Below are 57,671 nucleotides of genomic sequence, written 5' to 3'. Positions count from 1 at the left end.
ATTGACCCCAAAGTAGTTGGTTATTTAGAAGCATTAAAGAAAACCGATTTTAGTGGTGATATCGAAACAACCTATTCGAGTCGTTTAGCCGTATCAACCGACAACAGTGTTTATCAACAATTGCCACAGGCGGTATTGTTGCCAAGAACCACTAAAGACGTTGAGTGCCTAACCAAATTAGCAAACCAAGAACAGTATAAAAGCATCACATTTTCTCCTCGTGGTGGTGGAACAGGCACAAATGGACAGTCATTAACAAAAGGCATTGTGGTCGATTTATCACGCCATATGAATAACGTTCTTGAGATCAATATTGAACAAGGCTGGGCGAAAGTTCAAACCGGTTTAATTAAAGATCAATTAAATGATGCACTTCGACCTCATGGTTTTTTCTTTTCACCTGATTTATCAACCAGTAACCGTGCAACCATTGGTGGGATGATTAATACCGATGCATCGGGGCAAGGTTCACTTAAATATGGAAAAACCTCCGATCACGTATTAGGAATTACAGCCGTTCTTGCTAATGGCTCGTATTTAAATACAGAGCTCACTTATGATGAACAGCCAGAACCTATACAGTCTGTTTTAGATGTTACTGCTGGGGTTTGTCGCCAAAATCGTCAAAAAATAGAAGAGAAGTTCCCTCCATTGAATCGTTTTTTAACGGGATACGATTTAAAAAACGCATTAAATACAGAAACCGATCAATTCGATATAACGCGAGTGTTATGTGGTGCAGAAGGGTCATTAGCCTTTTTAACCGAAGCTAAAGTCAATATCACGCCTATTCCAAAAGCCAGAACCTTAATCAATGTAAAATATGATACGTTTGATGCTGCATTACGAAATGCGCCATTTATGGTTGAGGCTAATGCGCTTTCTGTTGAAACCATCGACTCAAGAGTATTGAATTTTGCAAAGCAAGATATTGTTTGGCATAGCGTTAGTGATTTAATTACTGATGTTCCAAGCAAAGAAATGCTTGGCTTAAATATGGTGGAGTTCGCAGGAACGGAGCCGAAAGTGGTTGAACAGCAAGTTTTGGATCTTATCGCAAAGTTAGAGCAACTTATTGAATCAGAAGCTGCCGGTATTATCGGTTATCAAATAACGCAAGATGTTGCCAGTATTGGTCGTATTTATACGATGCGAAAAAAAGCCGTGGGTTTATTAGGCGCAACAAAAGGTGCTGCTAAGCCTGTTGCCTTTGCTGAAGATACTTGTGTGCCACCAGAGAACTTGGCTGATTTTATTCAAGAGTTTAGAGCGTTATTAGATTCACATAAGCTGAACTACGGGATGTTTGGCCACGTTGATGCTGGGGTACTGCATGTTCGTCCTGCGTTAGATATGTGCGATCCAAAACAAGAAGCATTAATGCATACCATTTCAGATCAAGTGGTTGCTTTAGTGTCAAAATACGGCGGTTTAATGTGGGGGGAGCACGGTAAAGGCTTTCGTTCAGAATACGGACCTGAGTTTTTTGGTGAAGAGCTATTTATTGAGTTACGTCGCGTGAAAAGTGCTTTTGACCCTCACAATAAAATGAATCCGGGAAAAATCTGTACGCCGTTAGACAGTAATGATGAATTAGTTAAAGTAAGTGATACAAAGCGTGGATATTATGACCGCCAAATTCCAATTGAAGTAAGAGATAGCTTTAATCAAGCGATGGAATGTAATGGTAATGGTTTGTGCTTTAATTATGAAACAAGCTCACCAATGTGCCCATCAATGAAAGTAACAGCAGATCGTCGTCACTCTCCAAAAGGCCGAGCAGGGCTTGTTCGTGAATGGTTACGTCAATTATCAGAGCAAGGCATTGATCCTGTTGAGCTAGAACATGAACTTTTAACAAAGCGTCCATCAATTAAGCAAATCATTGATCGCATTCGAAATCGAATGAATAAAGACAAAGAATACGATTATTCGCATGAAGTGCATGATGCAATGATGGGCTGCTTAGCCTGTAAAGCGTGTGCAAGTCAGTGTCCAATTAAAGTTGATGTTCCAAGTTTTCGTTCGCGTTTTTTAAATATCTATCACAGCCGTTACCAGAGACCAATAAAAGACTACATGGTTGCAAATATTGAAACCATGCTACCTATCATGGCTAAAATCCCTAAAGTAGTTAATGGTGTATTGAAGCAACCAGTAACTAAAACGTTGACGAAAAAAACATTAGGTTATGTTGATATGCCTTTACTATCGATTCCCACGTTAACTGAGCGTTGTCAAAAGAAAGATATTCCTCAGTTTAATCTAGAAGAATTGAAAGGTTTTTCTGAAAAGGAGCGTCAGAAGCATGTCCTGATTGTTCAAGATCCGTTCACTAGTTACTATGATGCAGGAGTCGTGAGTGATTTTGTTGAACTCATTCAACGACTTGGATTGAAGCCAATATTGTTGCCATTTAAACCAAATGGTAAAGCACAACATGTAAAAGGTTTTTTAAAACAGTTTACAACCACAGCTCAAACAACAAGTGAGTTTTTAAATCAAGTTTCTGAATTAAAAATACCAATGGTTGGCGTAGATCCTGCATTAGTTCTTTGCTATCGGGATGAATACAATGAAATTTTGGCGGATAACCGTGGTGATTTTACAGTTTTGACAGTGCATGAGTGGTTGTATCCTAAACTATCTTCTTTTGATAAAGCGACGGTGTTTGATACAAGGCCTTGGCAATTATTTGCCCATTGTACTGAAAAAACTAAAATGCCAAATGCTGAAAAGGAATGGGGAGAGATATTTACTCATTTTGGATTAACATTAAATACGGTCCCGGTAGGTTGTTGTGGTATGGCTGGTACTTATGGACATGAAGCGGATAAATTAGAGAGCTCAAAAGCAATTTATGATTTAAGTTGGAAAGGTAACTTAGCTAATTTAGATAAAGAGCGCTGTCTGATCACTGGGTACTCATGCCGAAGTCAAGTAAAGCGCTTTGAAGGAGAGCAATTGCAGCATCCTTTACAAGCGATATTGACGAATATTTAAATAGCTTAATTCTGCGTTATTTTGTGATAAAGTAGCGCAGAATTTCCGTGAGTTAGTTCACGTTATTTTGCATGTATGTTGATTTTATATGTAATTTAGGGTTTTTATATTTACAGGTTGGTATGTTGTTGGTGTTACTTTTGTTAGAGTTATATGATAAATGAGCAGTGCTGAGTTAATTAGACGCATTCCACAAATGAATGTGTTGGTTTTTACTGAAAAAAGAGAGCGTAGTACTCAGATCCGTCAGTTTTTTCAGAAAGCAGGCTTTAAGAGTGCTGATTCTTTTAATGTCAGTATGAGAGCTTCAGAATTACCTGTTTATGACTATTATTTTATTGAATACCATTATGCTGATCATGAAGTAATTTGTGAGATAGTTAACCACGCTCGTGAAAAAGCTAAGTTTGGTAAACGTCCTATTTTTATTATCGACATTGATAATGATGACTCACTAGTTGATGATATTAATGCAAGAGAGCTTTTTCCTGATTTTGTTGTTAATAGTCCAATTAATTTTGGTTATATAGATGATTTAATTAAAAAATCCTTTAATTTAACCTTACTTATAGAAAAGTTAGTGGGCGAAGTCAAAGGATCTCAATCCGCTTTTATTCAGCGCGCACAGACTTATCCTGGAACGTATAAAAATCGAATGTTACTCAATATGACTCTAGAAGAGTTGTATAAAGCGAAAGATTTTTCAACTTTTAAAAAAGTGTATCAGCGTCACGACAAAAGTGAAATAATGCCTCAGAATTTAATGGCGTATTGTCATGTGGTAGAAAAACCAAAAGCAATCCCTGTTCTTGAGCTTTTACTTCGTTCGAAAAAGTATTTATTCAAAGCAAACTTAATGCTTGCTGATATTTATACTGAAGCAAAACAGCTATCTAAAGTCCAAGCTTCTTTAGCAAAAGCTTTTGAACATAATCCAAAAAATGACAATGCTTTCTATTCTTATTTAAAATTTATCATTGAAAATAATGAACCCGCATTAATACATAATATGGTAATGAAACGTTTTTATCATATAGGTATTAATCCTACGACATTAAATCGTATGATCATGGATATTGCAGACATTGTTTACAAGTCAAATATGACCTTAAATAAAGATCAGTATCGTCGTTATTTTGGGCAACTTATCATTACGCTAAAAAAACGTATAGCGATGGATAAGCGTGATGAACTACAGGGTTATATTAATATTTTTATTGCTCGTCAATTGTACAAACAAGGTAAGCGTTATAAAGCCAAGGCAATAGCGACGACTTGTTATCACCGCTTTTTATCTGAGCGAAAAGTAGCATCAGATGAGTTTCGTGTTGCTGCTTTTGGTGTATTAGCAATGTCAGGCGAGGTAAAACTGTGTGTTGGTCTATATAAAATATTTGATCAAGCGAACCTAAAAAAGAATGCGCCTCAGTTGTTACAGCAAGGTATGACGCATTTTCAAAAATTAAATAAAGTTTACCAATGGCTAAGAGGACAAACGTCTTCAGATGGTAATAAAGCACAGTTGATTAAAATTGGTCAAACGTACCCTTATTCATCAGACTTAAACTACATGCTGCTTACTCTAACGCTAAAAGGTAAAAATTTGATGAAAGATCCTGAAAACATTAAACAATGTTTGACGGTGATTCATCGAATGGAAAGAACAAATAACACCGCAGGGTATGAAAACGTAATGTCATCCGTTGAACAAAATAAGAAAATCTTAATTGATGTTTTGTTGGGTGGTTCATAGATTTAGCTAATTTTTTACTCAATAGGTTTCATCCATCACAGAGATAGGAAAGAGTGATTTAGCTTTTTCCTAAAAATAGTCCACACTTAAGTTATCAAAACTGATTGATAGCACGTTAGGGGGCTATGATGGAAAATAAAAAAGTAAAACAATACATGAGCGCACGACCTCTTTATTTGACAGCGGATATGTCATTATCAGCGGCTTTGGATCAATTTATTACTTCGCAGCATATTGGCGGCCCTGTTGTAAATGAACAACGTGAAGTGATTGGCTTCATTTCAGAGCAGGATTTGATTAAGTCGCTAATTGGTGTAAGTTACCATTGCCAAGACACGCACGTTGTTGCAGATGTAATGAAAACAGAAGTACTTACGGTTACCCCTGAAGATACCATTATTGATTTAGCTCAGACCATGACAGATAACAAACCTAAAATTTACCCTGTAGTAGAAGAAGGTAAATTAGTTGGAATAATCACTCGTCGAAATGTACTTCAGGCATTGAGTGAGTCAATTGGACATTGTTTCAAACATCCAGTGTAGAAATTATAGCTATAAAATTTGATATAAATAAAATAAGACACTTCGGTGTCTTTTTTTATATGTGAGTAAATTTATTCTTGACCCTGGAGTTAGCTCTAAGGTCTATAGTTAGTGTAGACAAACTAAACTTAACAGAAAGGATTTTCTCATGTGTACTGCTCATAAAACCACTCATAGCCAAGATCATAAGCATAACCCATCAAGCTCATGCTGTGCTGCACCAAAAATCACTGCGATAAAGGCAGAAAGCGCGGTAGTTGATTGCTGTAGCAGCGTCGATAAAGCAACAGATACGGACTCATGTTGTGGAAGTGATCCTGGAGAGTCGGACCCCCTAGTTGTCACCGCTAAAACATCGAATAACGGTTCGTTATCTCGCAGCTGGCTTATTGCAGATATGGATTGCCCAAGCTGCGCTGCAAAATTGAAAAAAGCCATTCTTGCCATCCCAGAAGTTATTGATGCAAAGGTAATCTTTGCGACAGAGAAACTGAGCGTAAGAACAAATAGTGAAGCTGTATTTGCTCAGGTTATTAGCGTTGCTAAGACTACGGGATTTCCCTTGTCCGATATGGGTTCGAAAAGTACATCTGAGACCGAATCTCAGCCATTTTGGAAAAAAAATTTACTGCTATTAATCTTGGTTGCCTTTTTAGTTATTGCAACGGGTATTAATTTAGTCAATAAAGAGCTAGGTACTATCGCATTCACTGTTGCTGGCTTGTTTGGTTTAATTCCTATTGGCCGTAAAGCCATTCGTTTAGCAAAAAATGGTTCCCCATTCTCAATCGAAACTCTAATGACGGTAGCTGCAATCGGTGCTGTTTATTTAGGTGAAACGGTAGAAGCGGCCATGGTTATCTTATTGTTTATGTTAGGTGAACAATTAGAAGGCTACGCATCGGCGAAAGCAAGAAGTGGCGTGAAAGCATTAATGGATTTAGTGCCAGATACTGCATTGCGAATCAATAACGATGGTACAAAAGAAGAAGTAGCAGCATCAGAATTAAACGTAGGAGATAAAGTTCAAGTTTCTCCAGGCGATCGTTTAGCCGCAGATGCGATTTTACTTTCTGAATTCGCTTCTTTTGATGAAAGTGCTTTAACAGGTGAATCTGTACCTGTTGATAAGAAGGCAAACGATCCATTGATGGCAGGTTCTATTGTTAATGATCGTGTCATTGAAATTCAGATAACATCAGCTCAAGGTGAGAATGCAATTGATCGTATTCTTCATCTAATAGAAGAAGCAGAATCACGTAAAGCCCCATTAGAGCGTTTTCTGGATAAGTTCAGTCGTTGGTACACACCAGCAATGATGCTACTGTCGCTATTAGTTATCATTATTCCACCGCTGATGTTTGGTCAGTCATGGGATACATGGATTTATCGAGGTTTAGCAATGCTATTGATTGCTTGTCCTTGTGCGTTAGTGATTTCTACGCCAGCAGCCATTACATCTGGTCTAGCAACTGCGGCAAAACGTGGTGCATTAATTAAAGGGGGCGCTGCATTAGAAGAGCTTGGTCATATTCAAAACATCGCATTTGATAAGACGGGGACGCTAACTCAAGGTAAGCCAGTATTAACTGATATTCGTGTTTTAGTTGAAGCTGAAACTGAAGAAAGTATTTTATTTCAATCAGCAGCGGTTGAAATGGGCTCATCTCATCCATTAGCAAGAGCCGTAGTAATAAAAGCGCAAGAACAAGGGTTAACTGTTATTGAAGCCGATGAGCGTGAGACAGTTGTTGGGAAAGGCATTAAAGGAACTGTTAATGATCAACATATTGAACTGTATGCCCCGCAGCAGTTTGATGGTGAGGTTATTCCTGAAATCGAAAGTCAAATATCGTTCTTAGAGCAACAGGGTAAAACGGTTGTACTTGTGCTGATTAATAAGCAGATCTCTGGATTATTAGCGTGGCGTGATGAACTTCGTCCTGATGCTAAAATGGCTGTAGAAAAGTTAGTTAAATTAGGTATAAAACCAATCATGCTTACTGGCGATAACGAACGCGCAGCAAAAGCGATTGCTGAAGAGTTGAATATTGACTATAAAGCGGGTTTATTGCCATCAGACAAAGTGAAATACGTTGAGTTGTTAACTGCACAGGCAAAAACAGCAATGGTCGGTGATGGTATTAATGATGCACCAGCAATGAAGACTGCTTCTATTGGTATTGCAATGGGTGGAGGAACAGATGTTGCCCTTGAAACCGCAGATGCGGCATTAACTCATAACCGATTAGAAGAACTAGCACCAATGGTTGCGCTATCAAAAGCAACACTGAGTAACATTCATCAGAACATTACTCTAGCGCTTGGTTTGAAAGCAGTATTCTTAGTGACAAGTTTGTTTGGCATTACTGGTTTATGGGTTGCTGTGCTAGCTGACAGTGGTGCAACAGCCTTAGTTACCTTAAATGCACTTCGTTTACTGCGATTTAAAGAAAAATAATATTATTTCGAGATTAATCATGAAATAGGTAAAGCCAACAGTTTTCTGTTGGCTTTTTTTATGAATATGCGATTTCAATTAATTCTTGAATGTTTACCTCATCAATTTGTTCAGAGCTTAAAAACTTATCTGCATAGTTTAAGTAAACTTCATCTGTTAAAAATAAGTTAAACAAGGAAGCATCAATATGTTCATTTTTTGCCATAAAAGCTAATATTTTTAAGGATTCAGATAGTGTTTTAGGTGTTTTATAAGGACGATCACTAGCGGTTAATGCTTCAAATATGTCTGCGATAGCCATCATTCTTGCTGTGATAGGCAGTTCCGATGCTGGAATACCATAAGGGTATCCTTTTCCTGACATTTGTTCATGATGGCCTCCTGCAATGAGAGGTATATTTTTTAGATGGTCAGGATAGGGCAGCGCTTTGAGCATATTAATCGTTTGAATAATATGATCATTAATTAAAAAACGCTCTTCATTGGTTAGAGTGCCGCGTTGAACTGCGAGATTGTATATTTCACCATGATTAAATTTGAATGGGTGCGGTTGTAGATTAAATTGTTCATCTGTTTTTCTGTTTTGATCCCAAGGAATAAGGTGGTTACTGTTATTTTGTAAAACCGTTTCAATTGAAGGTGTTTGCTTATCGTTATCCGAGAGTAACTGTGTTTCTTCCCATGATAGCCCTAGTCGTTTATCCAAAGTTCGAGTAAAAGTTCTTGTAGCAAGGTTATGTAAACGATCAACATTGTCATCGTGATAAAACTCATCACCTAGGTTAGATTGAGCAATAAAAGCAAATTCTTCCTCTAGTTCTTTTATTGTTTTGAGATAGTTTTCTTGTAATAAAGTAGTATTTGACTCGTCATCAATAATGCTTTTTAAATATGTGATCTCAGCGTCTCTTTTGAGCACTTCATAACGAGTTCGTATTTCATGAATACGGTTAGTAAACATGTCTAATTTTGTCGCTTTATCAATAACGTGATCAGCTGTTGTTAATTTTCCACAATCATGGAGCCAAGCAGCGAGGTAGAGTTCTTCCCATTCTTGCCCACTTAAAGCAAAGTCTTTCCATTCGACTTGGTTCTTTTGAGCCGCTTTAGCTAACATAAGAGTTAACTCTGGTACTCGTTGGCAATGATTTGCAGTATGCGATGATTTTGTATCAATGGCGGAAGCTATGGATTGAGTAAAGGCGGTAAATAATGCTTTTTGCTGCATAAGAAGGTTATGCTTTCTGATAGAAATAGAAATTATATGAACTAAGCGTTCTATAAATGCAAGAGTATCATTGCTCAGGTTATTCTCAGGAGTAACACTTATCTGTAAGCATCCGTTAATTTCATTTCTATCATTAAATAAATTGAAATTATGCACAATATGTTCATTTTCTAATAATTTTTTGTAATAAGATTTATTTTTATCTTTGTCTTCAATGTTTATTTTGCTAATCCCTTCATAACAAATGAATTCTCCATCTATATTTTTAGTAAATAATTTGCTTTTACCATTAGTGATTTTATCAATTTGTTTAACTACAGAAAGCCCAAGTTGAAATATGTTATCGGTTCTAGAAATAATTATTATTTGAGAAAGGATATTGTCAGTAGTTAAACTTATTAACTTCATGGAATCACTAAGTTTTTGTATTTCTTTGATGTTGCTGTTTTTATATTTTTGATTTTTGAATTCAAATCTCATTATTTTATGTGCATTTTCAATGAGATTGTTAATCTTTGATGATAAGTTATATGATATGTAGATTAAAATAATAAAACAAAAAATTGAATACATAATAATTTGTTTAATAAGTGAATCCAGAATTGGTGTTAGATTTTTTAAAATTACGTGGGTAGGAATTAAAGTAATAAATTCAAGGTTTGAATTTCTAAAAGAGTTTGTTTTAATGTTGTAATCAACTTCATATTTAGATGCCTTACTCTTGTTTTCCAATATAAAAGAGGTAATTTCATTATCATTAAATGGGATGTTTTTATTTGAATGGTATAAAAAGCTACTATTCATACGGTCATAAATATGAAAGCTAACATCCGTATTATTTAATAACTCCCTGTCAATAGTATTGAACACATTAGCCGTTGATATCTCAATCACTATTTTTTGTTGATTATTTCCATGAATACCTAAGTAACTTAAGTAGATATGGTTATTTAGATGTAAATAATGATTGTCTTCAGCATATCTCCAGTGAGATTGTAAAAAGGACTGGTCAACAGGAGTGATATTTAATAGTTTATCAATGTAGGTTATACGGATACCTTGATCATTTGAATCATATAAATAAATACTAACCAATGAAGGTACTTGATGAAAATCATTAATTAGATTTTTTCTTAGCTGTGGTGAGGGATTGTTAAACGTTAAAGTCGGATTTTCTTTTAGTTCCTCTGAAATATGATTAATCTGATTAATTGTTGATTCAATATTTATTCTAATAAGTTTGTAATGCAACTCGATGACATCTTTAACGTGACGTTGAGATAGCTCTGATGAAGAGGTCTTAATGACAAAATACAAATGGGTGCACCCAATAATAAATAACCCACCAAATACAATGATCAAGTAGTTTTTTAACGAAAGACTACGCATAGAGTTCACCTTCAAAAGCCTTATCTTTTTAAAGACAGTATTCAAACAACTAAAAATATTATTTTATATATTTTAGGTTATAGTTCCATCAATATTATTTACGATACCACCAGAATAAATAGTATGTAAAAATGTTAACCTTACATAAAAGTGTGATTCTAATTGGTTTTTCTTGCGAGAGTATATACTATCAACATTCCTTTCGGGATCTTAATCACACTAATGTAAGGGCGTTTGGATAAGGTAACTTCATCTAATCAAATATAACTATCAAGATATTGAAATTTCAATTAATTCTTGAATGTTTACCTCATCAATTTGTTCAGAGCTTAAAAACTTATCTGCATAGTTCAGGTAAACTTCATCTGTTAAAAATAAGTTAAACAAGGAAGCGTCAATATGTTTATTTTTTGCCATAAAAGCTAATATTTTTAAGGATTCAGATAATGTTTTAGGTGTTTTATAAGGACGATCACTAGCGGTTAATGCTTCAAATATGTCTGCGATAGCCATCATTCTTGCTGTGATAGGCAGTTCCGATGCTGGAATACCATAAGGGTATCCTTTTCCTGACATTTGTTCATGATGGCCTCCTGCAATGAGAGGTATATTTTTTAGATGGTCAGGATAGGGCAGCGCTTTGAGCATATTAATCGTTTGAATAATATGATCATTAATTAAAAAACGCTCTTCATTGGTTAGAGTGCCGCGTTGAACGGTGAGATTATATATTTCACCATGATTAAATTTGAATGGGTGCGGTTGTAGATTAAATTGTTCATCTGTTTTTCTGTTTAGATCCCAAGGTATAAGGTGGCTACTGTTATTTTGTAAAACCGTTTCAATTGAGGGTGTTTGCTTATCATTATCCGAGAGCAGCTGTGTTTCTTCCCATGATAGCCCTAGTCGTTTATCCAAAGTTCGAGTAAAAGTTCTTGTAGCAAGGTTATGTAAACGATCAGCATTGTCATCGTGATAAAACTCATCACCTAGGTTAGATTGAGCAATAAAAGCAAATTCTTCCTCTAGTTCTTTTATTGTTTTGAGATAGTTTTCTTGTAATAAAGTAGTATTTGACTCGCCATCAATAAGGCTTTTTAAATATGTGATCTCAGCGTCTCTTTTGAGTACTTCATAACGAGTTCGTATTTCATGAATACGGTTAGTAAACATATCCAGTTTTGTGGCTTTATCTATTACGTTATCAGCGGTGGTTAGCTTACCGCAATCGTGCAGCCAGGAAGCAAGGTATAATTCTTCCCACTCCTCATCACTCAATGAAAATTTACTCCATTGATTTTGATTTTCTTGTGCTGCTTTTGCTAGCATTAATGTTAATTCTGGTACCCGTTGACAATGGCCTGCGGTATGAGGAGATTTTGCATCAATGGCAGAGGCAATCGATTTAGTAAAAGAAAGTAAAAGAGATTTTTGTTGCTCTAGAAGTTTATGTTTATCAATGGATACTGCGATTATTTGCACTAAACGCTCAATAAATAATAATCGGTATTTAGGGACGGTATGATTAAGTGGAACTTCAATGACTAGGCAGCCAATGAGCTTTTTCTTATCATTATGTAAATTGAAGTAATGGACAGAGGCTTCACAGTAATAAGATTGATCTTGATTCTTGATAGGGATCTTTTTCTTACCTTCGATACTGCTTAATGTATTGTCGTTATCCGTTATATAAAGATAACTGTGACCTGTCGTAATCTTATGGATTTTTTTATCAACAATCGCTCCTAATTGAAATAAATTACCACTTTTTGCAATGATGAATACCATTTTTAAAATATCATCAATAGTTTGATCCATCGTTTCAAGCGTGCTGCTCATATTATGAATTTCTTTAACAATCGAATCTTGCTTCTTTTGTTGATTGAATTGGAAGTGATTTATTTTTTGCGCGTTTTTAAACAATGTAACTAATCGATTTGATATGTAAGAAGAGGATAAAAATATAATCAATATCGCGAGAAATATGTAGGCGATGACATTCAAAAACAAATCATTAGATATAATATCAAAATTATGATTAATAACACTTTCAGGAATGAGAGATACAAAATACAGAGATCTACGATTTAATTTGTGGACAAAAGCCGTATAGGAAGAACCATCTAGGGAGACCGTCTCATGCTTATCATGTAGCACGCCTTGCAGCTGCGAATAAGATAAAGGTGTAGGGACATGGTCAGAGTAAATTATTTCTTTTAGCTGGTAATCGTAGAGATAAAACCCGACATTTCTTTTATTTACAAGTTCGTGATCTATGGTTTCAAAAAAAATTGCGGTTGAAATTTGTAAAATAATTTTGAGATTCGTATTTTTAGAGCGACTTAAATATAGATATTCATTATTAAAGGTATATGTTTCATTTGTTTTCCACATCTCCTCCAATGATAATCTTGTTGCTATTTCTGCTTCGATGCCGCCATCAATATTTTTTAAATTAATACCATTATTCTCAATGTCATAGATATATACATTAGTTAATGCAGGAGAGTGAGAGAAAGCGGAAGAGATAAATTTGATGAGCGATGGGGGAATATTATTAATATCCAATGAGCTTAGATCAGATATCTCTTCTGCTAATGCGTCTATTTGGTAGATAGTGAAGTTTACATTATTACTGATTATTTGCTGGTGAAGTTCGGCAACATCAGAGATGTGCTCACTTGATAGTTTCGTAACGGCGTTTTTTATATTGGTATATAAATGTGCGGAAAACAGGGCGAAAATAGTCGTAAAAATAATAAATAAGTACGTTTTTAATGATATCCGTCTCATTATATCTTCCTTTTAAAATTGATTTGACCATCTAACATTTAATTTAGTGCATAAAAGCACATAAAACCAACTGTTTACTTGATAATTAAAGGATTTTGTCCAAGACTTGTCTTATATTCTTTATTATTGGGTGACTATAAATGGATTTGTTGTCTTCTTACTACTCTACTCAAAAGAAAGTGATGCTGAAGGTTTTACCATCTTCATTGCTTATTAATATTTTATCATTAGCGATTCCGTTAGTGGTGCTACAAATTTATGATCGAATCTTACCAAATCAAAGTTATGGCACTGCTGTATTGCTAGTTTGCGGTGCCAGCGTTGCTATTTTACTCGATGCATTTCTACGATTTGTTCGTTCTTGGATTCTAGCTGCCGCCTCAATCAACACAGAAAAAAATATGTACTCCTATATATTACATCAGCTCACTGAGTTACCAGCAAAAGAACTGTTAAGTTTAAAACCCGGTAATTTGCAAGAGGGATTAAAAGGAGTTTCTTCAATCAAAGAATTTTATTCTGGTGGTCTATTAAGTGGACTAATTGATGTACCTTTTGTTTTGATTTTTCTTTCATTGGTTGCTTATGTCGGTGGGGGGCTTGTTTTTATTCCAATAATTGTTTGGATAGCTGCGGCCCTGTTTGTTTGGTTGTTTTCAAGTAAATCATATCAACACGCAAAAATAGCTGCGGAGAATGAAATTAGCCGTATGAACTTTTTAGTCGTGGTATTTACTATGCTTGAAGGTGTGAAAAAACAAGCAGCAGAGTCGAGAACATTTCAGTACTTTAAACAATTAAATCAGAATCGATGGCTGTCCGTCGCTGAATCTGAACGAAATACCGCTATTGCTCAGGAATGTATTCAAATAGCCGCGCTGGGAACCTCAGTGGTTATGGTTATTATTGGAAGTTTGTCTGTGCTATCTGGCGAATTAACCACTGGTGGACTCGCCGCTTGTTCTATTTTGTCGGGAAGAGCGGTTGCTCCTATGAGTGCTTTGGTCGGATTGAGATTGAAATACAGTTCGTTTCAAGTTGCAAACCATTCAGTCAAAGATTTATTTGAGAACATCGCATCACATGAAACAATTAAATCAGAAAAATTACCGATGTTTGAATCCTTAACAGCTGAAGGCTATACGATTGAACGCTTTGGTTCTTGTTACCAATTAGATTTTTGTGTGCAGCAAGGAGAAATTATTGCCTTAAAAGGTAAGGATACCGACTTACTTAGTCAGGCTATGGCTAACCTCTCAGGATTAGATGCAAAGGCAGGTGGCCAATTATGTTGGAATAACAATGTATCTGTCGGTGATTATTATGATTACCGCCATCAAACTGCATTTGTAACCAGCCGTCCAATTCTTATTTCAGGATCTTTATTAGATAATTTGACGGGATTCAACGTTGATAGGGTAGGAGATATTCAACCTCTAATAGAGGCGCTTGGCTTAAATAGCATCATAGCGGATCTTCCTAATGGTTTGGAAACAAAGGTCGGTGCTCAATTAGGAGAGCAATTAAGTCAAGGTGCTATCAAGTTGGTTTCGTTAGTGTGTCAATTAGCAAAACCGACACCGTTACTGTTTTTGGATAAACCAGAGATAGCCCTAGATATTGAGTCTGTAGCAAGGTTAGCAAAAGTGCTGTCATTGTTATCAAAAGAGGGCAAAACAATTATTTTAAATACAGACCATCCTAGCTTAGTTGAATTAGCTCAAAAACGAGCTGAGCTTATGCCATTACAAGGAGAAAGTTAATGGATAAGAATTATCAATCTCAAGTCATTAATTTATTGATGGCGATGGACGTAAATACGAATGTTCATGCCTTTAGTCGAGAGTGGATTTCATCAAATAAACTTGAAGGTGTTAATGATATTTTTACCTTATTGGATCGATTAGGAGTTGCTTATACTGTTCACCCTTATTCAAAGGCATTAGCATCAACGTCGCATTTAGCGGCACTGTATATAAATGATAATGAAATTAAAGTATGTCGATTTTTATTGAATGAGTTTCAAGCTTATCAACAAGGTGAGTTTGAAAGTGAAATCTGGCCTGAAAATCAGCTTTCTTCTCTTGTCGTTCTTATTCATGAACAACCTAAAGAGAAAAATGCACCAGATTGGGTAGGTGAGCGGATTGGTAAATTTAAACCATTACTACCTAAGCTTTTATTGGTTAGCTTTTTTGCTAATCTATTTGCGTTAGTTATCCCTTTTATTACGATGTCAATTTATGATCATGTTATTGGTGGGGATGCAGAGCATGAATTGCTTGGGATAGCTATTGGAGCAGCTTTATTATTTTTAATGATGCTTTTGTTAAAGGTAATTCGAAGCCAATTACTTACAACGATTTCAAATCGGATCAGTCGAGAAATATCAGAAACTGTATTATATCGAGTTTTTCGATCTTCATTATTAGCTAATCGCTCATTACCATCATCGGCATTAATGTCTCGACTCACTACAGCTGAAAGCTTTAAAGGCTTACTTCAAGGCCCACTAGGCGGAGCATTATTTGATTTACCTTTTGTTTTGCTTTTTCTTATTGCAATTGGCTTTTTAGGTGGTTGGCTCGTTATCGTTCCTATCATTTCTTTACTTTGTTATTATGGATTAGCTCACCACAGTCAAAAAAAATTAGCTAGGTCTTCCCATCAAACAACAGTTTCAGGCACAACACGTTATTCATTATTATTTGAATTGAATAGTAAATTAGCTTTTATACGTAGTGCGAACATGAGTAAATTTTGGATAAAACGTTTTGAAAAAGCGAATGTTTTAGCGGCAAAGAACGGCTTCTTTCATAATGCGCATCAAGCCAAATATACGTCAATTTATTATGCATTAGGCCTACTCAGTACATTGGCGGTAGTGGCTCTTGGTATTGATCTTATTTTTAATCAAGTGATGACCGCTGGGGGATTAATTGCCACCATGATGCTTATTTCAAGGATCACGGGACCTGCTCAAATGCTCGCTAATAGTAGTGCTCGTTTTACTCAAATTAAGCAAGCAAAATTACAAATCAATCAATCAATGAATCAAAAAGTGGAAGGTGATTTTTCATTTCAACACCATTCATTACCGCCAGATAATCCAACCATAGAGTTAGAGCAAATTACTTTGCGTTTTCCACAACAAATGAAACCTGCACTTTCAGGACTTTCTTTGAAAATAGAACCAGGTCAAGTCGTGGCTATTACAGGACCAATGGCAAGTGGGAAAACGGCGTTACTTGAATTATTGGCAGGCTTAAACCAACCACAGAACGGGGTAATTAAGGTTAATCACCATAATTTGTCACAATATGACCCTCAAATATACAGACAATGGTTAGGATACTACTCAGCAAAGCCTGAATTATTATTACTAACTGTTCGTGAATTTGTGAGTGATAACAAAAGCATTGATGATGCTCTTATTATTAATGCAATTAAGCTGGTGGGTGGCGAAGCATGGTTTAGAACATTACCTAGCGCTTTAGATACTCAGTTAAATGAATCTGTTGTAGTGAAGATCTCTCATGCTTTATCTGGATATGAAGCAAAGGTGTTATCACAAGCGAAGCTGTACCTTCATGAATATCCACTGTATTTATTAGATAATCCGGTAATGGATATTCCATCTCGAGATCTTTTCAAGCAATGGCTTTCGCAACGCAGAGGGCGATCGACCATTGTCTTTTCATCTCATGATCCAGAATTAATAAAGCTGGCGGATCAAGTAATAGTGCTTGATGGTGGGATACTTGTATATGCAGGACCACTACCAGATAATTCAACTACAGAGATAGCAATGGAGGCCTCTCTATGAATAAGCAAAATGTGGATGTTGTTGAATCAAAAGTGACGGCTCGTTTATTGTCATTAAGTACCTATTTTATTGCTGTATGTTTGATTTTATTTATTGGGTGGTCGGTATTTACTAATGTTGATGAGATTGCCAAAGCAAAGGGGTCTGTTATCCCTGAAGGAGAGCGTCAAATCATTCAAAGTGAGACTGGTGGTCGACTTAAATCAATTTTGGTATCCGAAGGGGAATTGGTTGAAAAAGGCCAAACTCTAGTTGAGTTTGATTCTAAGTTTCAAAATACCGCATTAGATGAATTGAATGCCCAAAGAGCAGCGTTAGAATTAACGATTGAGCGTTTGAATTCATTAGTCGAAACACGAGATCCTGATTTTTCGAAATACGCCGATTTTTATCCTAGGCAAGTATCACAGCAGTTAAAACAACTTGCAGCTGAGAAAGAATTGTTTTTTCAAAAGCGAAGCGCTGTAATTAAGGAGCAAGCTCAGGTCGCCGCGGAATTGGAGGGATTACAAACGCAATTACCCGTTTATCAACGTCAATTAAACGCGACTAAACAAGAATTAGATATATTAATTAAGGGGCAGAAAGCAGGGAATATCTCTAAGTTAAGAGTGCTAGAAATGAAGCAAAAATTGGCTTCGATCGAAAAAGAAATCCAAAAAGCAAAGAGCCAAGAGAATGTGTTAAAGCGTAAAGCAGAAACCGTTGGCGCTCAGTTAAAACAGTTAGGGGCAGAGGCCAGAGTTCAGGCGAATATTGAGCGTTCTAAAGCCGAAGCTGATTTAAGCGGATTAAGAGCTCGTATTCGTTCTGGTAAAGAAAAGGTGTTGGATACTGTAATTAAGTCACCAGTTAAGGGGTTGGTTCAAAGTATCCCTTCTACTCAAAATGGGGGGGTAATTACTCCCGGTGGAACGATAGCAGAAATTGTTCCTGTCGATGGAAAGGCAAGTTTTAAAGCTCGTTTATCTCCTAGAGATATTGGCTTTGTGTCCATAGGGCAGCCCGCACGTATTAAAGTCGATGCGTTTGATTACAGCCGCTTTGGTGCGTTAAAAGGAGTAGTTGAGAAAATATCACCGACAACCAGTAAAAGTGAACGGGGTGATATTTATTATGAGGTTACAGTCTCGGTTAATAAGGCATACTTTAGAGATAATCCTGAAAGTTTTTCTATCCTGCCTGGTATGACTGGAGAAGTAAACATTACCACTGGTGAGAAGTCGGTGTTTCAATATCTTTGGAAGCCGATTTACACTAACGTAAGTATGGCGTTTGGTGAAAGGTAGTGACAGAGTAGGTGCATATATAGTGTCCTAATTCTTGTGATTTATCAGCGAATAGAAAGTAACAATATATAGAAAGGGATCACGTTATGTGATCCCTTTTTATTTCTGCTTGTTTTAAGTTATGAGTTTGGGTCGATATCTGGAAGTCCATCTATATCATTGTGATGGTGATGTTCATCATCTTGGTTGTGGTTGATGTTCGTATCATGGTGTTCAAGCGCATCCGACATATCCAAGTGCGCTTGGTCATGTGTTGTTGCATCTGATTGGTCTACTTGTGCAAGCACGATGTCCATATCGGTAGGTTGATCGTGAACCGTTGTCGATGCCGTGTCAGGTTTAATGCCCAGAACATCCAGATAAGCTGCAGCACCATGGTGGCTGTTTTGTTGATCTGGTTCATGGTGAGCGTGTTGGGTTAAATCAAGATAGCTGTCATCGCTTAGTGTAACCGTAAAGTCCGCTTGTGAAGTCATGTCTGGCTCATCATGTTGCACCGGAGGTGGTGGTGGAGCAGGGTGTGATGCATGGGCTACAGGCGTGATCGTCATATCAACAACTTCGGTTCCAATTGTAAGTTTACCACTATTCCCAGGTCCGTGACTGAGTATTTGAACGTTCACATGGGCGACTACTTCATCTTGGTTTGTCCCTTGCAGTGCCACTTCAAACTTGTCTTCATGCTGGCCGACTCCCGAAGCGCTGCCATGAGGACCCGTGTGAACTTGGGCTTGCTCTTGATAATGTAAATGACCAGTCTGAGGGTCAATAGTTAATGTTCCATATTGCCCATGGTGGCTGGTGACGTACTGTCCATTCGGTAAATGGATTCGCCAACCGCTTTGTGCTGTTGGTACTGGAGTTAACGATGGTAATAGTGGTGGAACCCCAAGCGTGCCAGAGACTTGGTGGCTTCCCGATGGTGGTCTGACAATGATAGGTTCAGGAATAGCGCTTGCAGCGAAACCTTGGCTACCTGCGGCATTACCGTGTTCGTCAGTCATTGTTGCTTGTACATTAGAACCGGGATGAACTTCAATTTGTATTCCATGCTGTAGAGTATGAGCATCTAATACATGATCCTGACCGTTAACGACAAGATGCTCTCCGATTTTGGCATCACCAGGAGGTGTCACGGTTGCTGTGATCGTATTTGCATGGCCTCGGGCGATTTCAGCTTTGTTGTATAAGTTGTCTGCCCCTGCGTTTTCAAAAGTAATCGTAGGAACGCTAACCTGTGTATCTATATGGACAGAAAGAAGCGAAGACGTAGCCGGTAGCCCTGATGAGGGAGCCAGTGCTTTGGCGGATAGATTATGATCGCCGTCCGATAAGCTGCTTACCGCAACACTATATTGTCCAAATGCATCAGACACCGCGTGTCCAACGGGTGTTGAACCATCGTAAACGGTCACTTGCGAATACGGAATATCAGTGTGTCCGGTAATCGTTGGGGTAGCGTCGTTGGTAAGGTTGTCAGTGTTCGATGAACCTGAATCGCTTGTTGATGCAAGATCCAGAGTGACGGTGTTGGTTGGTGCGACGGTGTTGACCATCAGCAAGGTTGGTAGTGTCGTTGTAACTGTAGGTTGTTGAGGCACTGTGGTTGATGTGGTCAAGCTACCTGTTGGGGACATGGTGACATGTCCTGAGGCATCAAAGGTGATGAATTTCGAATCCTCCGTATGGCCGTCGCTGACTTTTATTTCGAACACATCGACACCATGATAGGTGTTGGTGGCAGAGTTATAACTCATCCCTGCGATAGACGTATTTGGTGTGTAGACGTAATCACCTGTAGTTGGATCGACGGACAGTGAACCGAATTGACCTGCAGAACTGACGACAGAGAAGGTATGAGAGTCAGTAACATCTACATCAGTCTCTGTTAATGTACCCGTAGTCGATGATGTTTGGTTGACTCCGAGAATTGGAGCATCGTTGGTGCCTTGAATTGTGACTGTAATGACATATGGAGTCCCATCTTTAGAGTGGATAGTGACGGTGTCAGTTAGAGTCTCACCTGCACCTAAGCCCTGAACTTCAGGCTTGCGGTTATCAATGTAATAGTTCCAGTTGCCATGTTGATCTATTTCCAGCTGTCCTCCCAGTTTTGATCGGTAAGGTGCCCATTCAGGATGAGTTGAAGCTGTTATCAATGTTCTAAAATCGAAGCCTGACTCACCGGTATCCGTATCTGTCGCCGTTAATGTCCCACTTGTCTCAAGCTTATAAGAATAGTTTCCTTGTACAGAAGCGTGGACGTTGTGATCTTCAGTAACACTTCCCGTATCGACACCACTAAAAACAGCAGCATCATTGACGGCAGCAAGTGTTGTGTTCGCACCAGTATGAGCAATACCACCGTGTCTATCGGCAACATCGTAAGTAAAGTGGACCGTTCCGTTGTAATTAGGGTCGGGATTAAAGGTAAAACTACCATCTGAATTTGATACTAAGCTACCGTGGTCTGCGGTTAAGTTTTCAACGTGTAACCAACCCCTATCATTGGCATCTACGTCGATAGCATTGGCGACTAATTGAGCTTGAGTGATATGTATTGAAGTATCCTCGTTGCCTGAAGGTAAAGTGACTTCACCACTAACGGTTGGTACATCATTATTGCCATGCACAACAACGGAGACACTTTTCGAGACGTGGCTACCATCAGTAGATACTGCCTCAACTGTAAAGTGTTCCCAATACTCGTCACCGTCTCCTAATTTTGTAGCTTTACTTTGGTCAACGTCATAATGCCATTGCCCATCGGTACTTAGGTGGAACGTGCCATATTGACCGCTAATGCCACCTGTTGGTGTTTGTGTCCAGCTCACCGTATCGTGGAGATCAACATCGTGTGCGACCACATTGCCGGAAACTGAAGCACCTGTTTGGGCATTTTCTACGACATGACCAAGTTCTGATTTGGAATCGATTACGACCCCATCCTCTGTGCCGTAAACCTTAACCGTAATAGGAAATTCAGTACCGTCGGTTGCTATTAGCTTTATTGATTCAGTTAATGATTCACCATGCTTTAATTCTTGCACGTGAACATTATTATTGTCGCCAATATAACTCCAAGAGTGCTCACCTTGATGGGGCCCACTGGCAATGGTGTGGAATTGGAATTTACCATAGGGTGTTGTAACGTCGAGATCAGATCCTAAATCCCATGTGTATTGTTTACCCGCAAATTCGACCGTGACTTGTGTATTGGGACTGTCAACATCGGTAATCTGCAATGCCTGCCAATCAACGGCATCTAATAGCGAAACATTTGTACTCATTGGGGTGCGGATGTCTTCTGTAGCAACCCCGTGGTTAGCGCCAATAAACTCAGTTTTGTCTTCCACAGCAGCCAGCGTCATAGAGGCACTGGTATGCGTCGATGCGCCATGGTTATCCGTCACATCGTAGCTAAACTTAACGGCACCATTATAATTGCTATTAGGCGTGAAGGTAAATGTCCCATCATGGTTATCAGCAATCGAACCATGGTCTGCGTGAAGATTGGATATATGCAATCGGTCATAATCATCGACATCACTGGCATGAGCCAACAACTCGCGGCTATGCAGTACGACGGAATGATCTTCAGTGCCTGAGCTTAGGGAAACAGAGCTGGTTACAATTGGCACATCGTTGGTGGGCATAACAGTAAAGCGCATATTGTGAACACTCAACAAGCCCTCACTGTCCGTAACTTTGACTGGGACATAGATTTGTAAATCACTCCCATAAGTTAATGAAGCGTGTTGGTATGCCGAATTAGATGGGTCGAAGGTGTAACTACCATCTGGATCTAAATGAAATCCAGCGGCACTCCCTAACGCTTCATACGTTAAAGTTTGTTTATCACCTTTATCGGGATCGAGTCCATAGAGACTGCCATGTAGAACGCTTCCATCTTCAAAGGAAAACTCGTGTAAACTAGAGCGGGCAATCGTCGGTGTATCACTCGTACCTTGAATCACAAATTCAATTTCCTTCGTTGTACCGTCAACGCTTTTTATTGTAAATCGGTCTGTTACATGCTCACCATCTCTTAGATGATCAACGGTACTATTATCAATGTTATAGAAATAATTTCCGTTGGAGTTTATTTGTAAGTCACCACCGAATGAGCCTTTATAGAAAGACGTTATCTGTCCCGGAGCCATGGCAAATTGAGACTCGGAAGGGCCATCAGGGTCGATAACATGAAACTGCCCTTCTGAATGCAGAGAAGTAGTGCCACTGAGAACATGATCTTCTTTTAAAGTCACACCAGCTGCAATAATTTGGGCAGCATCTGATACCGCAACAAGTTGCAACGTTGCGCCCGTAGCAGTAACACCGCCATGTGCATCTTGCACATCATAAGTGAAATGAACCTGACCGTTATAGTCTTTGCTTGGGGTAAAAGTGTAAGTGCCGTCATGGTTATCTAGAACAGACCCATGATCGGCATGAAGATTCGTAATCGTCAGTTTGCCTATGTCATTGGTATCTACATCTATGGTGTTTGCCAAAAGTTCAGATGCAGTGATGGTTTGCGCGAGGTCTTCTTTACCGCTGTTGAGTTGCACCTCACCAGAGCAATACGGACGGTCGTTATCGCCATGAATGGTGATAACGATATCGTGTGTGGTACCATCTGCAGATTTAACGGTGACAGTATCGGTTAGTGATTCCCCTTTGCCCAGATGATCAATAGCTCTGCCGGTTGCATCTTGGCCGATGGAGGCAAAGTAACTCCAATCTCCGTTAGTTTGAAGTATGACACGACCATGAGTGCCGTAATAAGTGCCTGTTTGGGCCTGGCTTTCACCTGCATCAGCATCCACTATCGATAGGTGGCCATCGGTATGGATTTCATCGTTCCACAACTTCCCGATATTTCCGTGCATATAGTCAGGTGAACGATCATCAACACTGCCAACGGACATACTGCCATCTGGTGCAGTATAGCCATGTCCTTCATGGACATCGCCAATATCAACACCTGTTACAACTGCCACATCTCCCACAGCATCAATATGAAGTGTGTTGGTAGCCTCTGTAGAGTCGGTATGTCCATCGTTAACAGTATATTTAAACTGAACATCGCCATTAAAATCTTGCGCAGGAACGAACTGAAGCTTACTAATGTCAGCTGTAGGGATCTGTTGTCCCGATGTAACATCATGTCCATCAAGCACAAACTTCCCTTGTGTTGCTAGTGGTAGATCTGTGATTGCTATGGAATGTAGCGTATCGCCAGTGTCGATATCACTGAATCCAAATTGACTGGCTTGCATTTGGTAATGGGTATCTTCAGTACCGTTGCTCAGCGCGACTTGAGTAACGGTTGGTGCATCGTTGGTGCCGACTACATTAATGTGTAACTCGTAAGCCGTTCCATCATAGCTATGTACACGGTAGACAACGGTTTCAGTTTGCCCCTCGGCAAGGTGCTGCAAATTCGCGTTATTAACGCTGTATCCCCAATTGCCCATGCTATCAATCCGTAACATGCCACCAAACGGGTCGTGAATGGCCGTTTCACCAAACTGGCTGTATTGGAATTTATCCTCACCACTATCAGGATCCACAACTTGTAGCCGCCCATTTGCGAGTTCGGTTGTTACTCCTGCATTGTGTCTGCTGTGCGGACCATCTTCAGTGACATGATCAGTCGATACCTCACTAATAATGGCTGAATCTGATGTTGCAGTAAGCATTGTCGATGCCGTTGCTTGTGCTGAACCACCATGAGCGTCTTTTACATCATAAGTGAAGTGGACTTGGCCGTTGTAGTCTTTGTCCGGATGGAAAGTAAAGGAACCATCGGTATTATGCGTAACCGTGCCGTGATCAGCGGTAACAGCATCAACGTACAAAGTGCTAGCATCGTTCTTATCAATATCACTCGCACCAGCTAGGAGCTGAGTTTGAGTGATATGCAATGTTTGATCTTCGGAACCTGCGGGTAATACCCTAGAACCTGTGACCGTTGGATTATCGTTTGTCCCAGTAATGGTGATTTGTAATTCTTGCGTTGTGCCATCGACGGTATGCACTGTGACTTTATCGACATAGGACTGACCTTGCCCTAAAGATTGAACCTGCTGAATATTATTATCCAGTTGGTAATGCCAATCGCCATCTGGAGTTACAATTACCTCTGCACCAAGTATGGATGTATAGCCAATGCCCGCATAATTATGCGCATGTATAACCGGATCAAACTTAGCCTCTCCAGAATCGCTATCGGAGACATGCATTTTCCCATCGGTTAACAACCATTGCATACCATTGATACGATCTTCTGTCACCGCACCTGTGGTTGTCCCCGTAATGACAGCTGCATCGTTTCTACCGTTTACAACTATTGCAATTTGGTGGGGTGTTCCATCGGCTGACTGAACAGTAATAATATCTTTTACTTGCTGACCTTGCCCAAGTGCTTGAACGGTCGGGTTTGAGTTATCTAGATCATAGGTCCACGAACCATTATCTGTTAAGTGTAGTGTGCCTAAAGTTCCAATAATGTTGCTATTGGAGAAATGCGCTTCGCCAGTATCCACATCGGTGACAGTCAGTCTGCCGGAGGTATGAAGTTGAGATTCTTCAGTCACTACACCTACGTTAGTGCCAGTAATCACAGCTTTATCGTTAGTGCCATTTACCGTAATCGTCATTTGATGAGTAGTACCATCAGCCGATTGAACCGTGATGGTATCGGTCGCGGTTTTTCCTTGGCCTAATGCTTGAACTTTAGGATTGGTATTATCCAAATCGTACGTCCACGAACCAGAATCCGTTAAGTGCAGCGTACCAAACGTGCCCTGTACATTGCTATTGGAGAAGTGCGCTTCGCCGGTATCGACATCAGTCACGGTGAGTGTACCTGAGGTCTGAAGTTGAGATTCTTCCGTTACCGCGCCAGTATTCGTACCTCCAATTACTGCCTTATCATCAGTACCATTAATCGTGATGGTTACTTGATACGGTGTGCCATCAGCAGAATGTACAGCAATGGTGTCAGTCGCCGTCGCGCCTTTACCTAGCGCTTGAACGGTTGGATTGGTGTTATCTAAATCGTACGTCCATGCGCCGTTGTCAGTTAGGTGAAGGGTACCCAAAGTGCCAGTAATATCAATGCTTCCTGTGGATGAGGTAGTGAAGCGCGCTTCGCCAGTATCGACATCCGTAACAGTCAGTGTGCCGGAGGTATGAAGTTGAGATTCTTCTGTTACTGCGCCAGTATTTGAACCGCCAATTACCGCTTTGTCATTAGTGCCGTTAACGGTAATCGTTACTTGATGAGGTGTACCATCGGCAGAGTGTACTGTGATGGAATCTGTTGCTGTTGAGCCTTTATCTAATGCTTGAACTGTCGGATTAGTATTATCTAAATCGTACGTCCATGCGCCGTTGTCAGTTAGGTGAAGGGTACCCAAAGTGCCAGCAATATCAATGCTTCCTGTGGATGAGGTAGTGAAGTGCGCTTCACCTGTATCGACATCGGTGACAGTCAGTGTGCCTGAGGTCTGAAGTTGAGATTCTTCTGTTACCGCGCCAGTATTAGATCCGCCAATCACGGCTTTATCATTAGTGCCATTAACTGTGATAGTTACCTGATGAGGCGTGCCATCGGCCGAATGAATGGTGATCGTATCGGTAGCTGTCGAGCCTTTACCTAACGTTTGAACGGTTGGATTGGTGTTATTTAAGTCGTATGTCCATGCACCGCTATCAGTTAAGTGCAACGTACCTAAAGTCCCAATAATGTTGCTATTGGAGAAGTGCGCTTCGCCGGTATCGACATCGGTGACACTCAGTGTGCCGGAGGTATGAAGTTGTGTTTCTTCCGTCACAGCCCCAGTATTCGAGCTACCAATTACCGCGTTATCATTAGTGCCATTAACCGTGATAGTTACTTGATGAGGTGTGCCATCGGCCGAATGAACAGTAATGGTATCAGTAGCTGTCGAGCCTTTACCTAACGCTTGAACAGTTGGATTGGTGTTATCTAAATCGTACGTCCATGCGCCGCTATCAGTTAAGTGTAACGTACCTAAAGTCCCAATAATGTTGCTATTAGAGAAGTGCGCTTCGCCTGTATCCACATCGGTGACAGTCAGTGTGCCGGAGGTATGAAGTTGAGATTCTTCGGTGACCGCCCCAGAGTCTATCCCTGCAATAACAGCTTTATCGTTAGTGCCATTTACTGTGATAGTCACATGATGAGGCGTGCCGTCGGCCGAATGAACAGTAATAGTATCGGTAGCTGTCGCGCCTTTACCTAACGCTTGAACCCTCGGGTTAGTATTGTCTAGATCGTACGTCCATGCTCCAGAGTTAGTAAGGTGCAGAGTGCCTAGCGAACCTGAAATATCAGTGTTTGAAAAATGAGCCTCACCAAGATCAGGGTCTATTACTGTCAGTTTTCCGGCAACATGAGTTGTCACATCTTCGGTTGTTGTCGCAGAGTCTTTTCCTGAAATAATAGCTTGCTGCTGTGAGTGTTGTAGAGGAGGTGTGCTTAAGGTCGTAGGGGGGGTAACCAACATAGCAGGAGCTTGGTTGATTGTATGATTTTGCACTGGCGTAGGAAGAATCACAATAGGAGTTATTGCGTGTGAGGCTAAATGGGAACTACTTCGTGCACTTGGCGTTGCCATTGGAGTGTGTTCATTCGCATCATCTTGGTTAGGTTGAATATTACTCATTTTGTTTTCAACAATAGGAGCTAGAGGTGAAATGAGTGATTCATTATGATGAGAATTCGACACATCTAATGTACCGCTTTCTATATTTGAGTCTTTTTCTTCAATATTGTCTTCTGATGTAAGAGTTTGAGACAAAGAAAAACTGGGTAAAATTAACATTAATTGAGGATATTGAGAGAGTCTCTTTGCTAGATAGGTTTGGCTTTTATTTTTTTTATGTTTAAACGGTGACTTTTCTTTTTCCGAATTTAAAAGTGATTCGGCTTTATTATTTGAGTTATTTTTTTCTGACTGCTTATTCATCCGTGACCTCAATATACAACTTATTATAAGTTAAGGATATGATAGGGTAAAAAGCCAATCCTAAGGTTATTAATTATTAAAAAAGTGATATTGAGGGAGGTAAATTAACTTTGTTGTTCGTATTTCGTTTTTTCTAGAACATCTGTGAGTTCAAATATTGGGCATACAATTATACTTATTGAGTTTGAAATTATTGTAAGGCTCTGTCAGTAGAGTTAATCTTGAGTATAAGTTAATCGACAACCTTTATTTTCTGTGATGCCAATCGGTTTTCCTTGCAAGAGTGTATGTTATCAACATTCTTTTCGGGATCTTAATCACACTAATGCAAGAGGTGTTTGGGTAAAGTAACTTCATCGAATCAATTATAACTAATTAAATTAACGCGACCCTACAATCGCAAGGAGTTAACCATGACAGCAGCAGTATTCCATTTAGGCGTAACACAGGCAGATCTTCAAGGTGCAGAAATGGCGATCATTCCTGGTGACCCAGCGCGTGTTCAAAAAATCGCAGAGCAAATGGAAAACCCTAAATTTCTAGCAAGCCACCGTGAATACACAGTGTACCTAGCTGAGCTAGATGGCAAGAAAATTGTAGTATGTTCAACGGGTATTGGTGGTCCATCGACTTCAATTGCTGTTGAAGAGCTAGCGCAATTGGGTGTTCGTACTTTCCTACGTGTAGGTACAACAGGCGCAATTCAACCGCATGTAAATGTAGGTGACATGATTGTGACTACTGGCTCTGTTCGTTTAGATGGCGCAAGTCTTCACTTTGCTCCAATGGAATTCCCAGCAGTTGCTGACTTTGATGTTGCAACGGCAATGCGTAAAGCGGTTGTTGATCAAGGTGCAGCGGTTCACACAGGTGTGACAGCATCAAGTGATACTTTCTACCCAGGTCAAGAACGTTACGATACGTTCTCAGGTCGTGTTGTTAAGCGTTTCCAAGGTTCTATGCAAGAGTGGCAAGACATGGGCGTACTGAACTTTGAAATGGAATCAGCAACATTATTAACAATGTGTGCAAGCTCTGGTTTACGTGCGGGTTGTGTTGCGGGCGTAATTATCAACCGTACTCAAAAAGAGACACCTGATCACGCGACATTAAAAGAAACAGAAGCACGTTCAATTAAAGTGGTAATTGAAGCTGCTCGTAATCTTCTATAATAGAAGAACATAAAAAGCTACTAAGATGCCGCTGGTTTGTAATAAATCAGCGGCATTTTTATATCTGCAGAGTACACAGCAGAAAATAAAAAAGACCAATGATATGGTCTTTTTTATTTTTAAATGAGTCTAGCTGAATGATTAATGACCGCCAGCCGCCAAGAACCAATTTAACAGATGTTTTTTAAGATCGCCCAATTCATCAGGTCCAATAATAGCTAAGCCTAAATCTTGCGCGCGCATAATGTCGTTATTGCGTAGAGGACGGAAGCTTACCAACATAGCTCGTGCTTGCAAGCCACCTAGAAGGTCACGTAACGACTCTAATTTATAAAGCGTATCATCGCCATCATCTCGCATACCTTTAGTCTTACATTCAATGATATGCAGCTTGTTATTTACTATGCTAACCACATCAAGTTCATTACGAACGTCTTTCGTTCCAATTTCACGATGAACTTGAACATTCAATGAATGGTCTTGCAGAGTAGGTAGGTACTGTTGAATATCAACCACGGTATTATGAACTAAAATTTCTAACCACTCACCGTTAGCTAAGCGTCGTGCTTCTTCACAGTCGAAAGTTAATGTGCCGTTTTCGTAGGTAGCTAATCCTGTTTCAACAAGATCAGTTAGCAACATATTTAGTTCTTTATAACTCTGCTGCTTCTCTGTCACCTCAACATCAAGGCGTTGTTCTTTACGACAAGTTGTCGCTAAGTAGTTCAATGTAGCAAGACCTGGGCCTAATTCTAGTGCATTACTTGCCCAACGCTGGCAAAGCTCACGCAGACGTTTATCAATGCTCTCTGGAAGTTCAGATTCAGAAAACTCACAACGCGCACCAAAGATAGCAAGGTAATCACTTAAACGGATATTATCAGCTACGTGTTTTTGTTTGCGACCATCAGGATAAAGCCAACATAATTTATCGCTGAATGGTTCGACAACAAAAATTGGCCAATGATATGAACGAAACACTTCATAGGCAGAAAGAAGACGGTGTCGAAGTCCACAACTTGCATTTAGCTTTATATCACTAAAGTGCAGTTTCATTTCAGCAGCTAGTGCTTGTAAAGATTCTTTGATTAAATGAGTATCTACGATATTTGGGATTTCATAGAAGTCAGAGGTGATCCCTTTATATTGAAGTATGCTTTCTAAACGGTGAAACATATCTTTTTGTGTCTCATCGCCAATGAAAATCATATGCTCGCCTTTTACGGAGAGATCCAAAAGGGGGGTTACAAGACGGACGGGGTCTTGATCTAATATGCCAACATGCGTGATCATGAAATAATCCTTGTAATGGTGATTACACATAAACGAAGCAGAAGGCATGTGTAACCGAATAATTATAATTTTAATGAAGACTAATTTATAGAATCAGTATAGCTTTGTTATTCAATACTATTGTAATGAGGGGCTTAATGATAAAAATCAACCCACTGTTAAATATTCTTATTTGGGCTTAATAAAAAAAGACGATAGAATAGGTGTACATGTCTTAAATACAGAATGAACTATGAGCTATTTACCTTTAGATGAATACAACCGCAAATGGATTTTCACTCATCAATCAATGCCAGTTGATGATGCATTACTACCATTAATTAAGCCATTCACTCAAGCAAAATCTGCTCAGGTTTGGAATGACTTTATCAGTGTGAATAGTCCAACCGCAGATCATTTTGGTTCAAAAGAATGGCCAATGAAAAAAAGCTCATGGAGTAATGAAATTGATTGGCAGCATCGTTGGGACAGTGACAACGAAGCATTACCTGAAGAAGTATTAGAGTTCATTGATTGGGCTGATGATGTAACGGTTTATTTTTGTTATGAGAAATACAATCTGATTGAAACCTCTTGGGGCACATTTAAGCAAACATGGAAAAACTTTTTATTTTACGATGACTTACCAATACTTATCGGAAAGAAGAAAGCACAAGCATTGTGGTTTAATTCGAAAGGTAAAGTGAAGTTAGGCTCAAGAAGTTAATTACGGTTAGCGATAAAATTAAAAAGGCTCAGAGTCATTAACTTTGAGCCTTTTTGTTTAATATCGCTGATAGTTTAAGAAGGAGTTCTTGTAATCACGTACTCTGGCGCGTGTATTTCAAGATAATGTGAAAAACTATCTAGCTCTGCTTTTAAATCTTCAGTGCTTGCTCTATTTAAATGGATGATGAAACGTTGAAACTCATTGATATCCAATATCTGTTTATTATACATAATCCATTCAATAACTAGCTCTTGAGGGGCAGGAATTATTTCACTAAACCTCTTGGCTGCATTGCGTAATTCTCGAGTACCGAAGCGAGACCAACCAACAAAATAAAGTAACACCATAGTCGCTAAAATAACGATATGGATCATTCAGGTTACCTTCAAATTGTGATGAATTCAGTATACTTAATTCATCACAATTTTGAAGGAAATTTTAGTTTGTTTGCGTAGCTTTGACAAAAATGACGCAAAAAAGACTCTTTGTCTTATTTTTGTCATTGGCTAAAGCTAATTGATTAAACGTAATCCTGCAGGTAAGGCATCACCAAATAAACGTTTAGAATCGGCTTCTGTTAGCGCTTGTTGACTAGACACTAATTCAACCCAGCTTTGTGGAGAGCGACTCTTCTTCAGCTTATCAATGATACTTTGACGTAGCTCATCAGAGACATCTAAGGTTCTATCACCCGTTAATCGTGTCATCATAACGGCGGCAAAACCTGCCATTGGTTGTGCTTTCCAATCTTGTTCTAGCAGTGTAGGTAGCCACTGAGCAATTTGGTTTGCCGGAATAAGGTTATGTTGGCTGCCATAAAATGGAGAACGAGAACAAATACGACCCAATGCCCACCAATGTACCTGCGCTTGATTGCCATTTTTTGCATGACCTAACACCCACGTTGAGATTAATGTTTTATCTTCAACATCTAGATGTTCTAGAGCGGCAGCTAAGCGAACCATCGCCTCATAGCTTTTGTTTGTCGCATCTTCTAGTGTTTTAGGGTTACGTAAAGAACCTGGATGCAAATATTTAGCAATATCTGCCAAAATGGTTTCTTGTTGCTCTTGGCTTAAACCACCAGAGATACGACGCCAGAATGTCCACCAATCATTCCAAGATTGCTTTGATTCAAACTGAATACCTTGTTGATAGGTCTCCCATGCTTGGCTAATTTTCCATTCGTCAGCAGGGTATCCAAAACCAGGGCGCAGTGCAAAGCCGGTCATTTTTAACCAGTTTTGTTCATGTTTATCAGAGCGACGACGACGTTTTTTACTGTCTAGTAATGCGGTTGCTAGTTCCCGTGAGGTAATTAAATCCCATGATTCACGTTTGCCTATTAGTTTCTCTATGTTTTTAGAAAAGGCTTTAATCGCATTCGGATTTAGCTTACTACCGCCATAGGCTTCTTTTATGTTGGCAATTGCATTTGGAAGGCGAGGGGGTAGATTAATCTGGTCTGCAAGGTTAGCACTTTTATTCGAAACTTGGTTACGTACTTCAAATTCCACTAGCCAACGTTGCGAATCATTCTCAACAGAAACACATTCAATCTTAATGGTGCCGACTTCAGTAAATTGACAAGCTAAGGTTACTTCAACGCGATCTTTTTGGTTGGCGTGTAATTCTTCTTTTGATTTACTTGATTCAAGTGTTACGACATAAGGCGGTAAGCTAACAAAACTTGGATCGGCTAACTCAGTGATCATGCCCGAGGTAGCAAGTTGGTCTTTTGTCGTTGAGAGTAGGTTGAATCGAACTGGCTCACCTAAAGTTAACGAAAAACGGCGGCTCGTCATACGAATCTCTTCACCTTCATCGCTGCCTTTTGCCAATAAACATAAACCTTGTGGTTGTTTATTTTTCTCTTCTAACTGTAAATAGAATGAACGCGCAGAGCCACCGCCAATTTTTAATTGTGCACCATGGCGTGCTTTACCATAAGCTACGGCACCATAAGCAACAGCTAAATCTGGATGAGGGTTAGATAATTGAGTGACAGTGTCACCTTTCCAGTTGTTCATTAATTCAAGTGAACGTTCAGCAAGGAGAGGGCTGTTAAATACGCCACCGTTTAATAATAGGCCAACAGGAATAGCACGATCTTGATGAGCAGCTAAATCACTATCACTCCAACCTAATGCTTTTGCTGAGACTTCTTTATGATTATCTAAAAATTGCGCAAGATGTTTACTGATCGCAGGATCAGAAGCGTAAGGTAAGCCAAACTCAACAACAGCGGCTTGACGTTGATTTGGGCGCTCATTAAAGTCAGTCAGTGGTAAGAACCCATCAAGCGCAATTTGATGAACTTCTTCTTTAGTTAACTCAACTTTACGACTGCCACCTAATAGTTTAGAGCCAGAACCAAGAAGAGTAATATGACCAGATTCAGGGGCGTTAGCAGATAACAAACGTTCTTTGGTTTTACGCGTTTGTTGAATAAGTTTAGTTAACGCGGCTGCCGTCATTTTCTTACCGCTGTCTAAGCGTTGTTCAGCCAAATGCGCTAAGGCTAAATCGATGTTGTCACCGCCTAACATTAGGTGATCACCAACGCCAATACGGTCAAGTGCCAATTCGTCTTTATTAAAACGCGCTTGGATTAAACTTAAATCGGTAGTGCCGCCGCCTACATCGCACACCACCATTAATGGTATGTTCTTTAGAATGTCTTTTGCAGTATCTTGATGATGGTGATACCAGTCATAACAAACTGCTTGTGGTTCTTCCAATAGAATGACGTTATCAAGACCTGCTAGCTTTGCTGCTTGGATAGTGAATGAACGAGCACTCTCATCAAACGAAGCAGGAACAGTAACAACCACTTCTTGAAGTTCCATTGGCGCATCAGGGTGGTGGTAATTCCAAGACTGACGAACGTGGTTTAAATAACTGGCACTGGCAACAATAGGTGAGACTTTTTCAACATCTTCTGCGCCTGCCCAAGGCAGAATATCTGAAGTGCGATCGACTTTAGTGTGAGATAACCAACTCTTAGCGCTGACGACTTGGCGGCCTTCTACTTTTGAGCCTAATTCACGTGCCCATTCACCAATGATTGCGTTCTTTATTTCACCATCAATCGCTTTTACATTCCAAGGTAGCGTTAAATCGTTATCGCTAATCTGGCTTTGTGACGCATGGTAGCGAAACGAAGGGAGTAGAGGTTTTCGAGCAACTTCTCCTGGTCCAATTAATTGATCAATATTGAAGATCTCAATAGGACTGGTTTCGATACCAAGAGAGATGTCAGTATAAGCCACAACAGTGTGAGTAGTACCAAGATCGATACCAATTAAATAACGATTAGAAGAACTCATAAAAACTCCAATGAAGCTGCAATAAACGAGAAGGCGGCAGCGATAAAATATAGGGGCATATAATAAAAGAGTTCAGCCCCTATAACGGTGACTGAACTCTTAAAGCAGCATATTAGTGAAGATTAATAACCAAATTATGCTTCACGAACATCAAACTCAACGTGCCATTTCTCACCGCTGTCAGCAGCAATGGCTTCAAGATAAAGAGTCCCAAGTTCCGTCACTTTAGACGCTAAACGAACAGGAACCACTTCACCTGCAGAGCGACCTTCAGTAACAGGAAGCGTTACTTGAATCGTTGGAAGTTCTTCTAGCTCTTCTGGCATCCAGAAATCAAGATGAGTACCTGCTTGATCGTCACGACGAGTCGTTGAACCGTAGAATTTAAATTGTACAGGTTGGCCAATCACTAAACCAAATTGTTGACTAGGTACATCAGCATGCGAGCCTTCTTCCATACCAAATGGCGCAACACATAAAGCTTCCATTGGTGGTTCCATTCCAGGGATCGCAGGCATAGAGCTTTCGATACCAACATAGTAGCTTGATGCGATACCACCGCGGATACGAACACCGTTACCGGTACGAACAGAGCCGTAGTAAGAAGCACCAGCCGCAACAGCTAAATCAAGATCCAGACCTTCAAGAAGTTTTGCATCTTCCGCTTCAGCATCAATTAACCAATCATTAATAATGCCAAGTAAACGCTCAGCGAGAAGATTTGATTTTAGAACACCACCGTTTAAAAGGATCGCAGTTGGCTTAATAAAATCAGCTTCATTTTGTTGACCAAAAACGTCATCAGTTGCTGCTTGTTGACGAGTTAAGAAGCTAGCTAGATGACGAGTTACCGCCGCATCCTGTGCATAAGGTAGGCCGATTTGAGTCAATGCGCCACGAGCAGATTGAACTGGGTGTTCATTAACAGGAACAGCAGGGAAGAAACCTTCTACCAATGTTTGTTGTACTTCTTCTTGAGTCAGTTCAGTCTGCAGTGTGCCACCTAACAATTTAGACCCGCGGCTAGGAACCACAATTGGAACTGCACGTAAGTCTGAATCGTTAAGAAGCGCTTCTTTTGCATCTCGGCAAGCGTGAGTCATTACTTGGATTTGCCAAGGTTGCAGTTGCTTACCTTCTTGTGCCAGCTTCATCTTTAGACGATAAGCCAGAGCTAAATCCATATTGTCGCCACCAAGAAGAATATGATCACCCACCGCAACACGGTTTAGGCTCAAGTTCCCTTCTTCTTCAGTCACAGCAACTAATGATAAATCGGTAGTACCGCCACCGATATCAATCACTAAAATCACATCACCAACAGAAACTTGATCACGCCAAGCGTCACCGTTGTTTTTAATCCAGCTATAAACTGCAGCCTGTGGCTCTTCTAATAACGTAAGATTACGGAAGCCAAGATTATTTGCCGCTTCAGCCGTTAAATCACGAGCAGCAGGGTCAAATGATGCAGGAACGGTAATCGTAATGTCTTGTTCATTTAGAGGGTGCTCAGGGTTTTGAAAATCCCACGCATTTTGAAGGTGCTCTAAATAACGTTTAGTCACTTCAAGAGGTGATGCTTTGATCACTTCTTCTGGGCTATTTAGCGGTAAGAATGCTTCACGACGGTTTACGCCACCATGACACAGCCAACTTTTTGCACTTGCAATTAAGCGAATTGGCGTTTTGCTGCCAAGGTTACGAGCAATGCTACCAACAATTGCGTTTGGTTTGGTTGTCCAAGGAAGACTTGTGTCACCTTCTAATAGTTCAGCGTCATGCGCTTGATACATGAAAGAAGGCAGCTGTGATTTCTCTTCAACTTGGCCAGGAGCGGTTAATTGAGGGATTGGCATCACTTGAACGCTTGCATCTTCATCATGTAAATCCACATAAGAAAGAACACAGTGAGTTGTACCTAAATCGATACCAATGCTGTATTTAGCTTGTTCCATTACAGTTCAACCTCTGCTGGAGCAACGATTGTTGCGTCATAGCCATCAGCCAGTTTTGGCAGTTTCACTTCGGCTACCTTCCAACCACGGTGGATAAGTGTGCCGTTAAATGGAGCTTCACCTACTACATTACCTGTTAGGCGAACTTCTGATGGATTAAAACCAGCAGGAATAGTTAATCGAGATTCTTCTTCTTCAGTACGAACTGGAGTAAGTGTGAAGTAGTCGGATAATACTTTCTGGCCACCTTCATGAATAACACGAGCTGCTGCACCAACTTCTGCATCAGCAAAGCCTTTAAGGTCTTCTTGCATAAAGTCGATAAAACGCGCTTCTTTTTGTAAAAGAGATAATAATTGAAGAGCAGATTCAGGAGTAGATGTTTTTACTTTTGGTTCAACTTCGATGATTTTCTCAATGATCTTTTCAACTTCAACCACTTTTTCGATTTCGACGATTTTTTCTACAGGTTTTTCAACGATCTTTTCTTTTTCAATTTCAACAATCTTTTCGATTTCTACCGTTTTGCCTTTTTTCATCGCGTAAAGTAATACGAACAAAGCAGAAGTACCGAATAGAACAATGTGTCCTAAGTCGAAAGTAGAAGGAATAGCATTTACGTCAAAATTCATAATTCATTCTCTATATTTTTGGGTGCAATGCACTAAACGTTTTTAACTAAATTGTGGTGAATTGTAGCATATTCAAGGGATAAGAGATAAAAGAAGCGCTTTAAAAATGGATAACAGACACCGTTTGGCGCTATTTTGAACAAATTGCAGTTAATGTAATAAAATTTTAGTTTTGTTGGGTATTTAGTTTCGTTCGCTCTTAATAAGGACTAGAATTAGAAATATATCAATTGCTTGAGGGAAGAGCGTGCTTAAAAATAGTTATTTCTATGTAATAACCAGCTTTATCTTAGCGCTTTTTTTTAGTTTGCTCTCAATGAGGGTGGTCTATAAATCAGATTTAGATAGCAACAAGGAAAACTTCTTTAAAGAGGCTGATCGTCAGTCGGTATTACTCTCTCTTCTTATTGAAAAAGATATTGATTTTATTGGTGCAGGAGCTAATTTTTATCAATCCGGCTCCAAGCAAGATTGGCTGCAATTCCCACTCTTTGCCAGCTCATTACTCTCTAGCTCAGAAAGTTTGATTTCATTGCAATGGATGCAAAAAATTCAAGAAAATGAAATTGAGCAACATACTAAAAATGCTCAACAAGTTTTCCCTTCATTTAACATTTATACCGTCCCTAAAGATCAACCGAAAACGTTTGGTTATGTGATGAAAAATCATGAGCCCATTTATGTTGCAACCGATATTTATCCAAGAGATGAAGCAAATATAAAGCTATTAGGCTTCTATTCGTCCCGTGAGCGTTTTCAATTGGTTCTTGATGAGTTTATGAAAACAGGACGTCCAAGTGTGTCGGATAAAATTCGCTTATTGCAAGACAGTTTAGAGCAGAATGCACTAAAAACAGGGATGCTTGTGTACCACCCCGTGTTTACTACGGATAAACAAAATATAAAAGGAGTGGTGATTGGGGTACTTCGTATTACTAGCTATTTTGAGCAATTGATATCATCAACCTCATTAGGTGAATCTTTAGTGGTACGTATTATCGATACGGGTTTTGATGCTGAAGATGATCCAATCATGTTTCAGAGTACCCAATGGGATGATTTTAGCGAATTAATTTATACAAGTAGTATAAAAATAGAAAACCGTGTGTGGAAGATTGAATATAAAACCAATGAAAAATTTACTGATTACCAGCGCCTAACTCTGTTTTGGATGTTTATTGGTTCTTTGGCGATCTCTGTTCTAATTGCGACTCTTACCTTTATGGTTACGCGAGATAAATACAGAATTGAAAAGTTATTGGCGATAAGAACAAAAGAATTACATTATTTGGCTATGCATGATGATCTTTCTGGTTTACTAAATCGAAGAGCAATTAGAAATATCATAAATAGCCATATTAATGAAAACGTTTCATTTGCATTACTGTGCTTTGATATAGATAAATTTAAGCAGATAAATGACACTTATGGTCACCCAGAAGGTGATGAGGTATTACGGCATATTAGCCAATTAGTATCTAAATACTTAGAAGATAAAGCCTCATTCTTTCGGCTAGGTGGTGATGAATTTTCGATAGTGATTAAAGTTGAAAGCAAAGAGGCATTAACGAAAATCGCAAATGAAATTCATCATCTTGTTGAAAACTCACCAACACAGTTTGATGAATTTGAGATCTCACAAACCATCAGTATAGGCGGAGTTTTATGGAATGGTGAAGACAAAAAGGAATTAATTAAAGCCGCCGATCAGGCTTTATATCAAAGTAAGATGAAGGGGCGAAACCAAGTGACCATTTACGATTGAATTTTCAGCAATCGATTTTTATAGTATCGCGCTTATCATTTTGTTTAGGTAGAATAGCGCCTCCGTTTTATTTGAGTACCAAGGATCTCCATGAACTTTAATCGTATCGTCTGTTTTGACTTAGAAATGTGCTGTTGGAATGTTGATGGCAAAGGAACAACAGGGGAGATCATTGAAGTAGGATTAGCGGAGATCGACTTAATTAAAGGTGAAGTTGTTAAACGTGCTCAATATTATGTGAAGCCAGAAAAAGACGAAATATCTAAGTTTTGTGTTGAGTTAACAGGGATCTCCCCTCGAAAAATAGAAAAACAGGGTAGACCGTTAGCTGAGGTATTGAAGTCTATGATTAAGAATTTCGGTGGAACCAATAAAATTTATGCAGCATGGGGACACGATGAGCAAATTCTTGATGCTGAATGTAGAGCAAAAGGCATTGATATTCCATTCAGTGAGTTTTTGAATTTAGCGACGATTTATCGCATTAAATCACGTAAGAAAAATGAACGTATGGGTCAACGAAAAGCGATGGAAGAGCTAGATATCGAATGGGAAGGTAGACAGCATTCAGGCTATGTTGATGCTTATAATCTAGCGCAGTTAGCATTGAAAATATTGTAGAAATTTTTATTCCAAATAATAAAAAGGAGCTGATTAGCTCCTTTTTTGTATCTCTTTATTAGAGATTATTTATTATCGCGCTTATATAGTTCAACAAATGAACGCTGATAAGCTGTTGCGATTTTAGTTAGTATATTTCTAGCCATAACGTTATTTTTTTATATTAATTGGACGAGTTATTAGTCTCTGTATGGTGCGCATTATAGAGTTAAATTATATTATTTCTATCAAATAAAATTGTTTTTTTAGATTAGTTTTTCTTATGCAATATTTAGTGTTAAAAACGATAGTTTTGTATTAATGCTTTCTGTTGTGAGGCGATTCCTGCAACTTCTTTAGTTGATTCGACAAATGCACTAAGCTGTAATTCCATCTCCTCACCTTGTCTGTTTATGTGACCAATATTGTTACTTACCTCTGTAGCCGCTTGAGCTTGCTCTTCAGTCGCGACAGAGACTTGGGAAATCCGGTCACTGACTAGAGTGACAGCGTCTGATATATGCTCAAAGGTTTTACTGACGTCCATACTTGATGCTATAGCAAGTGACATTTCAGTCTGGCTAACAGCGATGGACGACTTTGCTTCATTTGCAGCATCCAATAATGCAGTCATTGTTTCTCTAATATTACGGGTTTGGGCTGAAGTACTGCCAGCCAACTGTCTTACTTCGTCAGCAACGACTGCAAATCCTCGGCCTTGATCCCCTGCACGAGCCGCTTCTATTGCCGCATTTAATGCCAGTAAGTTAGTGTTATCTGCCAAACTTGCAATTACACCAACCATCGATTGTATTTTATCAACTTCACGATCTAGTGTTTCCATCGCTATTACGTTTTTACTTAGCGCCTCATTTAATTGAGTTAATCGGCTGTTATTACTGCCAATCACGGTTACGCCATTAGAAGCCGCTTGAGTCGCATTATAAGTTTCCTGATGAGACTCTTGGGTTAACTTGGCAATTTCACTAATAGATAAATCTAATTGACTGACAATAGAAGCCATTGAGAGTAATGCTTCATTTTGTTGTGTTAGTCCTGCTTCAATATCATTTGAGACACTATTCGTGATTTCGGAGGTTTGATATAACACATCACAATTGTTTGAGATATTAACGATAGAGTGTGTGGTAGAGGTAATTACTTTGTTCAAATTTTTAGCGATTATTTGCATCTCTGCAGGACCTACCTCGGGAACCTTATGTTTATAATTATGGTCTGAAAGCTGCTTTAAATGATGGGTAATATTTTTTAATCCAATTGACATCCATGAGCGGGTCCAAGTAGCTACTATCCAAAGAGTAATGATTAAAAAGCAACTGCTGATTAAAATTATTTTCTTAAAAACATCAATGGAACTGTCGACGAGCTCAGTTCGTTGGGCTAACGATTTCTCCATTGCAAGAGCAATCTTACTGAGTAGAGTCGTTGCAAGAAAGGAAGTCTCTGAAGCCGCAGAGATTAACTCTTTTTGTTCTTTTACTAATGACAAAAAAGTAAGTCGTTGATTAGGTATTGAATCATCTTGACGCATCTCATCCATCACGATCTCTAATGGGGCACTTAGACTCATGTAGGTATTAAGATCTGGATACTCGAGTGATAAATCATCATAAGCTAACTCTAATGCCGCTATTCGATTGTAAATTTCACGATACCATTTCTGAGCAGTCATTATGTTATCTTCTGCCATTAAGGTTAAGAAGGTAGTCTCTAACGCCATAGCACTAGAGACAAAGCGATTTGATGCATCATCAGCGTTAGCATTATCAGTAATCAGGAATGCACTGATACGATTCATTTCAGGCCCAATAGAACTTAACCCATAACGCAGGGAAGGAAGATTTTCTTTGATTTTTGAAGAGAGTAAAAGCGTGTTTTTTTGAATGGATAAGATACGTGATGATTGCATGTTTAATGTGTGTATATGCTCTTTTAATTGATGAATTTGGTTTATCGTTAACTCTGCATTTTGATGTAATGAACGTTGTTGTAATTGACGGATTTCTGTTATTGATTGTTGATGAAGCTCGGTAATAATAGTTTGGATTTTAGATAAATCATTTGAGTTTTTAACATGTAAACCGTCATTCATGAATTTTACTTGTTGAAGTACGTTTTTTGTTAGTTCAGCATTAGATAAAGCAGAGGGCAACATCGTTTGGCTGAGTTGAGAGAATTGCTGGCCAACACGATCAATTCCTCGGCTACTAATCAAAGAGAGAAGGACAAAACAGATAACAATACTGGTTAATAATAGGGTGAAGACGTGAAGCAATGAAATGGGGGACTTCTGAAAGGGTTTCATCTATAACCTACACAAATAGAACAAGAAATTATGTTTTAGATAGTAAATAAGACGAATGACGTTAGGGTTACAGAGATATGTCAGTTTTATGAATCAAAAAAGGAAGCCAAATGACTTCCTTTTTGTTTTATAAGTAGTTAATTACAGATAGAAGATTACGCTTGTGCACTTTCTACTTGTTCATCTGTACTTTTCTCATCAAGTACTCGGCTTGTAATTGTACCCGCTGTCATTGCGCCACTTACGTTAAGAGCAGTACGAGCCATATCAATAAGAGGTTCGATAGAAATAAGTAGGGCAGCAATGGTTACAGGTAACCCCATTGCAGGAAGAACGATTAATGCTGCGAATGTTGCGCCGCCGCCGACACCGGCAATACCAAATGAACTTACTGTGATAATAGCAACTAAAGACAGAATAAAGTGAGCATCAATTGGGATCCCCATTGTTGGAGCAACCATTACCGCTAGCATCGCAGGGTAAATACCCGCACACCCATTTTGACCAATAGTGGCCCCAAATGTAGCAGATAAATTCGCAATCGCCGGTGGAACACGTAGCTTAGTAATTTGAGCTTCAACGTTTAGTGGAATTGTTGCTGCTGAGCTTCGAGAGCTGAATGCAAACGTCAATACAGGCCAAATTTTCTTGAAGTAATCAACAGGGTTTACACCAACAAATGAAACCAATAAACCGTGAACAACAAACATCAGAAGAATAGCGACATAAGAAGCAACAATAAATCCAAGTAGATTTAAAATATCTGCTGCATTGGATGTAGCAACAACTTTAGTTAATAGCGCTAAGATACCGTAAGGGGTTAAAGCCATAATCATCTTAACCAGACGCATTACAATTGATTGGGCTACATCAACAAAAGTATTAATTGGGCCTGCTAACTCTTCTTTTTCTTGGCTTACTTTACGAGCCGCGATACCAGCAAGGATAGCGAAGATTACAACCGCAATAATAGAGGTTGAGCGAGTTCCAGTTAAATCAGCAAATGGGTTAGTAGGAATAAAGCTGACTAGCATTTGAGGGATAGTTAAATCACTAACACTGCCAATGCGAGACTCTAATACCGCAACACGAGCTGTTTCACGAGCACCTTCAGTTAAACCTTCAGCAGAAAGTCCAAACATCTGTGTTACACCGATACCAATAAGTGCAGAGATCATCGTCGTTATTAGTAAAACACTGATAGTTACGCCACTGATTTTACCTAGTGAACCTGATTTATCGAGTTTAACAACCGCAGAAAACATAGAAACTAATACTAATGGCATGATAACCATTTTTAGTAATCCAACATAACCACTACCAACAATATTGATCCAATCAAGTGTCGTCTTGATTACAGTACTGCCTTCGCCATGAATGATATGAAGGCCCAAACCATAAAGACTACCAGTAATTAAGCCGATAAGAACAAGGCGAGAAAGCGTATATTCTTTGCGCTGTTGGGTATTAAGAAAGAAGATAAGACCGATAAAGACGATCAAATTGATGATAACGGCTAATGACATACTGCTTTTCCTGTTTATTTAGTGCGCTCATTATGTGTCGATTTGAAACAAGCTCTTTGTATTTAAAGGCATAATAACGGTAAGGCTGTCGGTAAGATAAGTGATAAAAGTTATCATATATAACCAAAAAGAATATATATTTGATTTTTGGTTATGGTTAAAGCAATAAGGGGATAAATTGAGTATTTGTAGAACAGAATAGGGGGATGAGGTACCATTTCGCAATAATAAAAAGTAAGTGGAAGGAAAAGTAAATGGAACATGAATTCTGGGAAAGTAAGTGGGCAAGTAATGTAATTGGTTTTCACCTACCTGATACAAACCCAATTTTGACTCAATATTGGTCAGCTTTAAAGCCGCAACGTAATGAGACGGTATTTGTTCCTTTATGTGGTAAGTCGATGGATCTCGATTGGCTTGCTGAAAAACATAACTCAATAACGGGTGTTGAGCTAAGTAAAATAGCCGTTCGTGCTTTTTTTGCTGAGCGCTTATATACACCCACGGTTACTGCATTAACTAGCACTCTTGAGTTATATGAATTTGATGAGTTAACTATTTATTCTGGTGATTATTTTACCGCACCAATTGAAGCAACTGATCTGATTTATGATCGTGCAGCGCTCGTTGCCCTACCTAAAGAGATGCGTAAAGAATATGTACAAGTACTACGCACTCGTTTAAAAGAGGGTGGGCGTATCTTATTAGTGACATTAGATTACGATCAAACTGAAATGACAGGCCCGCCATTTTCTGTTCCTGAAAACGAAGTTCGTTCACTATATTCTGGTATGAAAGTTACTCGCTTGCAGCGTGATGAAGCTGATGCTGATCATCCTAAAATTAAAAAAGGGTTATCACGCTTTGCGGAAGAAGTGTGGCTGATTGAAGGATAACGACGAAAAGGGCCGTAATAATAACAGCCCTTTAGTCTTTTTGTTTAAGAAGTAAACCTTATAGGTAAAGCTTTACAAGATCACTTGCTTCCACTTCTTTACCTTCAAGCTGTTGGTTCCAGTTTGTACCAACTAAAACACCATCTTCAGATAATGTTACTAGCCAATCTTCAGCAAAGATATCGAGTGGAATTTCTGTTACTTCAAAATCAGCCCATTCTTCAACGTTATGAAATTCAGCGTCTGCTTTGTTAGACCAGAATGGCATTACTTCAGAGTTTTCGAATTCAGTAGACTCTACAGAAATCCATCCTTCTTCGTTATAAAGACTCCAAACTAGCTGCGTTTCTTTCGTTTCTGCGATGAAAAGATCTAGGTTTGCTTGAGTATCTGACGTTAATTTGCTCATGATGATGTCTCGATTAAAATATACATCACAAATAATAAAGGATTATAAGATTTTTGATACTTAAATTTGACAAAAACTGTGTTATGAAACTGTCAACCAACAAATTCATAGCAACAAATTAACTGTAATAGCTTTGCGCTTTTAAGAATTAGTACCCTATGATTAAGGAACTACAGTGAAATTAATTTGTTGATGCGGTTAAATGGATTTTAGGTGGTTACATGAAAGAGACGGTCATGCCTTCCCAAGTAGAAATAAAAACAATGAAGGCGATGCTTATTCGTTAAATAAATCAGGGGTCCCAACAAAAGTTAATATTAGGCAAAACCTTGAGTAAGATTCGGTCCTGTTTACTGATTATGAGGCGAAGTTACTGTGCAAATTCACGGTAAACTGGTCATATTGGAAAGGTTGATTAGAATCTTAATCGCCGACATTTTAGCAAACCTAAGTTTCGTCAAAAAAACTGAAGTCAATATAATCAGTCATTGATTCTAAGGAGTTGAAGCTATATGGGAAGGACGAGTGGCATTAAAAAAGCACAACGTCGATGCAAAACGAAGTTGGAAGAAAGCTTATTTAGCGGTGAGAGGCGACCACGCCATCGAGAGTGCTGTTATGACAGGAAAGATGTCATGGATGACCAAGTCGTCGGTGAGTTATGCCAGCAAAATATTGCTGATGTTAAGCATATTAGCGCAGACAAAATGTACGACACCAACATAGTGTATAGCAATTAGAAGGGTGGTGTCCCGAATGCAGATATTGTCAATCTGCCAAAAGAGAACTCATTTTCTGACGAACACCACTATGCAAAACGAAAGCAGGATTTGGTGTAATGTAGAGTTTTAGGAGTGATGGTGTGGCAGAAGAAAAGGGAATATGGGCGACGAAATGTATCTGAAACAGCGGTGCAGAGGTATAAGAAAATCATCGGCAATAAACTTTATAGCCGAAAGTCATCAAACAAAATTCAAGAAGTGTTAATAGGTTGTTCACTTTTAAATCGCTTCACCCAACCCGGTATGTATGGCAGCTATCGTGTTACCTGATCACACTCAAAGACAATTGCCACCGATAAACTTGGTGCTAGCTCTGAAATGACCATTAATGGTGAAAATGATGCACTAAATCTAGTCGTAACTACACTTCCTAATTAACTGAAGATTTTGGAGCAACAACGCCAGCAACTATTTATAACGGTTAGTTGATGTAAATAAAAAGGCGAGAAGGGTTAACCTTCTCGCCTTATTTAAGTTATGTTCTTGAGCCGCTTTAGCCAATTACACTACGCGACAAGCAAAACCTTTAAGGTAGAAACCCTCAGGATAAGCTGAATCAAGAGGGTGATCCGCTGCTTGCTCAAAACGTTCAACAAATTGTACGGTGCGTTGTGCATCTAGTGCCGCATCGGCAATGATCTTTTGGAATAAGCCTGCATCCATTAAACCAGAACAAGAGTACGTTAGTAACGTGCCACCCGGATTAAGAATTTGCATTGCAAGCATATTGATGTCTTTATAGCCACGACATGCACCAGTTAGCTGGTTTTTAGATTCAGCGAATTTTGGTGGGTCCATAATAACAACATCAAATTTAGTGCCGTTATCGCGGTATTCACGTAATAGCTTAAATACGTCAGCGTTTAAGAATTCAGCTCTAGATAAATCAAAACCATTAATTTTAGTATTGTTCTTCGCATTATCAAGCGCTAGTTGAGAAACATCCGCATTAATAACGTGTTTAGCGCCACCTTTAAGCGAATACAAACCAAAACCACCCGTGTAAGAGAAACAGTTAAGTACTGTTTTGTCTTTTACGTATTTGCATGAACGCTCACGGCTATCACGTTGATCAAGATAGAAGCCTGTTTTGTGGCCATTGACGATATCAACGCTAATTTTAACGCCATTCTCTTCAATGATTACAGACTCTGGTGGCTCTTCACCGTGTAGAACGCCAGTTCGTTGTTTTAGACCTTCTTTTTTACGAACAGAAACATCAGAACGTTCATAAATATTGCAATCAGGGTAGCACTCGATTAACGCTTCAACTAATAAATCTTTAGTCGCTTCAGCACCAGCACTCAAAAGCTGACACACAAAGTAATTTTGGTAACGATCAATTGTAATGCCTGGTAAACCATCAGATTCAGCAGCGATTAGACGATAGCCAGTCAGACCTTCACGCTCAGCAAGAACATCACGTAAGCCTTGTGCTTGATTTAAACGACGAACAAAGAAATCTTTATCAATCGCTTCATTTTTATCAAATGTCCAAACACGAGCACGAATTTGAGATTGTGGAGAAAATGCACCACGAGCCAGCCATTCACCGCTGTTTGAATAGATCTCAACTGTTTCACCTAGCTCTGCTTTCCCATCAATGCGGTCAATACCGCGAGAGAAGATCCAAGGGTGACGGCGACGTAATGCTTTATCACGTCCTTTTACTAAATAGATTGAAACAGTCATATTGATGCTCTGATGAGTTAATTAGGGGGCTATTCTCTTTGATGTCGCAAGGAAAAGCAAACGAATACCAATCGTAGTAAATAACTGGTCATCCTAGCTTGTTAAAATGCTCGATAACTGCGTTAGAATTTTTGATTGTAGAATAACTACTTATCGAAAAATTCTGCCTTGTTCTCAAGCATTTTTTCTTCGCTATTTCTGAACACTTACTTACTGTGATTGGTATAAAAAGGAGTGAAGAGAGGATTAATCTAAAAGTGCGGAGTGAGAAATTAAAAATGCAGTAATAAAATGAATTATTACTGCATGAATTAGGCTATTGAAATGTTAAATCAGAAAAGACTACGCTTTTAATCCATTAAGCAGTAACTCTAAATCTTGACCCTTTAATCTAAGTTGCTCGATATTAGATTCAGAATCTTTGATCATCTTATGAACTTGATTTGATTGAGTTCGAACATCTTCAACCGTTGAAGCAATACTCACCGCCACTTCGCCTTGCTGGCTAGCTGCTGTTGCAATTTCATTGTTACTTTGGGCTATCGTATTATTACGATCGGCAATATTTGAAATATCATTATGTACGTGCTGCATTAACTCTTGGCCAATTCCAGCATTATTCACCGTATTCGATGTCAGAGTTAATAATGATTTACTGTTTGTTTGCAGTGCTTCTATCATTGCTTGGATCTCAACCGTTGCTTGTTGAGTTCGGCTTGCTAATGTACGGACTTCATCTGCAACGACAGCAAATCCACGACCTTGCTCACCAGCTCGGGCGGCTTCAATCGCAGCATTTAACGCCAATAAATTAGTTTGTTGTGAAATACCATTGATAGTCGCGACGGCATCATCAATTTTTGCGGCATTACTGTCTAGCTCTTGAACCGCATTGGCCGCTTGATTTATCTCTTCTGATAAGGCTTGAATCGCTTTTACGGCAGAATCCACTTGGGATTGACCAAGGCGAGCCGAATCCATTGCATCTGTAGATTGAGAAGAGGCTTCGTGAGTGTAATTAGCTACTTCTTTAATTGATGTCGCCATCTCTTCTGTTGCACTTGATAGTAAATCGAGTTGTGCAAGTTGCTTATCAGACGCATCTGAACTTTTATGACTGTTTTGACTTAATTCGGAGCTCATCTGTTGAATTAAGGCGACAGATTCTTGCATAGCTAAAACCAATTGTTGTTCGCGTTCTGCCAATTTATCAATAGTAATCGCAATAACGCTGAATTCATCTCTTACTGGGAAGAAATTCATACGTTGTGTTAAGTCACCAGACTCAAGCGTCTCTAATGCTTTATTCATAGTGAACATCGCGCCACCAATGAAGGTCATAACGTAATAAACACTAATAGCCATGACTAAAAAAACCACGATGATCAAAGAGATTTGTAACGCAGATAATGCAGACCAAAGCGTCACATTAGAATTAGCACTGATGCTATAATTTCCAGAGTTAACAGCAGCACTGTGTTCGCCCGAACCAACTGAAAACTCAGCGGATTGAGAGAGAAGATTCACCGCATCTTGTCGAGAAATATTTTGTTGATCCAACATAGAGGCAACGAATTGAACTTCGTGATCTAATGTTTCAGCCATCATGCTATCAGCAGCAGAATCCATAATTGCTGTTAGACTTAAAAGGGCGATAATTGGAAGTACGAATAGTAGATAAAACTTTTCTTGAATTTTTAGATGGATAAGGTACTTATCAATCCAACGAAATGCTGACTCTTTCATATGAGATCCGTATATATGATGTGGAAATTGATAATATCTCATGATTAAGAAGTTTTTATTATAAATTACAGTTATAGGTGAGTTATGTCACAAAAATTAGTTAAGTTCACTGTAAAGGGAAAAGTACAGCGTGTGGGTTTTCGTTTTCATACAGCACATACGGCATTGAAACTTGATTTAACAGGCTATGCTCGAAATCAAGCAGATGGTTCTGTTGAAGTGTTGGCTTGTGGTGAAGAAGATAAAGTGAAGGCGTTAGAAGAGTGGTTGAATACTGGGCCTCAATTAGCTCGTGTAGATTCTGTCGAGCGCGTTGAAACCCAGTGGCAAGAATTATCTGATTTTAAAATGTATTAAGTGTGGAGAACTACAGCTTAAAGACATTTTGCTGGCTTTGGTAAACCCGCCAGTTTTGTTGCTTGTTTTGCAGGGCCTAATTTAAACAGCGTAAATAGGTACTTGCTGTTGCCTTTTTCTGGACCATGTTCTTTTTCCATCGCTTTTACTAGCATACGAACTGCAGGCGATGTTTTGAACTCTTCATAAAAAGAACGAACAAAACGAACGACTTCCCAATGGGCTTCAGTCAGCTCGATGTTCTCTTCTTGTGCTAAAAGTGGAACTAACTCTTCACACCAATCGGTATGATTCATTAAATACCCTTGAGCGTCGCGTTCAATGTGCTTACCGTTAAATTCCATACAGCCATCTTAATGATTAGGATTAATCTATTGAGTTTAGCAAACAGATATCAGTTCGAGCAATCGAGAATTATTACATTTAAGTAAAACAGATTTTTATCTCTCAAAGGCAGATAACACAAAGAATGTGATAGAATTACCACAGTTAATGAATAATAAAAGATTCAGTAGGATATATTTTGAGTCAATCAAATCAAAATTCAGCAACCACACTTAGAAAAGCCTTAAGTGAATGTATGCTGCGTGACCGTTTTCGCCTAAGTAAACGCATTCAAGGCGCATCACGAATTAAAAAAGAAGAATCAAGAAATGCCGTGTTTGATGAAATTGCATTAGACATTGCACAATCTATGCAGGTTGCTAATAACCGCGAAATGGATCGCCCGACGATCAAATACCCAGATCTGCCTGTTAGCCAAAAGAAAGACGACATCGCAGAAGCCATTGCGAATAACCAAGTGGTTATCATTGCAGGTGAAACGGGTTCAGGTAAAACCACACAGCTACCAAAAATTTGTTTGGAATTGGGCCGTGGTAAATTCGGTAATATCGGTCATACACAACCACGTCGTCTTGCGGCACGTTCGGTTGCCGATCGTATTGCCGAAGAGATGGAAACACAGCTTGGTAGCCATGTTGGTTATAAAGTTCGATTTAACGATCAAGTGTCAGAGCGCACACAAGTTAAATTGATGACTGATGGTATCTTACTGGCTGAGATCCAAAACGACAGATACTTAAATCAGTACGACACCATTATTATTGATGAAGCGCACGAACGCAGTCTAAATATCGATTTTATCATGGGTTACTTGCGTGAATTATTGCCAAAACGTCCTGATTTAAAAATCATCATAACTTCGGCAACCATCGATCCTGAGCGTTTTTCAAAACACTTTAACAATGCACCGATCATTGAAGTATCAGGTCGAACTTTCCCAGTAGAAACGCGTTATCGTCCAATTGTTGAAGATGGCGATGATACCGATAGAGATCAACTTGAAGCCATTTTTGATGCCGTCGATGAGTTGTGTGAAGAAGGGTTAGGGGACATTCTGTTGTTTATGACAGGTGAGCGAGAAATTCGTGATACTGCAGAAGCACTAGAAAAACGTAACTTACGAGACACTGAAATTGTGCCTCTGTATGCACGTTTGTCGTCTCAAGAGCAAAATCGTGTGTTTCAACCTCATGCTGGTCGTCGAATTGTACTGGCAACCAACGTGGCAGAAACGTCGTTAACCGTTCCTGGTATTAAGTACGTTATTGATCCAGGTACTGCGCGTATTAGTCGCTATAGTTACCGAACTAAAGTGCAACGTCTGCCAATTGAAGCGATTTCACAAGCCAGTGCCAACCAGCGTATGGGCCGTTGTGGTCGTGTATCTGAAGGTGTGTGTATTCGTCTGTATTCAGAAGAAGACTTTGTTGCGCGCCCTGAGTTTACCGATCCTGAAATTTTACGTACTAACTTGGCGTCTGTTATTTTACAAATGACCGCGTTAGGTTTGGGTGATATTCAAGCCTTTCCATTTGTAGAAGCGCCAGATAATCGTAATATTCAAGATGGTGTCAAACTGCTTGAAGAGTTAGGGGCAATTAACCCTAACGCTAAAGACTCAAAGAAAAGCTTAACGAAAGTGGGGCGTGAATTGGCTCGTTTGCCAATCGATCCACGCTTAGCTCGTATGGTTCTAGAAGCGCCAAATTACAATGCATTGCAAGAAGTGATGATCATTGCGGCAGCACTGTCGATTCAAGATCCTCGCGAACGCCCAAGTGACAAAAAACAGCAGTCTGATGATAAGCATAAACGCTTTAATCATGAAGATTCAGACTTTTTGACCTTTGTGAATGTATGGCAACACGTGAAAGAGCAACAAAAAGCCCTTTCAAGTAACCAATTTAGAAAGCAATGTCGTAAAGATTTCTTAAACTACTTACGTGTTCGTGAGTGGCAAGACGTTCACTATCAATTAAGCCAAGTAATGAAAGAGCTTAATTATAAAGTGAATCAAGAAGCGGCAGGTTATCAAAGCGTACATACTGCAATTTTAGCCGGTATGCTTTCTCACATCGGTCAAAAAGACCAAGAGAAAAATGAATACCAAGGTGCTCGAAATGCGCGGTACCATATTTTCCCTGCATCTGGCTTATTTAAGAAACAGCCAAAATGGATAATGGTTGCAGAGCTGGTTGAAACCTCGAAATTATGGGGGCGTATTGTTGCGAAAATTCAGCCTGAATGGATTGAACCACTAGCAGGTCATTTGATTAAACGCAGCTACAGTGAACCGCATTGGTCGAAAAAATCTGCTGCAGTAATGGCATACGAGAAAGTTACTATTTACGGCATTCCAATTGTACCTAAACGCCAAATTAACTATGGTTCGATTGATGCGCCGGTATGTCGTGAAATATTTATTCGTTCAGCACTCGTTGAAGGGGATTGGAATACTAATCATAAATTCTTCAAAGACAACCGTAAGCTATTGCAAGAAGTTGAAGAGTTAGAGCATAAATCACGTCGTCGCGACATCTTGGTTGATGATGATCAGCTTGCTGAATTTTATGATCAACGCGTAAATACCGATGTTGTATCAGGTCGTCATTTTGATTCTTGGTGGAAGAAAGCACAGAAAGAAACGCCGGATTTACTGAACTTTGAAAAAGAGATGTTATTCCGTAATGATGCAAGTCATGTAACGGATCTTGATTATCCTAACTTCTGGCACCAAGGTAACTTAAAACTGAAACTTAGCTATCAGTTTGAACCAGGCCAAGACAGCGATGGTGTTACTGTTCATGTACCATTGCCAATTTTAAACCAAGTAACGATGGATGGCTTTGATTGGCAGATCCCAGGTTTACGTCACGAAATGGTTGTTGCTTATATTAAGTCACTGCCAAAAACGATTCGTCGTAACTTTGTGCCTGCTCCGAACTATGCCGATGCGTTTTTATCTCGTTCAACGCCATTTGATGCGCCGTTATTAGATAGCCTTGAAAAAGAACTGCGACGGATGACCGGGGTAGAAGTGTTACGTGAGGATTGGAAGTTAGAGCAAATTCCAGATCATTTAAAAGTAACCTATCGCGTTGTTGATCATCGCAATCGTAAGCTAAAAGAAAGCCGTGATTTATATGATCTAAAAGATGGCTTAAAAGATAAAGTTCAAGAGACGTTATCTCAAGTCGCAGATGATGATATTGAGCAAAAAGGGCTTAAAACGTGGAGCTTTGGTGAACTGCCAACGCTTTATAAGCAGAAACGTGGTGGCTTTGAAGTTAAGGCTTATCCTGCAATTGTAGATGGTAAAGACAGCGTTGAAATCAAACTGTTTGAGACAGAAGAAGAGCAGCACAATGCAATGAAAGCAGGTCAACGTCGCTTGATCCTTCTTAATGTCCCATCGCCAATTAAGTACTTACATAGCAATTTACCAAACAAGTCAAAATTAGGTTTGTACTTTAATCAATATGGACGAGTGTTAGATTTAATTGATGACTGTATCGCTTGTGGTATTGATAAGTTGATTGAAGAGAAGGGGGGGCTAGTTTGGGAGCCTGAAGCTTTTGATAAAATGAAAGAGCACGTTCGAGCAGAGCTTGGAGATACTGTCGTTGAGATAGCAAAACAAGTTGAAACGATTTTGACAACGGCATTTCAAATACAGAAAAAACTAAAAGGTCGAGTTGATTTAAGTATGGCATTTGCGCTTTCTGATATTAAAGCACAAATCGAGAACTTAATTTTCAAAGGCTTTGCGACAGAGTGTGGTTGGAAGCGATTGGCAGACATTCATCGTTATATGAAAGCGATTGAACGTCGAATGGAAAAATTGCCAATTGATCCTAATCGAGACCGTATGCATTTACTTAAAGTGGAAGGTATCAATAACGATTATAAAGAGTTATTAAATAAAATACCGAAAGGGCAACCAATTCCAGATAAGGTAAAAGAGATCCGCTGGATGATAGAAGAACTGCGAGTGAGCTATTTTGCCCAACAACTTGGGACACCGTATCCAGTTTCTGATAAACGAGTTAAAAATGCCATTGCCGATTGTTAAGGTATCCCCTAGACTATAGGTAATGTCGGCATATTAATTGCTTACTATAAATAAGATTAAAAAGAGTGGCAAAGATTGCCGCTCCCTTTTTGAAAAATAGGATTGAAAATGAAAAAGACACTTTTAGCGTTAGCTCTAGCAAGCGTATCAGTAACTGCTGCTGCGGATTCTCTAATTTACGGTGGCCTACAAGCTGGTTCTGCTGATTACAGAGGCGACAGTTCAACGGTATACGGTGCTCACATTGGTACTGGTATCCTTCCGTTCATTGGTTTAGAAATGGGGGCTTGGAACCTAGGCTCTTATGACGTTGCAGGTCAAACCACAGACGTAACTTCTGTAAACTTTGCTGTTAAGCCAAGTATTGAATTAGGTCCTTTGCACGTTTACGGTAAAGCGGGTCTGCACAGTTGGGAAGAGAAGGGCGCATTTAAAGATGACGGCGTTGATCCATTCTTTGGTTTGGGTATTGAATACAATATCTTACCAATGTTTACTGTTGGCGCAGGTTACAACAACTTTACGGTTGGCAATGAAAACATCGATTTCGCATCTGTTAACCTAACAGTGCACTTCCTATAATCATCTGATTATTAGAATACTAAATACAAAAATGGCGACCAATGCGGTCGCCATTTTTTATTCATAAGATAGAGAAATCAAAAGTTAATCAACTAATTGATACTCTTCTTTCAATACCTTGATAATTTCGGCTTTTGGATTATCACTAAGCGAAATTGGTGCTCCAGTGATTTTAGCGGCTATATCCAAATACGTTTTTGACAGCTCCATCATCGCCTCTAGCGGAAGTGCATTATCTTGAGCTAACGCTGAGCGTTCATCCATACGATTCTTATTTAATAAGATATCAGACTCAGGGAAATGGTTTAATAAAAACTGACGGAAGCCTTCTTTAGAGTTTTCGATAATGTGCCCTGAGCGATAGGCGTTTTTATCCCAAATACGAGAAGAATCAGGCGTACCCACTTCATCCATATAAATCAGTTTTTCATTACCTTCAGCATCGTTAACGTAACCAAATTCAAATTTAGTATCGACAAAGATTTGGTCTATTTTGTTTAATGCTTTCGAAATAACGGCAAAGCCTTCTTTTAATAATTTTTCATATAATGCGATGTCTTCTTCGCAAGAAAAATTAAACTTAGCGTAGTTATCTTCGATGTTTTTACGAGTGATATTTACATCATCAACTTCCGGTACGCCATCAATGCCTTTTAAAACACCCTTGGTTGATGGTGTTAGTAGCAATTCAGGTAATTGTTCGTCTTTTTCTAAACGCTCAGGAATTTGAATACCACAGAACTCACGCTCACCATTTGTATATGCACGCCACATTGACCCTGTAATATATTGGCGACAAATCGCTTCAATCATAACAGGCTTAGCTTTTTGCACTATCCACACAAATGGATGAGGAATATCAAGAATATGGCTATCAGCAAGCCCGTTATCTTTAAATAATTGGAACCAATGGTTAGAGATAGCATTTAATGCAGCGCCTTTACCAGGAATTCCTTTAAGTCCACCTTCGCCGTGCCAAATACAATCGAATGCTGAAATACGGTCACTGATAACCATGATGGCAAGAGGTGCATCTGCGGCAACGTTGTAGCCTTTTTCTTTAATAAGGCGACGGCTGTCTTCTTCTGTTAACCAATATACAGAACGTACTTTACCACTGTGTACTGGTTTATCAGTGCGGATCGGAAGATCATCATTAACAGCAAGTACTTGTTCGGAAAGACTCATTATAGAATTCCTATATAAACAATTTAAATACAGGGAGCATCATACCAGAACTATTTATGACTACCAGAACAAAAGCAAACGTTTGCTATTGTTTGTGTCAAAAATCTGAGTTGAGCTAATTAGTGTCGATCAGTTACACTCAGCAAAAGGAAAAAATCAATCAATAGGGCGTTTATGCTAGGTAAAAAAATCATTGCTTTAGGTATGTTAGTTTTAACAAGTAATACTTGGGCGGCTATGTGTCCAGTGACAGTAGAAAATGACCTGCTACTAACGCCAGCAGGTGAAGTAAAAGTAGATAAAGCTCAAGACAAACTGAGAATTGACCAAAACGGGCGTGTATTTGTTAATGGTGAAGAACTTGACCTAACACAAGAGCAGAAATTAGCCATTAAAAAATATCAACAGCAAGTGGCTAGTTATATGCCTTCAGTGGTTGAGTTTGCTGATAAAGGTATCGCCGCTGCCACCGATTTTGTGAACGAAATAGAGATCTCATTGGATGCAGAAGGCTCTTTTGGTTCTGTTAAGAACAAAATTGATGAATATGGTGTAACAGCAAAGAAAAAATTTTACAAAGGAAAGGACTTAGTGCTTGAGCATGACTTTTTTAAAGAAGTCGATACAACATGGAAGAATGATTTTGAAGTGATGATCCAAAGCTTAGATAAAGAGCTTTTCGCCAGTGTATTTAATTCATTGTCAGATAAAATGCAAAATGGTGAGTTAAACTTTTCAGAATTGCAACAACAATTTGCTGACGTTCAGGCGTCTATCAAAACAAAGATGAACGAAAATAGCAAAGAAATTAAAGCCGACGCTCAAGAGCTATGTGATTCAGCAAAAGAGATTGCAGATCAAGAAAAAACACTTCACGAATTGGTTCCAGAATTACAATCGTATCCCGTTTTTACCATTTAATTATAAATAAAGAGATAAAGAAAATGTTCGACACAACTCAAACCATTATATTTTCAAAAACAGTATGTCCATTTTGTGTTAAAGCAAAAGCAATTTTTGACGATAAGAATATAGCGTACAAGGTATTAACTTTGGATGTTGATTTAAGTAAAGATGAAATGGTGTCATTAATTCAAGAAAAAGAAGGCATTGCAGTAAATACAGTTCCTCAAATCTATCTAGATGGTAAATATATCGGTGGCCACGACGATTTAGTGGCGTTTTTTGAGCGTCAAGAGACCGACATGGATCTGGATGGTTTTGAACTGTAGAATACAGTTAACTAATTAATATTTACGTCAAAACTATGCGCGTAATAAATACTAAGAGTGATGGATATGTGGGATTCTCTTCTAACGTTAATACAGGATAACAATGCGGCTGTTTTGCGTTTTCCTGATAATTTTCAGCCGGATGTTGAACCGACCCTTAAAGGGTTTAAAGATTCATTAGAAGAGATAGGTGCAACAGGCTTCTTTTTTGATGAGAAGAGCATTACTTCAATCATTCACGATATAAAAAGTGGAATGGTGAGTAACCACCAAAACCGTCAAGTTGCCGAGCGCCGTGATGCGGAAGTATTTCTTACGCTAGAAGAGCGTGATATGAAAGCAACGATGGCAGTAATTGGTGCTTACGGTGGGCGTGATATTCAAAGTAGCGATATCATCTCAGCACTCACTAGCATGGAAGTCACTCGTGGTATTAGCCAGAATGCACTAAAGAAAGTTATGTATCTTGGGCGTAACCTAGCAGCAGGTGAGAAAGTTTCTCTTGTCGTTGCTAAAGGCAAAGAACCGATTGATGGAAAAAATGCCAGTTTTACACCCTTAGTTGAAGATTTTAGAGAACAAGCTTTGCAGCCTCAAGAAAAAGAAGGGGAAGAAGATAAAGTCGATATGCGAGATTTGGGTGAAACGATCACGGTCGTTGAAGGTGATGAGTTAATTCGTCGTATCCCTCCAACAACAGGCACTGATGGTTTTACAGTTACAGGTGAAGTGATCCCTGCCACGCCGGGTAAAAATACAAAGCTTCGTGCAGGTAAAGGCGCAACCATTTCTCCAGATGATCCTGAGTTAATGATAGCAGCAATATCAGGCATGCCTTGGATTAACCAAGATGGCGCAGATGTTGATAATGCACTGTGTTTAAATAATGTCGATATCTCAACCGGCCATGTGAAATTTAAAGGCAGTGTTATTGTTAGTGGCGATATTGCCGCAGACATGATCGTAAAAGCAACTGGCAGCGTCACTGTCGGTGGCTTTATTGAATCAGCTGATGTACAAGCACATGGTGATGTAATTGCCATGAAAGGCATCATTGGTCACCAAGTAGAAGATGGTGAAGAACATACCTGTTTTGTTAAAGCGGGTGGTAAAATTACCTCAAAATTTGTGCAATCAGCTAACCTGCAAGCATCAGGTGATATTGAGTTAGGTCTACATTCCATCCAGAGCTTTGTTAAGAGTAAAAGTTCCGTTACGGTTATGGACAAATCAGGTCGAAATGGTTCGATCGTTGGTGGGGAAGTATACGCAGGTTCAACCATTACAACGGTGAATTTAGGGGCAACAGCAGGTACAGAAACCTTAGTAAAAGCCTTTACACGCTTCGATAAGTATAAAGAAAACATTGCTGATTTGAATGCAAAATATAAAGCTGCTCAAGAGAACACAATGAAAGTGGTTCGAGCTGAAATGGACTTAGCAAAAATTCCAAAATCTGAACGAACGCCAGAACAAATTGGACGTGTTAAAACCATGAAAGAAGACTCGAATAAAGAGATTGCACTTTCAATGAATCGATTCCAATCTGCTGAAGAAGAGCTAAGAAAACAACTAACAGAAAACGTAATTAAAGTGACTGAGAGAGTTTACCCAAAAGTCACGATTCAATACTCTGATGAGCAAGTAACAACAAAACGTGAACATAGCCCGTGTAAGATATATTTCAATGAATATGAAATAAAAATCGACCCAATCATCTCAAAAAATACCAATTTGATTGCAGATTAATGATTAGGTAACACATCTTAATTAA

At 39.1% G+C, this 57,671-nt stretch carries 34 protein-coding genes (1 of these 34 running past the window's edge); 19 read left to right on the top strand and 15 right to left on the bottom strand.

From position 1 onward, the window contains the following. The 4 genes from ydiJ to F8B77_RS14340 form a co-directional block, all read left to right on the top strand. Positions 1-3,003, top strand: partial view of a D-2-hydroxyglutarate dehydrogenase YdiJ gene (ydiJ, locus tag F8B77_RS14355; RefSeq protein ID WP_151656037.1) — the 3' portion only. 30 nt of this gene lie to the left of the window's left edge; the window shows 3,003 of its 3,033 coding nt (coding positions 31-3,033); the start codon falls outside the window, past its left edge; its stop codon occupies positions 3,001-3,003. A 160-nt stretch (positions 3,004-3,163) separates the two neighbouring features. After that, on the top strand, positions 3,164-4,756 hold the full coding sequence (locus F8B77_RS14350) for a tetratricopeptide repeat protein (protein WP_151656035.1): 1,593 nt from the start codon (positions 3,164-3,166) through the stop codon (positions 4,754-4,756). A 128-nt stretch (positions 4,757-4,884) separates the two neighbouring features. Next, positions 4,885-5,301, top strand: coding sequence for a CBS domain-containing protein (locus F8B77_RS14345; protein ID WP_151656033.1), 417 nt, complete (start codon positions 4,885-4,887; stop codon positions 5,299-5,301). 148 nt (positions 5,302-5,449) lie between these two features. Further along, a complete protein-coding gene (locus F8B77_RS14340; protein WP_151656031.1) occupies positions 5,450-7,762 on the top strand; it encodes a zinc/cadmium/mercury/lead-transporting ATPase in 2,313 nt (770 codons plus the stop codon). A 58-nt stretch (positions 7,763-7,820) separates the two neighbouring features. On the opposite strand, the gene F8B77_RS14335 is transcribed toward F8B77_RS14340, so the two are convergent. Next, positions 7,821-10,379, bottom strand: coding sequence for an HD-GYP domain-containing protein (locus F8B77_RS14335; protein WP_151656029.1), 2,559 nt, complete (start codon positions 10,377-10,379; stop codon positions 7,821-7,823). A gap of 270 nt (positions 10,380-10,649) precedes the next feature. After that, positions 10,650-13,172, bottom strand: coding sequence for an HD-GYP domain-containing protein (locus tag F8B77_RS14330; RefSeq protein WP_151656027.1), 2,523 nt, complete (start codon positions 13,170-13,172; stop codon positions 10,650-10,652). Positions 13,173-13,312: 140 nt separating this feature from the next. On the opposite strand from F8B77_RS14330, the gene F8B77_RS14325 reads away from it, so the two are divergent. Genes F8B77_RS14325 through F8B77_RS14315 form a run of 3 tightly spaced genes read left to right on the top strand, consistent with a single transcriptional unit; the run spans position 13,313 to position 18,287 of the window. After that, on the top strand, positions 13,313-14,935 hold the full coding sequence (locus F8B77_RS14325; RefSeq protein WP_151656025.1) for an ABC transporter transmembrane domain-containing protein: 1,623 nt from the start codon (positions 13,313-13,315) through the stop codon (positions 14,933-14,935). Next, complete coding sequence (locus F8B77_RS14320) at positions 14,935-16,998, top strand: ABC transporter transmembrane domain-containing protein (RefSeq protein WP_151656023.1); 2,064 nt, start codon at positions 14,935-14,937, stop codon at positions 16,996-16,998. Before F8B77_RS14325 ends, F8B77_RS14320 begins: the two co-directional genes overlap by 1 nt. Next, positions 16,995-18,287, top strand: a complete 1,293-nt coding sequence (locus F8B77_RS14315; protein WP_151656021.1) for an HlyD family type I secretion periplasmic adaptor subunit — start codon at positions 16,995-16,997, stop codon at positions 18,285-18,287. The genes F8B77_RS14320 and F8B77_RS14315 overlap by 4 nt, the downstream gene beginning before the upstream one ends. A gap of 119 nt (positions 18,288-18,406) precedes the next feature. On the opposite strand, the gene F8B77_RS17995 is transcribed toward F8B77_RS14315, so the two are convergent. Further along, positions 18,407-27,289 carry a VCBS domain-containing protein gene (locus F8B77_RS17995; RefSeq protein ID WP_244298264.1) on the bottom strand — a complete coding sequence of 2,961 codons (8,883 nt, stop codon included), beginning with the start codon at positions 27,287-27,289 and terminating at the stop codon, positions 18,407-18,409. A 413-nt stretch (positions 27,290-27,702) separates the two neighbouring features. On the opposite strand from F8B77_RS17995, the gene udp reads away from it, so the two are divergent. Further along, a complete protein-coding gene (gene udp, locus F8B77_RS14305) occupies positions 27,703-28,461 on the top strand; it encodes a uridine phosphorylase (RefSeq protein WP_151656019.1) in 759 nt (252 codons plus the stop codon). A gap of 141 nt (positions 28,462-28,602) precedes the next feature. On the opposite strand, the gene F8B77_RS14300 is transcribed toward udp, so the two are convergent. After that, positions 28,603-29,754: a DUF1887 family protein gene (locus tag F8B77_RS14300; RefSeq protein WP_122033011.1), complete on the bottom strand. Its 1,152-nt coding sequence runs from the start codon at positions 29,752-29,754 to the stop codon at positions 28,603-28,605. A gap of 232 nt (positions 29,755-29,986) precedes the next feature. Between F8B77_RS14300 and F8B77_RS14295 the strand changes: the two genes are divergently transcribed. Then, complete coding sequence (locus F8B77_RS14295; RefSeq protein ID WP_151656017.1) at positions 29,987-30,460, top strand: DUF2947 domain-containing protein; 474 nt, start codon at positions 29,987-29,989, stop codon at positions 30,458-30,460. Between the two features lie 74 nt (positions 30,461-30,534). Here the strand turns inward: F8B77_RS14295 and F8B77_RS14290 are convergent, their stop codons facing one another. The 4 genes from F8B77_RS14290 to F8B77_RS14275 form a co-directional block, all read right to left on the bottom strand. Further along, on the bottom strand, positions 30,535-30,837 hold the full coding sequence (locus F8B77_RS14290) for a hypothetical protein (RefSeq protein ID WP_151656015.1): 303 nt from the start codon (positions 30,835-30,837) through the stop codon (positions 30,535-30,537). Positions 30,838-30,975: 138 nt separating this feature from the next. Next, entirely contained in the window at positions 30,976-33,792 is a 2,817-nt protein-coding gene (locus F8B77_RS14285) for an Hsp70 family protein (RefSeq protein ID WP_151656013.1), read from the bottom strand. A 134-nt stretch (positions 33,793-33,926) separates the two neighbouring features. Then, a complete protein-coding gene (locus tag F8B77_RS14280; protein ID WP_151656011.1) occupies positions 33,927-35,747 on the bottom strand; it encodes an Hsp70 family protein in 1,821 nt (606 codons plus the stop codon). After that, positions 35,747-36,379, bottom strand: coding sequence for a DUF2760 domain-containing protein (locus F8B77_RS14275; RefSeq protein WP_151656009.1), 633 nt, complete (start codon positions 36,377-36,379; stop codon positions 35,747-35,749). Before F8B77_RS14275 ends, F8B77_RS14280 begins: the two co-directional genes overlap by 1 nt. A gap of 247 nt (positions 36,380-36,626) precedes the next feature. Here F8B77_RS14275 and F8B77_RS14270 point away from each other — a divergent pair, with 247 nt between their 5' ends. Together F8B77_RS14270 and F8B77_RS14265 are read left to right on the top strand one after the other, a co-directional pair. Continuing rightward, entirely contained in the window at positions 36,627-38,144 is a 1,518-nt protein-coding gene (locus tag F8B77_RS14270) for a sensor domain-containing diguanylate cyclase (RefSeq protein ID WP_167512829.1), read from the top strand. Positions 38,145-38,234: 90 nt separating this feature from the next. Beyond that, positions 38,235-38,765 (top strand): 3'-5' exonuclease, encoded by a 531-nt coding sequence (locus F8B77_RS14265; RefSeq protein ID WP_151656007.1) that lies wholly within the window; start codon positions 38,235-38,237, stop codon positions 38,763-38,765. 277 nt (positions 38,766-39,042) lie between these two features. Here F8B77_RS14265 and F8B77_RS14260 read toward each other — a convergent pair whose 3' ends face one another. Both F8B77_RS14260 and F8B77_RS14255 read right to left on the bottom strand, forming a co-directional pair. Next, on the bottom strand, positions 39,043-41,070 hold the full coding sequence (locus F8B77_RS14260; RefSeq protein WP_151656005.1) for a methyl-accepting chemotaxis protein: 2,028 nt from the start codon (positions 41,068-41,070) through the stop codon (positions 39,043-39,045). Between the two features lie 155 nt (positions 41,071-41,225). Beyond that, a complete protein-coding gene (locus tag F8B77_RS14255) occupies positions 41,226-42,596 on the bottom strand; it encodes an L-cystine transporter (protein ID WP_151656003.1) in 1,371 nt (456 codons plus the stop codon). A gap of 254 nt (positions 42,597-42,850) precedes the next feature. Here F8B77_RS14255 and F8B77_RS14250 point away from each other — a divergent pair, with 254 nt between their 5' ends. Beyond that, a complete protein-coding gene (locus F8B77_RS14250) occupies positions 42,851-43,492 on the top strand; it encodes a thiopurine S-methyltransferase (RefSeq protein WP_151656001.1) in 642 nt (213 codons plus the stop codon). Positions 43,493-43,550: 58 nt separating this feature from the next. Here the strand turns inward: F8B77_RS14250 and F8B77_RS14245 are convergent, their stop codons facing one another. Continuing rightward, positions 43,551-43,901 carry a DUF2750 domain-containing protein gene (locus F8B77_RS14245; protein ID WP_130045630.1) on the bottom strand — a complete coding sequence of 117 codons (351 nt, stop codon included), beginning with the start codon at positions 43,899-43,901 and terminating at the stop codon, positions 43,551-43,553. Positions 43,902-44,413: 512 nt separating this feature from the next. Here F8B77_RS14245 and F8B77_RS14240 point away from each other — a divergent pair. Beyond that, positions 44,414-44,641 carry a hypothetical protein gene (locus F8B77_RS14240; RefSeq protein ID WP_151655999.1) on the top strand — a complete coding sequence of 76 codons (228 nt, stop codon included), beginning with the start codon at positions 44,414-44,416 and terminating at the stop codon, positions 44,639-44,641. Between the two features lie 543 nt (positions 44,642-45,184). Here the strand turns inward: F8B77_RS14240 and F8B77_RS14235 are convergent. Together F8B77_RS14235 and F8B77_RS14230 are read right to left on the bottom strand one after the other, a co-directional pair. Next, positions 45,185-46,375, bottom strand: coding sequence for a class I SAM-dependent methyltransferase (locus F8B77_RS14235; RefSeq protein WP_151655997.1), 1,191 nt, complete (start codon positions 46,373-46,375; stop codon positions 45,185-45,187). 342 nt (positions 46,376-46,717) lie between these two features. Continuing rightward, positions 46,718-48,121, bottom strand: a complete 1,404-nt coding sequence (locus F8B77_RS14230) for a methyl-accepting chemotaxis protein (protein WP_151655994.1) — start codon at positions 48,119-48,121, stop codon at positions 46,718-46,720. A gap of 84 nt (positions 48,122-48,205) precedes the next feature. Between F8B77_RS14230 and yccX the strand changes: the two genes are divergently transcribed. Beyond that, positions 48,206-48,478 (top strand): acylphosphatase, encoded by a 273-nt coding sequence (yccX, locus tag F8B77_RS14225; RefSeq protein ID WP_151655992.1) that lies wholly within the window; start codon positions 48,206-48,208, stop codon positions 48,476-48,478. 17 nt (positions 48,479-48,495) lie between these two features. Here yccX and F8B77_RS14220 read toward each other — a convergent pair whose 3' ends face one another. Continuing rightward, positions 48,496-48,822, bottom strand: coding sequence for a TusE/DsrC/DsvC family sulfur relay protein (locus tag F8B77_RS14220; RefSeq protein ID WP_151655990.1), 327 nt, complete (start codon positions 48,820-48,822; stop codon positions 48,496-48,498). A 236-nt stretch (positions 48,823-49,058) separates the two neighbouring features. Here F8B77_RS14220 and hrpA point away from each other — a divergent pair, with 236 nt between their 5' ends. Continuing rightward, entirely contained in the window at positions 49,059-52,895 is a 3,837-nt protein-coding gene (gene hrpA / locus F8B77_RS14215) for an ATP-dependent RNA helicase HrpA (protein ID WP_244298266.1), read from the top strand. 108 nt (positions 52,896-53,003) lie between these two features. Further along, positions 53,004-53,477, top strand: coding sequence for an outer membrane beta-barrel protein (locus tag F8B77_RS14210; protein WP_151655986.1), 474 nt, complete (start codon positions 53,004-53,006; stop codon positions 53,475-53,477). Between the two features lie 84 nt (positions 53,478-53,561). Here F8B77_RS14210 and F8B77_RS14205 read toward each other — a convergent pair whose 3' ends face one another. Then, positions 53,562-54,665: a phosphoribosylaminoimidazolesuccinocarboxamide synthase gene (locus F8B77_RS14205; RefSeq protein ID WP_151655984.1), complete on the bottom strand. Its 1,104-nt coding sequence runs from the start codon at positions 54,663-54,665 to the stop codon at positions 53,562-53,564. A 174-nt stretch (positions 54,666-54,839) separates the two neighbouring features. Here F8B77_RS14205 and F8B77_RS14200 point away from each other — a divergent pair, with 174 nt between their 5' ends. The 3 genes from F8B77_RS14200 (at position 54,840) to F8B77_RS14190 (ending at position 57,646) form a co-directional block, all read left to right on the top strand. Beyond that, positions 54,840-55,586, top strand: a complete 747-nt coding sequence (locus F8B77_RS14200; protein ID WP_151655982.1) for a DUF2884 family protein — start codon at positions 54,840-54,842, stop codon at positions 55,584-55,586. Between the two features lie 23 nt (positions 55,587-55,609). After that, positions 55,610-55,897: a glutaredoxin domain-containing protein gene (locus F8B77_RS14195; RefSeq protein ID WP_151655980.1), complete on the top strand. Its 288-nt coding sequence runs from the start codon at positions 55,610-55,612 to the stop codon at positions 55,895-55,897. Positions 55,898-55,963: 66 nt separating this feature from the next. After that, on the top strand, positions 55,964-57,646 hold the full coding sequence (locus F8B77_RS14190; protein WP_151655978.1) for a DUF342 domain-containing protein: 1,683 nt from the start codon (positions 55,964-55,966) through the stop codon (positions 57,644-57,646). The last annotated feature ends 25 nt before the right edge of the window (positions 57,647-57,671 follow it).

The organism is Aliivibrio finisterrensis, from assembly GCF_008933155.1.
In the GTDB taxonomy this organism is placed as follows: Bacteria; Pseudomonadota; Gammaproteobacteria; order Enterobacterales; family Vibrionaceae; genus Aliivibrio; species Aliivibrio finisterrensis.
This window is presented reverse-complemented; position numbering and strand designations above follow the sequence as displayed.

What these genes read in the sequence shown, in the direction of transcription:
- F8B77_RS14245 (WP_130045630.1), bottom strand. Translation starts at nt 43,901, where the DNA reads ATGAGCAAATTAACGTCAGATACTCAAGCAAACCTAGATCTTTTCATC.
- F8B77_RS14230 (WP_151655994.1), bottom strand. Translation starts at nt 48,121, where the DNA reads ATGAAAGAGTCAGCATTTCGTTGGATTGATAAGTACCTTATCCATCTA.
- F8B77_RS14320 (WP_151656023.1), top strand. Translation starts at nt 14,935, where the DNA reads ATGGATAAGAATTATCAATCTCAAGTCATTAATTTATTGATGGCGATG.
- F8B77_RS14300 (WP_122033011.1), bottom strand. Translation starts at nt 29,754, where the DNA reads ATGATCACGCATGTTGGCATATTAGATCAAGACCCCGTCCGTCTTGTA.
- F8B77_RS14295 (WP_151656017.1), top strand. Translation starts at nt 29,987, where the DNA reads ATGAGCTATTTACCTTTAGATGAATACAACCGCAAATGGATTTTCACT.
- F8B77_RS14340 (WP_151656031.1), top strand. Translation starts at nt 5,450, where the DNA reads ATGTGTACTGCTCATAAAACCACTCATAGCCAAGATCATAAGCATAAC.
- F8B77_RS14220 (WP_151655990.1), bottom strand. Translation starts at nt 48,822, where the DNA reads ATGGAATTTAACGGTAAGCACATTGAACGCGACGCTCAAGGGTATTTA.
- F8B77_RS14240 (WP_151655999.1), top strand. Translation starts at nt 44,414, where the DNA reads ATGGGAAGGACGAGTGGCATTAAAAAAGCACAACGTCGATGCAAAACG.
- F8B77_RS14250 (WP_151656001.1), top strand. Translation starts at nt 42,851, where the DNA reads ATGGAACATGAATTCTGGGAAAGTAAGTGGGCAAGTAATGTAATTGGT.
- F8B77_RS14265 (WP_151656007.1), top strand. Translation starts at nt 38,235, where the DNA reads ATGAACTTTAATCGTATCGTCTGTTTTGACTTAGAAATGTGCTGTTGG.
- F8B77_RS14210 (WP_151655986.1), top strand. Translation starts at nt 53,004, where the DNA reads ATGAAAAAGACACTTTTAGCGTTAGCTCTAGCAAGCGTATCAGTAACT.
- F8B77_RS14350 (WP_151656035.1), top strand. Translation starts at nt 3,164, where the DNA reads ATGAGCAGTGCTGAGTTAATTAGACGCATTCCACAAATGAATGTGTTG.
- F8B77_RS14205 (WP_151655984.1), bottom strand. Translation starts at nt 54,665, where the DNA reads ATGAGTCTTTCCGAACAAGTACTTGCTGTTAATGATGATCTTCCGATC.
- F8B77_RS14195 (WP_151655980.1), top strand. Translation starts at nt 55,610, where the DNA reads ATGTTCGACACAACTCAAACCATTATATTTTCAAAAACAGTATGTCCA.
- F8B77_RS14200 (WP_151655982.1), top strand. Translation starts at nt 54,840, where the DNA reads ATGCTAGGTAAAAAAATCATTGCTTTAGGTATGTTAGTTTTAACAAGT.
- F8B77_RS14235 (WP_151655997.1), bottom strand. Translation starts at nt 46,375, where the DNA reads ATGACTGTTTCAATCTATTTAGTAAAAGGACGTGATAAAGCATTACGT.
- F8B77_RS14335 (WP_151656029.1), bottom strand. Translation starts at nt 10,379, where the DNA reads ATGCGTAGTCTTTCGTTAAAAAACTACTTGATCATTGTATTTGGTGGG.
- F8B77_RS14330 (WP_151656027.1), bottom strand. Translation starts at nt 13,172, where the DNA reads ATGAGACGGATATCATTAAAAACGTACTTATTTATTATTTTTACGACT.
- udp (WP_151656019.1), top strand. Translation starts at nt 27,703, where the DNA reads ATGACAGCAGCAGTATTCCATTTAGGCGTAACACAGGCAGATCTTCAA.
- F8B77_RS14290 (WP_151656015.1), bottom strand. Translation starts at nt 30,837, where the DNA reads ATGATCCATATCGTTATTTTAGCGACTATGGTGTTACTTTATTTTGTT.
- F8B77_RS14255 (WP_151656003.1), bottom strand. Translation starts at nt 42,596, where the DNA reads ATGTCATTAGCCGTTATCATCAATTTGATCGTCTTTATCGGTCTTATC.
- hrpA (WP_244298266.1), top strand. Translation starts at nt 49,059, where the DNA reads ATGCTGCGTGACCGTTTTCGCCTAAGTAAACGCATTCAAGGCGCATCA.
- F8B77_RS14275 (WP_151656009.1), bottom strand. Translation starts at nt 36,379, where the DNA reads ATGAATTTTGACGTAAATGCTATTCCTTCTACTTTCGACTTAGGACAC.
- F8B77_RS14280 (WP_151656011.1), bottom strand. Translation starts at nt 35,747, where the DNA reads ATGGAACAAGCTAAATACAGCATTGGTATCGATTTAGGTACAACTCAC.
- yccX (WP_151655992.1), top strand. Translation starts at nt 48,206, where the DNA reads ATGTCACAAAAATTAGTTAAGTTCACTGTAAAGGGAAAAGTACAGCGT.
- F8B77_RS14345 (WP_151656033.1), top strand. Translation starts at nt 4,885, where the DNA reads ATGGAAAATAAAAAAGTAAAACAATACATGAGCGCACGACCTCTTTAT.
- F8B77_RS14315 (WP_151656021.1), top strand. Translation starts at nt 16,995, where the DNA reads ATGAATAAGCAAAATGTGGATGTTGTTGAATCAAAAGTGACGGCTCGT.
- F8B77_RS14190 (WP_151655978.1), top strand. Translation starts at nt 55,964, where the DNA reads ATGTGGGATTCTCTTCTAACGTTAATACAGGATAACAATGCGGCTGTT.
- F8B77_RS17995 (WP_244298264.1), bottom strand. Translation starts at nt 27,289, where the DNA reads ATGAATAAGCAGTCAGAAAAAAATAACTCAAATAATAAAGCCGAATCA.
- F8B77_RS14285 (WP_151656013.1), bottom strand. Translation starts at nt 33,792, where the DNA reads ATGAGTTCTTCTAATCGTTATTTAATTGGTATCGATCTTGGTACTACT.
- F8B77_RS14260 (WP_151656005.1), bottom strand. Translation starts at nt 41,070, where the DNA reads ATGAAACCCTTTCAGAAGTCCCCCATTTCATTGCTTCACGTCTTCACC.
- F8B77_RS14325 (WP_151656025.1), top strand. Translation starts at nt 13,313, where the DNA reads ATGGATTTGTTGTCTTCTTACTACTCTACTCAAAAGAAAGTGATGCTG.